The sequence below is a fragment of the Akkermansia sp. NBRC 115031 genome, from assembly GCF_030268505.1.
Classification (GTDB): Bacteria; Verrucomicrobiota; Verrucomicrobiia; order Verrucomicrobiales; family Akkermansiaceae; genus Akkermansia; species Akkermansia massiliensis.
Window position 1 is genome coordinate 57672 of sequence record NZ_BSQU01000002.1, and the last position, 56775, is coordinate 114446.

Sequence of the window (56775 nt, forward strand, 5' to 3'; positions counted from 1 at the left end):
TCAGGCCGTCCAGCAGGTTCAAGGCGCCTCCCGTCATGATGATGGAGGCCAGCCCTTCGCCTCCTTCCACCAGGTTCATGGATGAAAGCTCCACGGTAAAATTCCCCGCCGCCAGGCTGTCGCCCGTTCCCAGCGTCATGGAATTGCCGGCCAGGATGCGGGAGCCGTTGGACAAGGCGAGTGTTCCTTCCAGGTGCTGGTCCGCCCAGACCACCTGGTGGCCGATTTCTACCCGCGCAACGGTGCCCCAGTTCAGCACCTCCCCTCCGGACAGGCGGATGGTGTTGGAAACGTCATAACGGTTCAAATCCAGCGTTCCTCCCGTGTGAACGGCCGCCGTTCCCGTGCCCAGGGCGCTTTTGTCTCCGAGCCGCAAAGTGCCTCCCCGGATTTGGGTGCCTCCCGCATAGGTATTGGCATGGGCCAGAACCAGCGTATTGCCGGTGGTCTTGGACAAGGCCCCATTTCCGGAAATCCCGCCGGACAGGGTCAGGACTTTTCCGGTGGCGTTGGTGGAGCTCCCGAAGGAGGAAACGGTGCCTTCCTCCAGAATGAAACGGTTGCTCCACGTATTGGACGTCACGTGTTCCCAGCCGGCAAGGACGGTTGCCCCCTGGAGCGTGACGGAGCCCGTTCCCCAGCCGGAGCCGGCGGTCTTGGTATCCGTGCCGTTCATTGTTACTTCCACTCCCGGACCGACGGTCCAGTTTCCCGTAAAAGCGGCGGCATCCGTATTGACGTAGGCGCTGACCTCCACTCTGGCGATTCCGGAGGGATCAGCCGCAAGGGTGGAATTGCGGATGGCGACGTCTCCCGTTCCCGTGATGAACGTGAGCTGATGGTTGCCGGAAGAACTGCTCCCCCGGATGGACAGGGTGCTTCCTCCCGCAAGGTTCCATTGCTGGTCGCCCTGAAGCTCCAGCACGGAAGCGATGTTCAGGTTTTTTCCGGTTGCGATGTCGATGCCGCCGCTCCCCAGGATCAAATGGCCGTCCTGCATGGAGGGAGCGGAACTGCCGTCAACGGCCACGCCCCGGATGGTGATGGTGTTCAGGTATGTATCTTCAATCCTGATGCCGTAAAGCGCGGCGTTGGTTCCGGCGGCGGAACTCACCATGTTATCCTTGGCGGAGGAGGCTGCGTCCCAGACGGCCGTGCTGTCCACGGGGAGCTTGCCGTTCATCCAGGCTTCCGTGGAAGAGAGAGCGGCGTCGTAATTTCCGCTGCGGACCGTACCCGTATCGTACCCGGCCAGCCTGGCCGCCTCATAGGCATACCGCGCTCCGATGGTGATCTGGGACTTTCCGTCGTAATGGACGCCCATGTTGTCGCCGGAGGTGATTTTGGCGAGGTCCCGTGTCGGAACCCAGCCCATGTTGTCGTTTGCCCGGGCCAGGGCTTCCTGCTGGTCGCGGGTTGTTCCGGAAGAACCTTCATTGCCGTTGAATCCTCCGGTGACGTCCCCCGTTTCAGCATTCGTGACGTTGGTTGTGCCCCACTTGGCCTGTTCTCCCAGAATGGCCTGATGTGCCGCCAGAGGGCCGGTGTCCACTCCATCCCGGGCAAGGTCCCCCTGCAAGTTGTCCAGAAACGTTAAAAATGAATTGGCGGCATTACTGCTGTCAGTGACTGTATTGGACTCTCCTTGAAGGTACATTACGCCCATGATCTCCACCTTGTCGTAACCGTTGGCCAGGGCGTTTTCACAGGCCTTCCTGACGGTCTCCACTATGGCATTATAGGCGTTCGTGCCTTTGTTCCAATAGGAATTGCCTCCTCCGTCCAGAGCGGCCTTGACGATTCCCATGTCCGCATGTCCGGAGCCAGGGCCGCCCAGGGACCATCCCTTGCGCTCCATCATGGCGGCAAAGCCGTACTCCGGCCCCATGCAGTTGTAATTGCTTGACTCCGTTCCGCACACCTGGGGTACGACAGAACCCCAGGAAGAGGAAGCTGGCGGATTGCAGTCTACGGAACTGCCGGTGATCTTGTTGAAATTATTGTGCCAGAATTTGGTGCTTCCATCGGACCTGTACTGTTCCAGCAGCTCCGCGGACGCCGGAGACCCCTTGACGGCTCCCAGGGAATTGGATTGTCCTGTCAGGATGTATAATTGAAGCGTCTTGGCTTCTGCCGCGCCGATGAAAGCCGCCGTTATGGGGATGAACAGCAGACTGCGGTAAAGTGATGAAAATTTCATGGCAGTTGGATTCAAAGGGATAAAAAACAAAAGCCGCTGGCTGCATGAAACCGCCAGCGGCCCGACAGGAGGAAATTTTACTTTCTCCGGCGGCGCAGGAGCAGTGCGCCCAGCCCCAGAAGGCTCAGGGAGGCAGTGGCCGGTTCCGGAACGTTGATGATGGCTGCCAGGTCATCCTGCGTTGCCGCGCCTTCCCAGAAGCTGAGGCCGGATACCGTCGGGGAACTCTGGTTCCCGTTCAAGGTTGCCCAGCAGCCGATATAGAGCTGGTCCAGATTTCCGGCTTGGGCCATGTTGGGCCAGGATACGGTCTGAGTGGTGCCGTTCTGCGTAATGAACACGCTGTAGGCTCCCCCTGCCTGAACGGAGAGAGTCAGTGAAAACGGGCTGTTGAAGTCAATGGCGGTGCTGCTTAAGCCGCTTGCGGGACGTCCCGAGCTGCCGCCATTGTTGGCGATGCCTATCTTGCCGCTTTCATAGCGTCCTACAATGGAATTAAGACCGGTTCCGCCAATGGAAGCGCAGAAGAGGGAATCAGTGTTGTCCAGGCTGGCGGCGCTGGAGAAGTTAATGTTCACCGTATAGCCGGCAGCTCCGGAAAGCTGAAGGGAAGAAACATTAAGCCCGTTTTTCTTTGAATTGGTCGCATTGGACGTCCATGTTCCGTCGTTATTCCAGATAGCGTCGTTAAGCGTCCAGCTGAGGGACTTCGTTCCCAGGTCAGAAACAGCGGTGCCGCTGTCCGGTGAAGTCTGGTCAAACCGGGAAAATCCGGAAACCAGGGTGATGGCGGCGTGGCCGCCGGAAATGCCGAGGAGCGTGACGGCCAGAAGAGAAAGTGTTTTCTTCATTTTATTAAACTTTTGAGTCAAAAATACTGGAAGGAAGTATTTCCACCCGTTTACCGGATTAAGAATCCGGTTTTTTTATGTGAAATACAAATTTTGTATAACTTGCGGAGCAAGTATGGAAAGGATGAATTCAAAAAAGACCAGGAATACTATAATGATAGTATTTTCAATGTATTAAAATGTACAGTAAATTAATTGTTAACATTTTTTATTGTTTGCGGATTCTTAATCCGCAGACATTTATTGAACAGGAGGAGGAAAGCGTGTGTAAAATGCTTTCTATACATTTATCCATTTATTGAAATTCAAGGAATTGTCTTCAAATTTGATGGAGATGACAAAGAAAGCTTGCAACGGGATATTTATAGGAAAGAGACGTTTTTTCCCATCATAGGCATCCTGCGGCAAGCCGTATTTTAGGCTTTCCCTTTGCTGGCGGTGATGGCTTGATAAGGCCGTGCTGGCAAAAAGAATCATTCCATGTCTGGACGTAACGGACGGCAGAGTCGTCAAGGGGACCAATTTCGTCAATCTGAGGGACGCCGGGGATCCGGTGGAATGCGCCAGAGCGTATGATGCCCAGCAGGCGGACGAGCTTGTTTTTCTGGACATCACCGCTTCTTCCGACGGCCGCGCCACCATGGTGGACGTGGTGCGCCGCACGGCGGCCTGCTGCTTCATGCCGCTGACCGTGGGAGGAGGCATCCGTTCCGTAATGGACATGCGTGAAATGCTTCTGGCGGGCGCGGACAAGGTGTCCCTGAATACGGCGGCCATCAACCGTCCGGAACTGATCAATGAAGGCGCGGCGGCCTTCGGCAGCCAGTGCATCGTCGTAGCCATTGACGCCAAGAGGCAGGCGCCCGGCAAATGGGGCGTTTCCACTCATGGCGGCCGTAAATTCGTGGGGCTGGATGCCGTGGAATGGGCCGTGGAGGCGGAACGCCGCGGTGCCGGGGAAATCCTGCTGACCAGCATGGATGCGGACGGGGCCAAAACCGGGTACGATATTGAACTGACCCGCGCCGTCAGCGAGGCGGTGCGCATTCCCGTGATCGCCAGCGGAGGAGCGGGCAGCCTGGACCACATGGTGGACGTGCTGGTGGAGGGCAAGGCGGACGCCGTGCTGGCGGCTTCCATCTTCCACTTCGGCGAATACACGGTGCCGGAAGCCAAAACCTACTTTGCCTCCAGGGGCATTCCGGTGCGTCCTTTGGCGGAATAGCGGAAACACTCTTTTTTCTTGAGAGAAAACGGAATTCCTGCACGTAATATACGCATGCGCCGTTTTCTTTTTCCTCTGTGTTCCGTTATTGCCTTAACGTCTTTTGTTCAGGCCCAGTCGCCGGACAGGCACCCGCTATATGAACCCGCCCTGGTTTCCGCCGGAGCGACGGGTGATGCGGGCAACCTGTTTGCCGGGGCCAAAGTCACCGCTTCCGGGCATTACGGCAACGACCGTCCGGAACTGGCCGTGGACGGCCAGGCGAACAACGCAGGCAAATACTGGGGATGTGAGGGCATTCCCGTCTGGCTTCAGATAGACATGGGGAAGCCCCGCGCGCTTTCCGCCCTGCATGTCTGGCCGTATTGGGAGGGGGGCCGCATTTACAAGTATAAAATAGAAGGCTCGGAAGACGGCAAAAATTGGAAAATGCTGGCGGACCAGTCTTCCAACAGCATTGCGGCCACCTCGGAAGGCGTCCCCTTCAAATTCAATCCCCAGACGGTCCGGTACGTCAAAATCACCTTCCTGGGCAACAACGCCGGCAATGACAAGGGAGGGCACCTGGTGGAAATCAAGGGCTACGGCCCTGATGCCGCCCTGAACCTGCAAGCCGCGGCGGTGAAGGATTATGACCGCATCCCTTACAGCGGCGCCCCCGGGCAGGAAATGCTTCAGGATTCCGTGCGCCTGTCCGGCTGGAGGGGCGAACGCGCCGCCGGACAGATTGCCGTCTGGTCTTCCCAGGCGCAGCCCCAGTTATCCGCTACCTGCGCCGGGGTAAAAAATGCTGCCGGACAGGTCATTCCCGTCCGGACCTCCATGATACGCTACACCAAGGGAGGCAACAGGCTCATTTCAGATATCATCGGCAGTGAAAACAGCTGTGACCTGCAGGCCGGGGGCGTGCGTCCCGTCTGGGTGGAAGTCAACATTCCCCCGTCCGCCAAACCCGGCGTGTACAAGGGAAAAATAGTGGTTTCCGCGGAAAGCGGCTCTCCCGTGAGCGTTCCCGTAGTTCTGGAAGTGGCTCCGGAATCTCTGCCTGCGCCCGCCAATTGGCAGGTTCACCTGGACCTTTGGCAGCATCCGCAGGCCGTGGCGCGCTGGCATGATGTGGAACCGTGGTCCCCGGAACATTTCGCGCTGATGAAGCCGGTGATGAAAAGGCTGGCGGATGCCGGGCAGAAGGCCATTACCTGCTCCCTGATTGATGAAGCCTGGAACGCCCAGACCTACGACTGGTTCCCCCCCATGATCGAATGGATCAAGGGCAAGAACGGAACCATGCGCTGGAACTACGCCAACTTTGACAAATGGGTTTCCTTCATGATCAACGAGGTGGGCGTCAAGGGCCAGATATCCTGCTACACCATGATTCCGTGGAACATGAAAGTCCGTTATCTGGATGAAGCTACCGGAAAATACAAGTTCCTGGACCTCAAGCCGAACGACCCTTCCTACGAAGCCATCTGGGGGCCTTTCCTGACGGATTTCCGCAAGCATGTCAAGAGCAAGGGATGGCTGGACAAGACCTGCATCGGGCTGGATGAACGGCCGGACTCCATGGTAAAGGCGGCCAAGAACGTGCTGGACAAGTATGCTCCGGAATTCAAGATCGTCTCCGCCGTCAACCGGCCTACCGCCATGACCCGGGACGTGTATGACGTCTCTCCCGTGCTCGACCATGCGGACACGGTCACGGGCGATCTCCTGGCGCAGCGCAAGAAAGAGGGGAAGAAGACGACGTTCTATGTTTGCGTCCATCCCAAAAAGCCCAACACCTTTACCATCTCCCCGCTGGCGGAGGCGGAATGGCTGCCCCTCTTTGCCGCCGCCAACCATCTGGACGGCTTTCTGAGGTGGGCCTACAACTCCTGGAACCGCAATCCGTTTGAAAAGACGGACTTCGGCAACTGGCCCGCGGGAGACTGCTACCTGGTTTATCCCGGCAACCTCAGTTCCCTGCGGTTTGAAAAACTCCGCGACGGGCTGGAAGAATTTGAAAAGGTCAATATCCTGCGCGCCCGCGCCGCGAAGAACCCGAAGGCGAAAGCCGCCGTGGCCCGCATGGATGAAGAACTTTCCAAGCTCTTCACCGTGGAAAGAAGCCGCGGCGATTCCCATGAGGACGACGTGCGCAAGGCCCGTGAAATCATCCGTAAAACGGCGGAAGCCGCTAGATGATTTTATAGCTTCCGCGTTTTCGATTCTTTATTTTTATAAAAAGCTTGTCCTTGTCTTTCAGGTTGCTGGGAGACAACGGGCAAGCTTTATTTATTGTTCTTCCGTCTCTGGGAGCGAGCAGTTTGGGCAGTCCTCTGGACTTTCCGCCCGTAGTGGCAGCATTTATGGAATTTGCTTATTTTCAACAGGAGGGAGTAGAGGCACGTATCGTCCGTGTTTAATTCGTCAAGTAATGGTTGAATCCCAAAAAACCGATATTTACGATGGCATTCCATAAAAATACTAAATGCAATGAATAACGCAATTTCAGTAAATAACGGTGATTCCCGGCATGAAATAAAGATTGAAAACGGGAAGATGGGCTCAACGGGAGCATTAAATCAGAAACACGATCAGGGATATGCGGAAGGCGTCGAATTTAAATATGGATTCATTTCTTCCACGGAAGGAACTTCCGACCGTGCTTCCAGAATCCGGAAATGGTATGCCCTCCGCGGAACAAAAATAGAATACTGGTCCGTAGAAAGTGATCATGTTACATGTGCAGAGCTGGATTCTGACAAAACTTCCGGAGGCATCAAACAAAGGATCATGTTCTTTGAAGACAGGGATTCGTTTGACACTCCGGATTACGCCGCGGGATTTTATGTAATTTCGTGGAAGGACCGGGGCAGGCGCGGTGATGATGGCAACAAGGTTAACAATAGTTACCATGTTAAAGTCACGCTGGGAGACCCGTCGCAGAATACCGGAGAAGTAATCGCCTCGTTGAATGTCAAGGAGGGTGAAATTATCCCGGGGGAATGGAGAGACAGATGCTTGCTGATGCGCCTCAAGCGTTCCCAGGAATTCAATACGGGAAGGGAAGACATATGGCTCTCCATGGAATGTGAGGAAGGCGGAACTTTTGGAACTCTGATTACGGAAGTGGATATTCATCCCGTCACCTTGAAGGCTTTTCCGGCTCCGCTGTTTGGAGTATCGGAAAGATTGGTCGTACCGCAGGAAGATGATCATTCCGATGCGCTGGGATATGTGGACGGCAGGAATACTGACACGATTGCATGGATTGATTATGCAGAGACAGGTTCCGGCCAGGAAAGCAGTCCTAGAATGCCCAGTTTGCATTTTGAAATAAAAGGGTTGGATGCCGGGCGTTTTTCCTGGAAAACCAGGCTGACGGTAAGCTACAGCCGTCCGGCGATCCAATATGCAGATGCCCCTGCCGGAACCCGGGATCGCAACCAGGCCGTTTTGGCTAAAGATACAGTACATATCCCTTCCATTCCGGAAAATTGGAAAGAACAGCCAGTGTCCTTATGGAATATTGCGGAGGATACGGATTGGCTTGAAGAGGTGAATGAAGGCTTTTTTGGAGGAAATGCCAGTCTGGAATTTGAAATTAAATCCAAAAACGGCCACTCCTCCTATACAGGCGCGGATGTCTATCGTTTCCGCATCGGAGGGCAGAATCCGGACGATCAAATGTGCACCCGGTATATTCAGTCCTACGTGTTGCAAATGTATCCGGATACTTTGGCCTCCATGGAATGGTGTCTTCCCGCCGTAGGCAAAAGCGAATCATTTGGATATGGCGGCGAGGCGGTTTATTACCCCTTCTCCTGGAGTAATGCCCCGTCATCCTTGTACAATCAATTTTTGGCCGGAGGCGGCAAGTACCGGAGGGAGCCCGGGGCGGAAGGAATTCCGCTTCATAGCCAAGATACCGCCGGCGCCGGCGGTTACGGCATTTTTCAAGTGACGGGAACGGCAGGGGGAGACGGCATATATACCGCCATCCCAAGGGAGCAAATATGGAACTGGCAGAAAAACATTCAGGCAGCCCTTCAAATCATCCTTGTCAAATACAATGAGGCGCACAGGTGGATGCTCCGTCAACTCCAGCAGCAGCAGGCGGAAGCGCCTGAAAGTGCTCTCCCGGTTTATCGTGCGGCCGATACCAATCCAGGCCAGGGGGTTCCGTATGATTATTCATTTGCGGAAGGAACGGCCTGTACCATCGCCCAGCTTTGCACGCTTAAGGCATATAACGGAGCTTCCAAATGTTCCCGGCAGATTAACGAACCCGGCACCAAGGTGCGCTCCCCCGGTTTTCTTTATGATCCCGGAAAAAGCGGCCACTACTGCGCCTGGATGAATACTTCTAGACAATGGTGCATTTCCAGATATAATAGCAATAATTTTGATTATGTGGACAGGGTTCTGTCCAGGGTAAATCAAATTTAGAATGAATGCTTTAATCACAGGATTATGCTTTTTATGCTGCTCTGCCGCCTTGTTAAAGGCGGCAGAGCAGCCGCCTGTTTTTTCCCTTCATTTTTCCCAGCTTCCTTCTTTTCTCCAGTGGAATATTCGCAAACAGGTTTCCGGACAGGGCGATCTTATTGAATCATGGACGGGCTGGAATCCTGCATTAAAGAATTCAGACGGCCCCAACGGCGGCCTTGTTTTTATGCAGGAAATTGATCTTGTGGGAGACCATGGAAAAGAAAGAATTTTCCTGTACCGGAACCCTGAAATAGCTGGAACTCCTCCCCCGCAGGATGAACATGTAAGGTTTATCTGCAATGCGGATAACTCTTATCTTTATACGGTTCCTTCCTTCTGCCTGCACGGGAAGAAAATCGGCAGTGTTTTTCGTGGTGAAGAAGCTTATTATTTTTGTCCTGACAGGTATGTTAACAGGTATCGCTTTATCTATGGATGGAAGCAATGGGAACTGACGGAACAGTATGGCAGGGTATTGGAATGGAGCGGCTGTGAAGAGACCAATCCCAAAGATGGAACCCGCTGGAAAAGCGGCATGGAGCAGACGGAAAGCGTTTATGTAAATACGGGCGTCATTAAGGAAACATGCTCCCTTTCCCCAGGCAGCCGCCGGGTGCCTCTTTCCCAGGAAACCGAGGGTGAAGATCCGTTTGAAACAATAGTAAAAGAAAAGACAAAATCGCCTGCATCACCTGAACAGGAAAAATTGGCAGAGGACATGCCCTCTGAAACGGTTTGGGTTGTGTCCCTCTTTGAACTTCTTACACAGGATGCTCCCCAGTGGAAATGTTTTAAGGCGGTTTCTTTAAAAGAGGCGGAAAAAGAATGGAGGAAAATTTCCGGTCCTGCCCTTGAGCAATCCCGGAAATGGAATCAGAAAGAAGCCGTGCAGGCTATGGATGCGTTTCTTAACGTGAAGAATCCCCAAGGGGTAAAAAATTGTCCCTTATTCCAATCTCCGGCTGAAACCGCATTGAAAGATGATAAAACGCCGCCGGGCAGTCCCATGGGCGGGGAAGAACCGTAAAACAGAAATGTCCTTGATCTGCGGGCTTGGCGTGTTCATTTGCTGATAGGCTTTCCCCAGCGGGGACATGGGGCCAGAATGGGTACATTCCGCGCACAGAGTTAAGAGGTACTTCCGCATGTACTTTCCACGTAAGCAGGCCATTTTCTTCCATGAAGCGCAAATGCGCGCCCGGGTTCGTGGCAGTGCAACCGGTGCAGTTTGCCTGCGGCCACCGTTATCATGAAGTAAGTGAAGAAGTATTTTACATCATCAGGGACCATGCCGCCGTGCGTACTCCGGAGGGTGAAAAGAATCTGAAGAAGGGGATGCGCTCTCTCCGGATGTCGGTACCCGCTTCATGCCCGATGTGGTGCACTTCCCGGATACGGCTTCCGGAATGGTATGTTCTTCCTCCGGCATGCACCATTTCCAGGAGTCCTGAGCAGTATTCCTGCTCCGGGAGCGTTCTTCCTTCACGCGGGCCGCGCCTGGGGAAGGAGATGCCTGGGACCGTTTTTCTTCCCGGCGGATAGCATGCCGGGATTGGTTTATTTCTTGCGGGGAGGAAAGGCTGCACCTATGCTTGATGCATTCAGACAAGTCCCATGTACGGAAATATTGTTTTGCTTGCGTTGTTTCTGCTGTCATCCATCGTTCCGGGGGTGGAGCCGGACGCTGCTCATTGCTTTTCCGCGAAGGGGTATTTGATCATGGATTCCCTGCTGTTTGCGGGGTGCTTCTGTTTCCAGCTGGTGATGATTTTCATCCAGTGCGGAAATCCGTGGAAAGGCCGCAGATGTGAAAGACCTTCCCTGAAAAGGTTTCTGCTGTTCCGTGGCGCATGGAGCTGCGGCTACTTTCTGGCGTGGTTTCTCGCGGCTGTCACCGCGGGGCAGGCGGTGCACCTGCTGCTGTTCCGGGACTGGAAGAACGGGTGGCTGTGGACGGACGCGCTCGGATGCCTGGCGGCCTGCGCGGGTCTTGTGGCCGGACATGCCGTGGGACTGAAGCTGTGGAAGAAAAGGGTTCTGTGAACCTGCGCGGAAGGCGCCCGTATCCGGCGCGCAGAAAAGAGCTCTCTCCTGTTGAATGAATAAAAACGCCCCTGCCGGACGAACCGTGCAGGGGCGTTGAAATTCAGCGGCTGTACGCTTTATTCCGCGGACTTGTCGGCGCCCATGTTGGCAATGCTCTGGTACAGGTTCCAGCGGTGCCAGACGTCCTTCTGGGCTTCTTCAAGGAGTTTTTCAAATCCTTCCTTGTTGGTCTTCGCCAGAAGCTTGAAGCGGTTTTCGCTGAGAAGCACGTCGCGAAGGTCGCCCTTCGGTCCCTTGCCTTCCACGATCAGCGGATTCTTGCCCTGGAGGGCCAGGTCCGGATTGTAGCGGTAGAGCAGGATGCGGCCGGAATCCACCCATGCCTTCTGCTGCTGCAGGCCCTTGGCCATGTTGATGCCGTGAGAGATGCAGTGGGAGTAGGCGATGATGATGGCGGGGCCGTCATAGGCTTCCGCTTCCACAAAGGCTTTCAGCGTATGTTCGTCCTTCGCGCCGAGGGCGACGGAAGCCACGTACACGTTCCCGTAGGTCATGGCCATGAGGCCCAGGTCCTTTTTCACGCCGGGCTTGCCGGTCGTGGCGAACTTGGCCACGGCAGCGCGCGGGGTGGACTTGGAGCACTGGCCGCCGGTGTTGGAGTACACTTCCGTATCCATGACCAGCACCTTCACGTTCCTGCCGCTGGCCAGGATGTGGTCCAGGCCGCCGTAGCCGATGTCGTAGGCCCAGCCGTCGCCGCCGAGGATCCAGACGCTCTTGCGGACGAGTTTGTCCGCCATGGTCAGGAGGCGTGCACATTCCGGCTTGCCAGTGATTCTCTTCTTGAGTTCGGCGACGTTTTCACGCTGCTGCGCGATGTCCGCCTCATCCTTCTGCGGGTTGGTCAGGATCTGGTCCACCAGTTCCTGGCCCACGATGCCGGCGGCTTCATGGAGGAGCTCAATGGCGTGTTCCATCTGCTTGTCCAGGGAGACGCGGAAGCCAAGGCCGAATTCGGCGTTGTCTTCAAACAGGGAGTTGGACCAGGCCGGTCCGCGCCCTTCGGAGTCATGGGACCACGGGGTGGTGGGCAGGTTGCCGCCGTAGATGGAGGAGCAGCCCGTAGCGTTGGCGACCACCAGCCGGTTGCCGAAGAGCTGGGAGAGCATTTTCACGTACGGGGTTTCACCGCAGCCGGCGCAGGCGCCGGAGAATTCAAACAGCGGGCGCAGCACCTGCATGGAGCGGATGTTGTCCGTCCTTACCTTGGTGCGGTCCACGTCCGGAAGGCTCATGAAGAAGTCCCAGTTGGCTTCCTCCTTGTCGTGAATCTTCAGGGTGGGCACCATGGTCAGGGCCTTGTGGGTGGGGTCCGTCTTGCTCTTGGCCGGGCAGACGTCGGAGCAGAGCGTGCAGCCCGTGCAGTCGTTCGGGGAGACCTGGATGACGAATTTTTCACCCTTCCAGTCCGGATGCTTGGCATCCAGGCATTCAAAGCCTTCCGGCGCGCCGGAGAGGGCGTCCGGAGAGAAGAACTTGCTGCGGATGGCGGCGTGCGGGCAAACGGCCGTGCACTTGCCGCACTGGATGCAGAGGGCGGGATCCCATTCCGGAAGGTCCAGGGCCAGGTTGCGCTTTTCGTACTGGGAAGTGCCGTTCGGGAACGTGCCGTCCACGGGCATCTGGCTGACGGGGATGCTGTCCCCTTCGCCGCACATCATCTTGCCGAGGACGTTCTGGACGTAGTCCGGAGCGTCAGCGGACATGACGGGCGGAATGGCATGGCCGGTGATGGTCTTGCCGGTGGTGTCCACCTGGTGGAGGTTTTCCAGCGTGGCGTCCACGGCGGCGATGTTCTTGTCCACCACTTCCTGCCCCTTCTTGGCGTAGGTTTTGGCGATGGCTTTCTTGATGTAGCCGATGGCTTCATCAGCGGGAATCACGCCGGCCAGCTTGAAGAAGCAGGTCTGCATGATCATGTTGATGCGGCCGCCCATGCCTGTTTTCCGGGCCACGGAGAAGGCGTCAATCGTGTACAGCTTGATGTTCTTGTCCAGAATCTGCTGCTGCATGCGGGCGGGCAGCGTGTCCCACAGCTTGTCCGCGGGGTGCGGGCTGTTCATCAGGAAGGTGGCGCCGTTGGCGGCGTTCTTCAGGAAGTCGAACAGGTCCAGCAGGGAAGGCTGGTGCAAGGCCAGGAAGTTCGCCTTGGTGATCAGGTACGTGGACTTGATCGGGCGCGGGCCGAAGCGCAGGTGGGAGATGGTGGAGGAACCGGATTTCTTGGAGTCGTACACGAAGTAGCCCTGAACGTACAGGTCCGTGTGCTGGCCGATGATCTTGATGGCGTCCTTGTTGGCGCCCACGGTACCGTCGGAACCGAGGCCGAAGAACATGGCGCGCGTCACGTCGTCCGCTTCCGTGGAGTAATCTTCATCATACGGAAGGCTGGTGCCCAGCACGTCGTCGTTGATGCCGATGGTGAAGTGGTTCTTGGGAGCGTCCTGTTCCAGGCTGTCATAGACGCCCTTGACCATGGCGGGAGTGAATTCCTTGGAGGAGAGGCCGTAGCGGCCGCCTACCACCTTGGGCATGCCGTTGGTGAAGGGGAGCGTGCCGGAGCCCTGGGCGTCAAAGAGGGCCTGGATGACGTCCTGGTGGAGCGGTTCGCCCTGGGAGCCGGGTTCCTTGGTGCGGTCCAGCACGGCGATCTTCCTGACCGTGGAGGGGAGCGCCTTGATCAGTTCCGCGGCGGGGAAGGGGCGGAACAGGCGCACCTTGAGCACGCCCACCTTGGCGTTTTCACGGGCGATCATGGCTTCCACCGTTTCTTCCACGGCTTCCGCGCCGGAACCCATCAGGATGATCACGCGTTCAGCGTCCGGGGCGCCGGAGTAGTCCACCAGATGGTAGGAACGGCCCGTGAGGTCCGCAAACCTGTCCATGGCCTTCTGCACGATGGCGGGGGTGGCTTCATAGAATTGGTTGACCGTTTCACGGCCCTGGAAGTAAACGTCCGGGTTCTGGGCGGTGCCGCGCAGCACGGGAGCGTCAGGCGTCAGGGCGCGTTCGCGGAAGGAGTCCGCCCATTCCTGCTTGATCATGCCGTTGAGCGTATCGTCCGTGATATCTGCAATCTTGCCGATTTCATGGGACGTGCGGAAGCCGTCAAAGAAGTTCATGAACGGAACGCGGGATTCCAGCGTGGCGGCGTGGGAAATGGCGGCAAAATCCGCGGCTTCCTGCGTGGAGGAGCCGCACAGCATGGCCCAGCCGCAGGAGCGGGCGCTCATCACGTCGCTGTGGTCGCCGAAAATGGAGAGGCCCTGGTAGGCCAGGGAACGGGCGGCCACATGGAACACGGCCGGAGTCAGTTCCCCTGCGATCTTGAACATGTTCGGGATCATCAGCAGGAGGCCCTGGGATGCGGTGAAGGTAGTTGCCATGGCTCCGGTCTGGAGGGCGCCGTGAACGGTGCCTGCCGCGCCGCCTTCACTCTGCATTTCCACCACGGAGGGAACGGTGCCCCACAGGTTCTTCCGGTTGACAGCGGCCCAGCTTTCGGCTGATTCACCCATCGGAGAGGACGGTGTAATGGGGTAAATGGCAATGACTTCAGAAAAACGATAGGCTACGGAGGCTACGGCTTCGTTAGCGTCAATCGTGCTGTAAGTTACGGTTGTCTGATCACTCATAAGTCTGCACGGATAGTATATAATTGATAAATAAGGTGCGCCTTAACGGAGTTATTTATAACATGTCTGACGCCGAAGGTAAAAGCAATTATGCGTATGTGGGGTTTTGGCGGCTATTTTTTAATAATAAGACCAGTTTCTTTTCAATTCCTTTGAATATCGTGCCTTGCGTGGTTCTCCCGCTCCTTTTTACAGAGGCTGCGGACGGGCATCCACCCCCGCGGGTGCGTCCCCCGGCGCTTGGACTCCGGAAAGGAGGGCAAAAAGGTCCCCGGTTCCGGACAGGCCGCCAAAAATGCCCCCTGCCTGACAATGCACTAGCCAAAACGGAGGCAAGCCTTTAAAATCCCCGCACTATGTCCGAACAACAGCAGGCACATCCGAATACGACGGAATCCGAACTTATTGCCGTGCGCCGCGACAAGCTCGCCAAAATCCGCGAGCTGGGGATTGATCCCTACGGCGCAAGATTTGACGTGACCACCACCCCCGCCGGATTGAAAGCCGATTTCCAGGAAGACAAACAGGTAGCCGTGGCCGGCCGCCTGCTGGCTATTCGCGACATGGGCAAATCCCAGTTTTTCGTCATTGGAGATGTACGTGGCAAAATCCAGGGGTTCCTGCACAGGAATGAAGTGGATGAAACCACCTGGAAGCTGTGGAAGCTCCTGGACCGCGGAGACTGGATCGGCATTGAAGGAACCACCTTCCTGACCCGTACCGGAGAACCCACCGTGAAGGTCTCCGGCCTGACCATTCTTTCCAAGAGCCTCCGCCCCCTGCCGGACAAATGGCATGGCTTGGCGGACAAGGAGGTCACCTACCGCAAGCGCCATCTGGACCTCATTTCCAATGAGGAAAGCGCGTCCCTGTTCGTCACGCGCTCCCTCATGATTGCGGAAATCCGCCGCTTTCTCCAGGAACGCGGCTATCTGGAAGTGGAAACCCCCATGCTTCAGGACGTGGCCGGGGGCGCCGCCGCCAAGCCGTTTGAAACGTACCATAACGCGCTGGACATGCCGCTGACGCTGCGCATTGCTCCGGAACTCTTCCTCAAGCGACTGATGGTAGGCGGCTTCACCAAGATTTTTGAACTCAACCGCAGCTTCCGCAATGAAGGCATCGACCGCCGCCACAATCCGGAATTCACGATGCTGGAAGCCTACTGCGCCTGCGGCGATTTTGAAACCATGGCGAACATGGTGGAGGAACTCATCTGCCATCTGGCGGAAAAATTCTGCGGAGGCCTCCAGATTGACCACAAGGACGCGGAAGGCAACGTGCTTTACACGATCGACCTCAGCCGCCCCTGGAAGCGCGCCGACTACCAGGACCTGATCCGCGGTGTGGCCGGGCAGGACTGGTTTGACATTTCCCCGGAAGAACGCCGCGCCCGCTGTAAAGAGCTGGACGTGGAAATCAGCCCGGATATGAAGGATGTGGACGTCTCCCAGCAGGTATATGAAAAACTGGTGGAGGAAAAAACCATGAACCCCTGCTTTGTCACCCATGTGGCGAAGGACCTGGTTCCCCTGGCCAAGCTGAACAAAGAAAACCCGGACGTGGTGGACGTGTATGAACTGGTGATCAACGGGCAGGAAATCTCACCCGGCTATTCGGAACTGAACGATCCGGACGTGCAGAAGGAACGCCTGGAACACCAGGCCGCCGGGGAAACCCAGCGCGTGGACTACGACTTCATTGAAACGCTGGAATACGGCATGCCCTCCGCAGGCGGCATCGGCATCGGCATTGACCGCGTCATCATGATGCTGACGGGCGCCTCTTCCATCCGCGACGTCCTGCTCTTCCCGCAACTGAAACGGAAGGACAGTTAATTCAGCCCCCCAGCCGCATGGCCCCCCCCACCCCGGATACCCTGGACTGCGCTTCCGCCCAATGGATCGGCAAACGCCGTGAGCAGGAAGACGTGGTTAAAAGCCTTCCCGCCGCCGGCGGGATGCTGGGCATCGTGTGCGACGGCATGGGGGGCCATCTCCGCGGAGACTGCGCCTCCTGCGTGGTGGCGCAGGAATTTGCCGCAGTATTTGCGGAAAGCGGCGTGGAGGATATTCCGGAGCGTCTGACGGAAGCGCTGCATGCCGCCAACCGGGCGCTGGCCGCCATCCAGAAGGAGCCGGAGGAATCCGGAACCACGCTGCTGGCCGTCTTCATCCGCGGCCACTCCCTGTGGTGGATCAGCGTGGGGGATTCCCCCCTGTACTTATGGAGCGGAGCGGACAGCTTCCGCATGGACCGCCTGAATGAAGACCACTCCATGAGGCCCATTGCGGATTGCCTCTACCGGAAGGGGGAAATGTCCCTCCAGGGCGCTCTGCGCCAGCGCTGCGTTCTGCGGTCCGCCGTCATGGGGGGGCCCATGGAACTGGTGGACATCAGCGCCATGCCCCTGCTTCTGCATCCGGGGGATGCGGTGCTGGCCTGCTCGGACGGCTTGCAGGTCTGGAGCGAACTGCTGAGGGAGCCTTCTTTCCTGGCTCTCCAAAAGGCCAGGGACTGTTCCAGCCGGGAGCTGGTGGGAACCATCATGGAGCAGGTGAAGGACATGCTGGAACCGCAGCAGGACAATGCCTCCGTCTGGGCCGCCGTGATGCGGAAACCCTGCACGGACGGTAAATAAACCCGTTCCGGAAAAGGAAAAATAAGACCGGGGGCATCTTCCCCACGAGCGCGGGGCGAGCCTGTGCCGTTTTTACTGCGTCGCTTTTTAAAAGAGGGCCTTTCCTCCGGACGGGGGCGGTGCAGGAAGCCTTCTGGAAATCCGGTGCCGGGGAAGGCCGTTGAATGTTCCGCTGTTCCGCGGGAGCAGGCCGCCGGAAAGAAGCGTCCCGGAGACGATTTCCCCATTGTCATTTGACGGGCGGGGGGGTAGAATACCCTCCGCACGACATGATTGCCTGGATAGTTCTCTATATTGCAGCCTCCTACCTGGTTGGAGCGGTTCCGTTCGGCTACCTTGCCGGCAGGATCAGGGGCCTTGACCTGAGGCGGGAGGGTTCCTGCAACATAGGCGCTACCAATGCATGGCGCGTGCTGGGCTGGAAGTGGGGCCTCTCCGTTTTTGCGCTGGATTTTTTAAAGGGGTTCGTGCCCGTGTTCGGCGCCCTGAACTGGCTGCCGTTCCTGACGGGGGATGCGGGCGGCTGGGACTTCAACGCCGTAGTCGTCCTCGTCTGTTTCGCCGTGGTGCTCGGCCATACCTATACCTGTTTCCTTGGGTTCAGGGGCGGAAAGGGCGTGGCGACGACTGCGGGCGTCTTGTTTGCCCTCAATCCGGTGGTGGCCTGCGTGGCCCTGGGCGCGTGGCTGGTATTCATGGGAATCTCCGGCATCGTGTCGCTGGCCAGCCTGGTGGCTGCCGTGGCGATGATCGCCGCCGGATGGTGGTTCTACCCGCTTTGCCAGGGCGGGGCCGTTTCTCCCCAGATACTTTACATTGCCTTTTTCACGGTGGTGGGGGCTCTGGTCATTCTCAAGCACCGTTCCAACATCGTGAGGCTCCTCAACGGAACGGAACACTCCTTCTATTCCAAAAAGTCCAAGTAAGATGATGAATCGGTTACATAAAATAGCAGTCATCGGCGCCGGTTCCTGGGGTACGGCCCTCTCCATGGTCCTGGCGACCCGGGAATGTGAAGTCGTCCTGTGGACGCCGGAAGAAGCGCAGGCCCGGCAGCTTGCTGAAACCAGGCGCAGCCCGGTCCTGTCGGAAACCGCCGCGCCCCTGGCCCCCAACATCCATCCCACTTGCGACCTGGACCAGGTGAAGGACGCGGAGCTCATCGTGGTGGTGGTGCCTTCCGTAGCCATGCGTTCCGTAGCGCAGCGGCTGCGTGACCTGCCGGTGAGGCCGGACGCCGTCATCGTCTCCTGCACCAAGGGCATTGAACAGGGCTCCCATAAAAGAATGACGGAAATCCTTCAGGAATATCTGCCCTCCAATCCCATAGGCGTGCTCTCCGGCCCCAACCATGCGGAAGACATCTGCCTGGGCCTCCCGTCCGCCTCCCTGATCGGGTTTGAGGATCCGAAATATGCGGACTGGGTGCAGCAGATATTCGCCTCCAAGACCTTCCGCGTTTATTCCGCTACGGACATCATCGGCATGCAGCTGGGGGGAACCATCAAGAACGTCTTTGCCATCGGGGCCGGACTGTGCGAGGGGCTGAACCTGGGAGATAACGCCCAGGCCGCCCTGCTGACCCGCGGCCTGGCGGAAATGACGCGCATCGGCGTAGCCAGCGGAGGCCGCAGGGAAACCTTCATGGGCCTTTCCGGCGTGGGCGATCTCATCGTCACCTGCTATTCCCGCCACTCCCGCAACCAGACGGTGGGGCGGAGGCTGGCGGAAGGAAAAAGCCTCCAGGAAATTCTGGACGCCCTGGGCATGGTGGCGGAAGGGGTGCCCAACACGCTCTCCGTCTATGAAATTGCGCGGAAGCTGGGAGTGAGGACGCCGCTGATTGACGCCGTCTATTCCGTTCTTTATGAATCCAAGCCGCCCATGGAAGCGCTTGTGGAGCTCATGACGCGGGACCCCCGCCCGGAATTAGATTGATTTTTTGTTTTTTTGAGTTGCTTTCCCTCGACAAATTATACTATATAAACAATCAGTATGAAACGTGCCATCATCTCAGCTCTTTTTGCCGCCGGCGCCATCGGTGTCGCCAGTGCGGACATTCAGGCTCCACCCGCTTCCGAATACACCCCCACCCGCAAGCTGGGCCGCGCCATCGCCAACATCATTTACTCCGTTGAAGAAATTCCCCTGGGAATCATCAACTGGACGAGCCGCGAAGGTGACTATGCCGGTTTTTCCGTGGGCATTGTTGATGGCACCACCACCATGCTTGAACGCATGGGCTACGGCATCTATGAACTTGTCACGTTCTGGGCTCCCACCTACAAGTGCACGTACAAGCCCCCCTATCAGGGACGTTGCGGCATGAGCGGCCTTAAGGAATACAATCCCAACGGCGGCCTGAGCGAATTCCCTGCGGAACTCAGCTTCCAGAGCTACTACAAGTACTCCCGCCAGCAGCGCGACTAAGGTCACTGTTAAAAATTTCAAAAGGGCTGTCTGTAATGAAGCAGACAGCCCTTTTTATATGGTGCGGTTGAGCGGTCTTGACAATAGCCGCCATTGACGGGAAAAAGGGGAAAACGTATTCTTCCGTACCGGAAAGGCTTTCCCATCATGAATAAAACAGTTGCTTTCATCGGCCTGGGCGCTGCCGTCTGCATGACGGCCCCCGCATTTGCCCAGGACACCCATCTTTCCCTGACCAAACAGAGCGTTGCCAGCATGCATGAAATTACGGCGGCGCTGGACAAGGTGACGGATGCGCCCGGAGCGGCGGACGCCGTGAAAACGGTTAAAAAGGTGCGTGAAAAGCTGGTGGACCTTGGGAAAAGGCAGTTGGAGCTGCCCGGCGCCACACCGCAGGAACAGGCGCAGATTTCCGCCCAGATGACGGAAGTGCAGAAGATTTCCGCTGAATTGGTGAAATCCCTTGCGCGCTTGAAAAAGGAAGGTCTGCTTACGCCTGACTTGCAGAAGGCCCTGATGGATTTGCAGTCCGTGCAGACGGAACTGGCGCAGGCCTCCCAGGACAAAGCCGCGAAGGCGGAGCCGTTCCCGAAGGATGCGGAAGGCAACACGCATGAAACCCTGCTGGCAAAAACCGTGGATGAAGTCAAAAACCTGGATGAATCCCTGTCCAGGGTGAAGGATGAGGAAACCAGCAAGGCCGCTGTGGACCAGATAGGGCATTACCGGGCCGCCCTGCTGGACATCGCCAAGAAACAGGCCGCCCTGCCGCCCCTCACCCGCAACCAGCAGGCCAAGCTGACGGGAGTGCAGCAGCAGCTTGTGGAAATGATGCAGCCCATCGTCAAGCATGTGACGGCCATCATGCTCTCTCCGGATGCCTCCAGGAATTTGAAGGAGGCCCTGAATTCCCTTTCCGAACTGCCCAAGGAAGTTCAGAAAATCCGTGAAGAGGCGGCCAAGTGAACTTTTTGGGGGAATGCCCCTCTTTTGGACTGGTCAAAAATTATAATTGTTCTAAAGTGACTGTCCTGAGGAATGCGACCGATTTTTAGTGAAACAGATCTCAATGAACGCCCCTTTCTGGTTTTCTGGGAAGTGACGCGCGCCTGCGCGCTGGCGTGCAAGCATTGCCGCGCCGTGGCCCAGCCGCGGCCCCATCCTGATGAACTGACCCATGAGGAAGCCTTGCGCCTGATTGACCAGCTGGCGGAGCTGCGGCCCCCCATGCTGGTGCTGACGGGCGGAGACCCCGTCATGAGGCCGGACATTCTGGAATTGATCCGCGCGGCCGCCGGCAAGGGGCTGCACGTGGCGTTGAGCCCCGCCGCTACAGCCCGGCTGCTGCATGCGGACTTCCATGCCTTGAAGGAGGCCGGAGTTCAAAGCATGTCCCTGAGCCTGGACGGTGCGCATGAAGCCACCCATGACGCCTTCCGCGGCGTTCCCCACACGTATGAGCGGACCCTGCGCGCGGCGGAAATGGCGAAGGAAGCGGGCATGCATCTGCAAATCAACACCACCATCACCAAGAGCACCCTGGGCGAGTTTGACGACTTTGTGGAGCTGATGAAGAAGATGGAGCCGGGCATGTGGAGCGTGTTCCTGCTGGTGCCTACGGGCCGGGCCGCCATGGATGAAATGCCCACGGCGGAAGAAGTGGAGGCCGTCTGGGAAAAACTCAGCAAGGTAAGCCGTGAAGTCCCCTTCGGCGTCAAGACCACGGAAGGGCACCATTACCGCCGCGTGGCGCTTCAGGAAGCCCGCGCGCAGGGGAGCAAGCCCGCGCGCCGCGCCGTTCCCACCCGGGACGGCAAGGGAATCATGTTCATCTCCCATACCGGGGAAATCCAGCCTTCCGGCTTCCTGCCCATTGCGGCGGGAAACGTGCGAACGGATGATCCGGGGGAAATTTACCGCACGCACCCCCTTTTCCTCAAACTCCGGGACGACAATGCTCTGGAAGGCAAATGCGGCCGGTGCGAGTACCGCACCGTATGCGGCGGCTCCCGTTCCCGCGCCTATGCCGTTTACGGAGACATGATGGCGGAAGACAACCTCTGCCCCTACCAGCCCAGGCTTTCACAACACCATGATTAATATTACCAGACTTTGGACAGGGGCGGAACAGCCCGCGGACCATTTGAGATACGGACAGGGCCACGGGCACGGCCGCTCCGCGGGAGGCGCCGTGGAATCCTGCGCTCCGGCTTCGTCCCGCGTCCGCAAGCCCATTGTGGTCTGGAACATCACGCGCACCTGCAACCTCAAGTGCGTGCATTGCTATGCGGACGCCTCCGCCCGGAAATTTGAAGGGGAGCTGGATTGGGACCAGTGCTGCGCGGTCATTGACGATCTGGCGGACTACAAGGTGAACGCCCTGCTGTTCTCCGGCGGGGAGCCGCTGGTGCACCCGCGCTTCATGGAGCTGCTGGAACGGGCCACTGGAAAAGGGCTGAAAGTGACCATTTCCACGAACGGCACCCGCATCACGCCGGAGGCCGCCGCGCGGTTCAAGGAACTGGGCGTGGCGTACGTGGGCATTTCCCTGGACGGCATCGGCGCCGTTCATGACAAGTTCCGCGGAGTGGAAGGCTCCTTTGAACAGGCGGTGCGCGGGTTCAAGCTCTGTAGTGAAGTGGGGCAGAAGACGGGCCTGCGCCTGACGCTGACCCGCAACAACGTGCAGTGCATGGAACAGATTCTGGACTTCATTGACGCCAATGACATCCAGCGCGTCTGCTTCTACCATCTGGTCCCCACGGGCCGCGGCGTGGAAGTGCAGACGTTGACGCAGGAGGAAGCGCGGAACGCCATGGATACGCTGATTGCCCGCGTGGAGGAATGGAAGGCGGAAGGCAAAAACCGTGAAGTGCTGACCGTCACCCAGCCAGCGGACGGCATTTACCTGCTGCTGCGCCAGCTCCGGGAAGGCTCCCCGCTGGCGAAGGAAACCCTGAACCTTCTTCAATGGAACGGCGGCGGGGCGAACAGCTCCGGCCGCGGCATCGCCAACATTGACACGCAGGGCGTGGTGCACCCGGACCAATTCTGGCAATCCGTCACGCTGGGCAATGTGAAGAACAACCTGTTTTCCGATCTGTGGGACGCCAAGGCGGGGGCCGCGGCGGAGATGCTGCCTGAGTTGCGCGGGTCCGACAATCCCCTGGAACGGCAGAAAAAAATTGAAGGCCGCTGCGGCCGCTGCGTGCACTTTGCCCTGTGCGGCGGTGGCTTCCGCACGCGCGCCGCGTTTGCCAACGGGCACTGGTACGGGTCCGACCCCGGCTGCTACCTGACGGAAGAGGAAATTTCCACCCCTCTGCCGGAAATCAGGTAAAATCCGCAGGCTGTTCCCTTCTCCGGAAGAAGCTCCAAATACGGTGGCATATTTCTCAGGCCGTCTTTGGGAACAAGAGCCTCCCGGCACTTGAACGCGGCTGATTGTAACCGCGAAGGCGGGGAGGCAGGGAGCGGCTGGAAATGCCTCCTTTCCCTGCTTTACAAGGGAGGCGGCATGGCATAGCATCCCTGCATCATGAGTCAGGAATTGAGACCGGAAACCCTGTGCGTGCAGGCGGGTTGGACCCCCAGAAAGGGTGAACCCCGCGTATTGCCCATTTACCAGAGCACCACGTTCAAGTATGAAACCAGCGAACAAATGGCCAAACTGTTCGATCTGGAGGAAGCCGGATTCTTCTATACGCGCCTCCAGAACCCCACCAATGAGGCGGTTGCCAGAAAAATCGCCGAACTGGAAGGCGGCGTGGCCGCCATTCTGACCTCTTCCGGGCAGGCGGCCTCCTTCTTTGCCGTCTTCAACATCTGCGAGGCGGGGGACCACATCGTCAGCACCGCGTCCATTTACGGAGGCACGTACAACCTTTTTGCCGTCACGTTCCGGAAAATGGGCATTGAGGTCACCTTTGTGGACCAGGACGCCCCGGCGGAGGAAATCGCCAAAGCCTTCCGTCCCAATACGAAGGCCCTCTTTGCGGAAACCATCTCCAACCCCACGCTTTGCGTGCTGGACATCCGCAAAATGGCGGACATCGCCCATGCGCACGGCGTCCCCCTGATCGTGGACAACACCTTCGCCACCCCCATCAACTGCCGCCCCTTTGAATGGGGGGCGGATATCGTCACCCACTCCACCACCAAGTACATGGACGGCCATGCCGCGGCGGTGGGCGGCGTGATCGTGGACAGCGGCAACTTTGACTGGGAAGCCCACAGGGACAAATTCCCGGGCCTGACGGAGCCGGACCCTTCCTATCACGGGCTTTCTTACAGCAAGAGCTTCGGCAAGGGCGCCTACATCACCAAGGCGACCGTCCAGCTCATGCGCGACCTGGGTTCCATTCAATCCCCGCAGAATGCCTTCCTGCTCAACCTGGGCCTGGAAACCCTCCACCTGCGCGTGCCGCGGCACTGTGAAAACGCGCAAAAGGTGGCGGAATTCCTGCAAGGGCAGGAGGATGTGGCCTGGATCAACTATCCGGGCCTGCCGTCCAACAAATACCATGACCTGGCGCAGAAGCAATTCCGCAACGGGCAATCCTGCGGCGTAGTGACCTTCGGCATCAAGGGCGGCCGTGAACGCGCCATCAAGTTCATGGACAGCCTGAAACTGGCCGCCATCGTTACCCATGTGGCGGATTCCCGCACCTGCGTCCTCCATCCCGCCAGCCATACGCACCGCCAGTTGACGGATGAGCAGCTCATGGAGGCGGGCGTCCGGCCGGACCTCATCCGGTTCTCCGTGGGAACGGAAGCCGTGGAAGACATCATTGCGGACCTCAAGCAGGCTCTGGAAGCCATCCGTTAAACCGGTCTTTCCTTTCTCGTGCGAACAGCCGTTCCGCGCATGTCCGCGGAGCGGCTGTTCTGCGTGGGTGACGGGTGAAAAAGCCGGGATGGCCCGGCGTATTGAACGTTTCCGGAAAAGAGCGCCGGCAGACGGGAGGGCGAGGCATATGCTCCCGCTGGGGAAAGACCGTTTCCGGGAGCAGGGGCCTCCCGGCTCCTGTAAAAACCTGCGGAAACTCCGCAGAAAAATAACTTCATTTCATGTTCTCCTTATTCCAAAGTTTAATTCCACGTAAAACAGGTATTTTAATAGGGTTATAAAGAAAAATCCAGCAACGGCGAATTGCGGGGAACGGCTCGGCCATTCAACCTCAAGAAGATGCGCCAGATTTCAGAAAAAGCGGAAAATTCAAAGACTTTTCTTCTTAAATGTAAATTGACACACCATAATAAATTTATTATGGTGTGTAACTTATGAAAAATAGATATTGTACTGTATTAATAAGTTGCGCCAGTGTGCTGGCTGCAAATGCTGCTACCATCATTGCCGAACTGCCCGAATCAGCCAATCTGTCGCAAACCGCGACCATGGCGCCGCAAACGGGAAACCAGCTGCTGGATAAAGTAAAAGGCCGTGAATTTGGCGTCTATGCGGGAGGCAATAACAACAGCCTGGCCAACTGGCCCCAGAATGGGGAGGGAACCTGGGTCAACCATGATGACGTCGGTTCCATCATCCTGTGCGGCAGAAGCGGCGTGGCCGGAGACTCCTTTGCCATGGTGCTGGGCGGCCCCCGGCAGGGAGAGCTTGTTTCCTCCATCATCTTTTCCTGTGACACGCCCACCTCCGTCATCACGAGCTACACCATGGTGCTGGCGATTTACGACTCCGCCGGAACGTTGGTCCGGAACCTTTCCACCGTGGAAAGCTTTACCTTTGATTCCACTTCAAGAACGACGACCGTTTCCCTGGACATGGCGGATTCTCCCCTGGCGTGGGGGGAAGGATACAAGCTGGTTGCCGGAGTGCGCGGCGGCGCGGGCGGCGCCACCTCCCCCTATACGCTTGCCAACATCCAGGTATCCTATGAAACCGTTCCGGAACCGGCTACCGCATCTCTGGGAATGCTTGGCCTGGGAGCCCTCGTCTTCCGGCGTTCCCGGAACCGGTGAGCGGTAAACTTTTCAATCGGGAAGGAGGCGGCCTGAAAAACGCCTCCTTTCCTTTTTCCGGTCGGAAAAGGCACGCTTTGGCATGGCGTAACGCGGCATTCCGGAATGGTTCATTCCCGGAGAGAATGTTCAAAGGCCCGGTACTGCACGGCCTCATACAAATGGGAATCCTGAATATCAGGGCTGCCCTCCAGATCCGCTATGGTGCGGGCCACCTTCAGAATGCGGTCGTAGGCTCTGGCGGAAAGGGCCAGTTCTTCCACGGCGCGGAGCAGGATGGCGCGGCTTTCCGGCAGCAGGCGGCAATGCCTCTGGAGCGCTTTTCCGGAAAGTGCCGCATTGCTGCGGAAGGGAGTGCCCGCATATCTGCTGCACTGGAGCTGCCGGGCGGCCATCACGCGTTCCCTGATGCCGGCGGAACATTCCCCGGCGGGTGCGGAGGCCAGAATAGAGGGGTCCACGGCGGGAACTTCCATCAGCAAGTCGAACCGGTCCAGAAGCGGTCCTGAAATCTTGCGGCGGTAGCGTGCGACCTGCGCCGGGGGACAGGTGCAGGTTCTTCTCCTGTCGCCCAGATAGCCGCAGGGGCACGGATTCATGGCGGCTGCCAGCATGAAGCGGCACGGAAACGTCATGGTGCCGGAAGCGCGGGAAATGACCACCTGGCCGGATTCCAGCGGTTGCCGCAGAGTTTCCAGCGCGGCGCGGCGGAACTCCGGCAATTCGTCCAGAAAGAGCACGCCGTTGTGGGCCAGGGACACTTCCCCCGGCGTGATATTCGCTCCTCCGCCCATCAGCCCGGCATCGGAAATGGTATGGTGCGGAGCCCGGAACGGACGCCGGGCCACCAGGCCGTTCCCCCGTTTCAGCAGTCCGCATACGGAATGGATTTTACTGGTTTCCAGAGCTTCCTCCGGATTCAGCGGAGGGAGAATGGTCGGGAGCCTCTGCGCCAGCATGGACTTGCCCGAACCCGGAGAACCGCAGAGAAGGATGTTATGGCCGCCTGCCGCCGCAATCTCCATGGCGCGGCGCGCATAGGGCTGCCCCTTGATCTCGTCGAAGTCAACGGCAGTCTCCTTGTCTTCGGCCTCCCGGTCCTCTCTTCCGGAAGCCGTGAAGGGAGGGGGCAGAACGGAGGAGGTAAGGAGTGCCCACGCCTCCTTCAAAGAAGCCACGGGGTAAATCTCCACGCCCTGCACGGGCGTTCCTTCGTGTGCGTTAGCACGTGGCAGCATGATGCGCTTCCTGCCCATGCGCCGCGCCTCCATAATCTGCGGCAGAATGCCCTGCACGGGGCGTACGGCGCCATCCAGGGCCAATTCCCCCACGATGCACCAGGAAGAAGCGTCCATGTCCCTTTCCGCCGCTCCGGCGACCATTCCCAGGGCGATGGGGAGGTCAAACCCCGGTCCCTGCTTCCTTAAATCCGCCGGAGCCAGATTGACGACGAAAACGCCCTGCTGGAAGGGCAGCCCGCTGTTCTGGATGGCCGTATCCACGCGCTGCCCGCTCTCCTTCACGGCCGCATCAGGTAGTCCCACGATAAAGGTGCGTTTTTCCGCCATGGGGCGGAAATCCACTTCCACCTCCACTTCTACGCCATCCACGCCCAGAACGGTGGAGGAATACAGCCGCGTCATCATTCCTCCATGCTAGGAGGAAATAATGAAAAAGAAAGAAGAATAACAAAAATACGGGGAATATCTAACAAATAATTCAACGGCGAGAGGCGCGCCGGAGAACTTCCCGTTCCTCTTCCGTCAGGCTGGACAGGCCGGAGCGGGATATTTTTTCCATGATTTCATCCACCTCCTCTTCGGAGGGATGGCTACCGGCGGGGCGGCGTGCGGAGTGCGAGGCGGAATGGTGGGAGGAAGAAACGACCCTCCGCCTGGGAGAGGACAGTTTTTCCTTCCACAGGATCAGCAATGTCAGGATGAACCCGGCGAACATGCCGCCCAGGTGTCCGGCTTCCCCGCCCGCGTTGTTCCACTGGAAAATAATGACGGCGCAGGCGATGCCGAGGACGGCCAGGGCGAACTGGCGCACGCTCAAATTGACCGGAGGGAACAGAAGCTGCACCCGGGCGCGCGGAAAAAGCACCGCGCACGCGGCCATGATGCCGTAAATGGAGCCGGAGGCCCCCACCATGGGAATGAAGCGCCATTCCGGATCAAAGAACCCCATGTACCCCAGCAGGGAGGAAAACAGGGCCGCCGCCACGCCGCAGAAAAGATAATACAGCAGGAAGCGCAGATGGCCGAAGCGTTCCTCCACGACCGGCCCGAAAAACCACAGGGCGATCATGTTGAACATAATGTGCCCCAGATTGGCGTGCAGGAACTGGTAGGTAAACAACCGCCACAGTTCCCCTTCATGAAAGCACGTGTATTCACTGTAGGCTCCGTAAAGCTGGATCAGGTCCAGACGGCCCGGCGGGTAAATATCCCGTGGAATATCCACCTGGAAGAAAAACCCGAGGATAAAGACGACCACATTGAGCAGGATCAGCCAGTGCACCATCACGGCGCCGCGCTGGTCAAACAAATGCTCCCGTACCGTATCTCCCCAGTTCTCGTTCTCCGCTCGCATATAAGGCCGCATGTAATCGTGTTCAGGGCGTTTTGACAAGGAAAATAGCTGTCCCGTTCAAGGAAGTACGGGAACCGCGCCGCATTATTTCCACAGTGCGGCGGGAAGCAGGTCCGGCGGCAGTTCCGCCCCGTGCACAAGATGTTCCGCCAGCTGGGCCGCGGCCCACGGGGAAGTGGTCACTCCCTTGCTGCCCAGTCCGGAGAAGACGAACTGGCCGTTCAGGCTGGGAATGGGCCCGGCGACGGGCTGGCTGCGCCGGATGATGGGGCGCACGGCGGCGCGGGCGCGGAGGAAGCCCGTCTCCCCGGAATAGCGTTTGACGAGGTCCAGCATCAATTCCTGGACGGCGGGGGCTTCCGGAATGCCGGGAGCGTCCCACGCCCACGCGTAAGTGGCGCCGAAGCGCCAGAAAGAACCGTTGTGAACCAGCCAGTGGCCGAAATGCAGGATGCCGGCGTGCCAGTCCAGCTCCTTCAGGTCCAGGTCCAGAATAGTGCCCTTGGAAGGGCGTCCCTTCAAGGGAGCCATGTCCGGGTGGCATCCGGCCTCCCAGCCGGTGCACCAGGCTATATGGGAAAACTTCTGCCCGTTCCAATGGAAAAGGCCGTTTTCATCCGGACGGATATCCGCGGGGGACACGTCCGCTTCCACAAAACGGCCCTGTTCCGTGAAAAACTGCCGCATGGCGTTGACCATGTCCTCCACATGGAGGACGGCGGAACCGCGCGTATAGGCGGCTTTTCCCTGTCCTTCCCAGCGTTCGGGCCACGGAAAAAGGGGGCCGGCATAGGCGCTGGATTCCGGGGCCATCTGGCGTTCCTGCCAGATTTCAAGCTGGTCCTCCGTTTCCAGTTCCCGGAAAATAGGGGTCTTCTGCCACCAGGAGCCGCCCAGTTCCCGTTCCGTTTCCGGATAAAAATCTGCTGCGGCGGACAGGCACTCCTCCTGCCGCCAGCCGGGGCGGAAGGCGCGGCCCGTCAGGGGATTCACCAGCCCGGCGGCCACACGGGAAGCTGTTTCCGCAATAGGGCGGTCTGTGATGGTGAAATCCGTGCCGCGGCGTTTCAATTCCCATGCCAGGCAGCTTCCGGCGATTCCCTGGCCGATGATAAGAACGTTCATGATCGTTGAATGAAGAACCGGAAAAGCCCGGGAATAAATGGAAGAACAGAGGAAGTGCCTCCCCCCGCTTCCGGAGGTGACAGCCCCGCAGACGGTGGAATGCGCCTGCGGAGCGGGAAAACGCCCCCTTAAAGGGCCGCAATAATGGTATCCCCCATTTCCGCGGTATTCACGCGGATTTCTCCGGAGGCGCCCGTAGCCAGGTCTCGCGTGCGGTAGCCCTGTTCAATCACGCGGCGCACGGCGGCGTCAATGGCGTCTGCCGCGTCCTTTTCCCCGAGGGAATAGCGCAGCAGCATGGAGAGGGAAAGAATCTGGGCGATCGGATTGGCAATGCCCTTGCCGGCGATGTCCGGGGCGGAGCCGCCGGAAGGCTCGTAGAGGCCGAAAAACAGGCCGTTGTCCTCATTGCCCTGGCACAGGCTGGCGCTGGGCAGCATGCCCAGGGAGCCGCAGATCATGGCCATCTCGTCGGAAAGAATGTCCCCGAACAGGTTCTCCGTCACCAGCACGTCAAACTGGCGGGGATTGCGCACCAGCTGCATGGCGGCATTGTCCACGTACATGTGGAGCAGTTCCACGTCCGGATAATCCCTGGAAACCTCAATCATCGTCTCGCGCCACAGCAGGGAATTGGTCAGCACGTTGGCCTTGTCCACGCTGGTGACGCGCTTGCGGCGCCCTCGCGCGGCCTCGAACGCCACTTTGGCGATGCGCACCATCTCGCTCTTGTGGTAGCGCATGGTATCCACGACGACTTCGTCGTCCCCCTCCTGTTCGCGGAAACGGGGCTGGCCGAAGTACAGGCCGCCGGTCAGTTCCCGGACGCATAAAATGTCAAAACCGCCTTCGATCAATTCATTCTTGATGGGAGAGGCGTGGGTCAGGGCAGGCAGGCATACGCCCGGGCGCAGATTGGCGTACAGGCCGAAATGCTTTCTCAGCGGCAGCAGGGCGCCGCGCTCCGGCTGTTCATTGGCGGGAAGGTGCTCCCACTTGGGGCCGCCTACGGAGCCGAACAGGACGGCGTCCGCCTCTTCACAGGCTCGGATGGTCTCTTCCGGAAGGGCCTTGCCGCAATGGTCGATGCCCGCGCCGCCCACAAAAGCCTCCTTGCGGCTCACGGTAAATCCAAACTTGGAACTTACGGCGTCCAGAACCTTCAGGGCCTCCGCCATGACCTCGGGCCCGATGCCGTCGCCGGCCAGAACAGCAATATGATGGTGATGTTCACTCATGTCGCTGAAAGTCTGGGCATTCTCCCCTCAAAGGTCAAGAAACACCGTTGGCATGCCCACGCCGCGGAAGCCTTTTTGCGTCAAAAAGCCTACAGAAACAAAAAAGTACTTGCCAAACGCCTGTGCCTCCAGTAAAAATCCCTCCGCGCTCCATGGAACGCAAACTCCCCTGTAGCTCAGCGGTAGAGCGGGTGACTGTTAATCACTAGGTCGTTGGTTCGAGCCCAACCGGGGGAGCCATTCTTTTTCTAAAGCCCTGTAAGTTCAATGACTTACGGGGCTTCTTTTTTGCCTGTTCCGGGGCCGAAAATGCGAAAAACCGTGGAAAAATAGCCATAAATGATGACCAAATATCATTTTTTGATTCCGTTCTGGCGTAAAATTGGCGTACTGTGAGGGCATCATGAAACGCCTGAAAATAACTCCGGTGAAGCACGCTCAAAGCGGACGCTGGCAGGTTCGCATCCCTGTCAAGCTTTCCGGAACCGGAAAGAGGGAAACAAAGTATTTCCCGACCAAGGCGGAAGCAATGGGATATATTACCAACCTGGAAGACGTGGCTGCGGGACTGCGTTTTGGGGAAACATTGATGGCGAGATCAGAATATGATGCCGTCATCGAAGAACTTGCCCGTTTAGCCCCGTTCGATGTGACGCTCAAGGATGTTATTGATTATTACATTGCGCGGCATCGGGCCAGCGATGCCCGCAAAATATCCATTCTTGAGCCTCTTTACCGTGATACGGTGCAAGATACCTCTTCTCATTACCGAACCCGTGTAAGACAGGTTTTAGGCGCCTTCACCTCTAGGTTTGGAGATTGCTTGATTGACGATGTAACGCCGGATGAATTTGAAAAATGGTTGGCCGGATGGAAAACGACTCCTCCTTCATATAATTCCGCATTGCGCCACATTAAGCCGTTTTTTGCCTGGGCCATCAGTAAGAAGTATGCTGTGCAGTCCCCCGCCGAAGGAATCAAGCAGCGTAAGCACCAGCGGGCACCCATCTCCATTCTTACGCCCGCGCAAGCTCATTCTCTGCTGGATGCCTGCCGGGACTATTCCGGAGATGGGGCTATGCCGGAAAACCTGCGTGTAAATGCGGCGGATATGAAAATAGCGGTGGCCGTCCTGCTTTTCGCCGGCGTCCGGCCTGAAGAAGTTACCGCATTGAGGTGGGAGCACATCAAGCTGGCTCATGGCTATATCAGAATTGAACCGGAGGTCAGCAAAACCAACTCCGTGCGGCTGGTGCGGATTGAGCCAAACCTCAAGGCGTGGCTGGAAACTGTACCGCCAGAAAAACGCGCTGGAAAGCTCTCTCCGAAGAACTGGCAGCGTAAATGGCAGGCAGTACGCCGGGGAGCCAGCATTAGCCATCTAAATGACGTTTGCCGCCATTCCTACGCTTCTTACTGGCTAGCCGCCCATCGGGACACGCACGGTTTACTGGAAAACATGGGGCATACCACCAGCAAGACGACGATCAAATACTACCTGACGGCCTGCAATCCGGAAGAGGTGCCCGTCTATTGGCAGATTTTCCCTGAAAACAGGAGTGCCCGCTGACCGCTGTCGGGTATTGTGGGCTATAACAGCGAAGAAATCGGAAGTGTTATTTAAGTCAGACTCTCAGGCTATTGAGAAGGTCATGAAGAATCTTGCTCTATTTTTCTCACAGATTGCCCATGGTGCCATCACAATATAAAAATGTTAGATAACGGAAATTAAATTCATCTTGACTTTTTGTTATTTTAGAGCATTCATAAGGATGTGTATTAAATAAGTTTTTTAATCACATTAATTCGTAATTAGGAGAAAAACCATGAGTGCAAAAAGTGAATTAGGCGACTTAGTGTACAATGCAGGATTGCAAATTGCACAAAACTCTGATGTTCAGAAATTTGTCAAAGATACGACAAAAGGGGTATTAAAATCTGTCATCGATCAATTACCTGTAGAAAGCGTGATTCCTGCTGTCATTGGTGGGACGAAAGCAGTCGCAGCGACCGTTGCAACTGTTGCTGCAAGTCCGATAGTTATTCCTGCAGTTATAGTAGGTGCCGTTGGGACTGTTCTTGGTGCCTGTATTGTTTCTGCCCATAATCATGATCGCGAGCATGGCTATGATTATGATGATTATTATGATACTCCTCTTCATGCCATTGATTCTTTGATATATTGACATTTTAAACAGAACACACGGAGCTATTTGCATTACGCGCGAACAGCTCCGTTTTTCGTTTAATTTGTTTTGTCTGTAGCTCTCTCAGTTCAGGGTAGTAATTGTAGATATGAGAATGGCTTGATGTCATTTTTCGAGCGCATCCCTCAGAAATATCATACCGAAAAAGGAAAAACAAAAAAGGAGCTACCCAATAGAGGTAGCTCCTGAATATAGCAGAGAGAAGACGTTAACCTTCCCAGGTTCCACCTGATGCCTCAATAGCATCCCGTACTTCCCTGATAAGATAAGGAGGGGCATTGCCGTTATCATGACCAGGGATAGTCACCGTCTGTCCATGGGGATGATCGTATACTCGATGTGAACCCCGTCCTTGCCCTGGCTGCAGAATGAATCCAGCTCTTAGCAACCGTCTGATTAAGTCTCGTATTCGCATAAGTGATTTTGAAAATACGAGAGACGGAAAAAGTTTCAATGAACGCTGTTCGAAGGGAAAAATCAGTCTTTTTAATAGCTTGTATAGCGAACTTTCAGACAGTGGGGGACTACTATACTTTGTACGGCATTGCCGTGTGAAGATGCAGTGTTGCATCAAGCCACTCTTCCGTTGTGAGTCCACGTCTGACCGCCTCAGTCTGAATAAGCCAGTAACCTCATTGGAAATCCTTATATGTACGTCTCTTTCCCTGTATACTTTGGCGTAACTATAAATTATGATGCGGGACGTTGGAGAGTGCAATAAGCGTCCTGGAAGCCCATTTTTCAATCGTCATACCATGGATGTCCGCCGTCATTCGAACCCGGTCAAATTGGCTTCGAGGAAAGGGAACCTCAATAATGTCCATGTCAGGGTCATGCTGACTCTTTTGACGACGGCTATGTTCTTCCTTCATGATGCGCTCAATGACACGTTGTCGTGTTTCCGGAATGGGGAGGTAGGAAAGCCACTTATCAACTTGACTCTTGCTGACGCCACAAAGATCGGCAAAAACCTCTCTGCTCATTTCCATATCCTTCAGGAAAACCCGGATTTTGTCTTTTATGTCATCCATGTGGGCATTTTTCCCAAATGGCAAACAGCGGCAAGTTTTTTCTGATGATTCTACTTTTTAGGAATAACTTAATACTAAAATGTTCCTATTATGGTAATCGTTTGCCAAATGAGGAAGTATTATTTAACGTTCATAAGGAATAACCTCAATCGTGTTTCCTGGCTTCCATAAATGCTGTTCTAGCATTCCTTGCGAGCTAATAACCTTGCTATCTCCAGCGGGAATAACAGTTTGCGAGGAGTATGTATACTCTACCTGATAGCCATTTCTGTCTTTGATTACAAGTTTAGCTACCATATTTAAATCTTTTCCAGTAGTGTTAAGTATCTCTGCTTTCCAAGAATAATATACATAATTCATGGATTCAGAAGTCTTTTTAATGCCTTTGCTTAGAACACTCAAAGGAGCTCCTCTTCGGGCAATTTGTTGTTGTCTAACTTGTCGTTGGGCTTGTTTTTTAGTCAGATTAGCAAATGTTGCCTCTATAGACGCTTTGTCTTTAGATTTTTGAAGAAAGCTTTGTAATTTTTCGGCACACTCTTTAGCAAGTTCTGGATCATTTTTTTCTTCTAATAATTTTGTGAGCATCAACACTAATGAGGTTGATGTTTTTCTTGCGTCCTTGGAGCTAATAAAAATATCTGGATGTGTGTCTAATAAGGAACATGCCGTTAATATTGCGAAACTAGATTTATTATTTAAGGGAGTAATTAGATTTTTTAAAGCTTCTATTGGATCCGCATTGGTCCCCCATCCCCATATATGGCATCTGGCAACCATAATTTGCGCTCCTATATCTCCATCTTTTTTTCCTCGCTCGAACCACCAAAAGGCGCGTTGATCATTTTTTGGGACTTCTTTTCCAAGTAGGTACATTCTGCCTACCTCGTAGGCCGCCTCCCCATCGCCTTCCAATGCTTTTTTAGTCAAGGAATTGAGCAGTGATGTTTCTTTAACCTGGCTAATATCAAATGAGACTTCGTGAGATTCTTCAAAGGCTTGCCCCTCTTCCGAAAATAGAAGAGCACAACAAGCACATTTAATTATTTTTTTGAAATATATGATCATTTTCTATATTCAACATTGACATTGATTTTTTTCTTAGAATTAAATTTTTCTTTCGATATAGAACGAGTCCCTTCTACTATGATATTTTTCTTTTCAGGTATGGAAATATCAAATTTGATGGCCTCATCTATTGTTTTTCCATTAATATCTAAAAGCTTGAAAGTTACAGAGCCGTTCCATAAAGCGTCAGAGGTGTTGGTAAGAAGTACTTTCCATTTGTATTCAATATCTCCATCATTAAATTCTTCCAGAATTTCTGTGGAAGGACTTTCAATGGTGATCGCTTGATTCATTTTTCCATTTTTAGCTTGCTCCAACTTCCATTTATCTTTTTCTCCGTGCTTTGCCGCCTTTTCATAAAATAGAATAGCTTCGTCGTATTTCTTTTGTTCTAAATAAAAACCTGCGAGCATGTGTTCTGCCAAACCGTAGTTTTGGTTCGCTGATTTTTTCAAAAGAGATAAGGCCTTCTCCTTTGATATGTTAAACTTGAGCGATGGGGAAAAAGGATCATTTTCGCCTTCATCCAACCCAGAAGAATGTAAAGCTAACGAATATTGTGCTTTGGGATGCCCTTTTTTTGCCGCTTGCCAGTAGTATTTCTCAGATTTTGCACCATTCTTTTTGATTCCGATCCCTTTTTCATATGCATATCCAACTAGATAGGAAGATTCCGCACTTCCTATCTCAGACGCCTTTTTCCTATAAGAAAGCGCTCGTGGAATATTTTGTTCCACGCATTCACCTGTTTCGTAAGTGTCGGCGAGTTTTTCCAGGGAATAAAGATCATTTTGTTGGGCAAGTTCCCATGTAGAAACTAGGTCAGCTTTGACTATCTCCGGAGGGGCTTGAGAAAAGCTTATGGACGTGGGGGAGGGTCGAACGCACAACCAAACGATTGTTCCCCCTATAATTCCTCCAATAAGTCCAGTAAGAGTAAGGAGAGCAATGATTTTACCGTTGAACAACATGATAAAATCATGAGAAAGGAGAGAATGAAGTCAAGACAGAATGAATTTAATTCCAGAAAAATTCCTATTCTTTGCGCCAATCCTTCAACGTTTCCACATACACGGCGGAAACGCGGCCGCCGTCTACATCTACACGGACTTCAAGGCAGTGGTCCGGGAACAGGCGGAAACCTCGGCCAAGACCGCCGAAATACTCCGCACGATGGACCTCCGCCTTTCCAACCTTGAACATCAGACCCAAAAATAATATGCCTAACAATTTATACACCAATTCAGGACTCTCTTTTTCGGATGCTCTCCACGCTTTGAAAAATGGCAAGGGAGCCAGATTGCCGAAGTGGTCCCCGGATGTAGTCATCCGCGCCCAGTTCCCGGACGAGCACAGCAAGATGACAGCTCCCTATCTGTACGTGGAATCCCGTTTCGGGCGGGTGCCGTGGAAGGAGACGTTTATCGAACTGTTTTCCGAAGAATGGGAGATTGTCGACTGAACTGTAAAGTTTTTCTTACAAGTTCTAACCAGTTCTAATCAAAACAAGTTATAACTATGAATAACACTGAAAGAAACATGGCTGCGGCCATCCTCCGCTTTGAAGACAGCCGCGTAACCGGGCCGGCCTCCCTGCGCGTCTCCCGTCTTCCCGCCGCTGACAAGGGCGGTAAGTGGGAAATTTGCGGCATTTGCGACGGCATTGAACCCGCCGTATTCAACCGCCTCAAGTCCCTGCTGGACGCCGGAAAGCGGGAAGAAGCCTGGGAGGGCTGCCTTCAGTACGTCCTGGACAATACCGCCGCGGTCCGCGCCTGGATTGGCTCCGATGCCCACCCGGCTACGGAATTCATCCTGCGCGACCATTACTTCAATTCCGGCAGCAGGAACACCGGGAAAATCCTTCAGCGCGCACTGAATATCCACGGCGCCGGGCTCACGGTGGACGGCATTGTTGGACCCAAGACCAGACAAGAGCTACAGGACCAGTTGGCCGGGACGGACGAAGCGGTATTTTTGGTTGGCCTCCAGGAAAAGCGCAAGGCGTTTTATCGCTCCTGTAAGCAGTTCTCCGTATTCGGCAAGGGCTGGCTGCGCCGTTGTGACGACGCCTTCAGTGTTGCCCGTTCCATCGTTTAACCCTTATCCCTTTTTCCGTCCATGGCATTATTTCCAAGACTCCGCGGCAAGGCGAGAGAAGCGTTTCAGATACTGGTTTCTCCGTCTGCCGACAACAAATTCAAGCACTGGCCCGCCTCCGAGCTTGACCCCAAAGCCCTGAAGGCATTGAAAGACTCCATTGCTTCCGGGCAGTTGGACCGACAAGAACAGCTCTTCATGGCTATGTTGGAAAAATGGCCGCGCCTCCGCAAGAACCTTGGAGAAATAGCAAGCGCCGTTGCCCGCATGGAGTGGACAGTCATGCCCTGGACGGAAAAAGGACAGAAGCCGACGCCGGAAGCGCAGGAAATGGCAGAACTCGTCGAATCTGCCTTCTGGCGGTCTGAACCGGAACCGGACACGGTAGAGCAGGGGGCGGACGATCTGATCAAATCCCTGACCTACATGCTCACCTGCGGCAATACCGTTCATCAAATCAAATGGGCGGCGGATGATATTATCTATCCCCGGTGCTATGAGCCTCTTTCCGCTCAATTCTACGCGTGGGAATACAACTACGGAAAGAAGGACCGCCTGCTCCTTTTCCGCAATGGCCTTGAAAACGACCTGGAAGGGGAAGAGTTCCCTCCGGACAAGTTCCTGATTGGCCTGAACAAGACCGACGTATTTCACCCCATCTTTGGCGCCAAGCTCCGGTGTCTGGTGGGTTGGTTCGGGGCTGCCTGCTACGGGCTGCCCTGGCTGATGACGTTCTGCGAGCTCTTCGGCATCCCCTTCCGCACGGCCAAGGTCAGGGGAGACGAAAAGGCCAAGGCGGAGGCCGCAGAAATGCTGCAAAACCTCGGCTCCGGAGGCTGGGCCGTTTCCACGCAAAATTTAGAGTTTCAGCTTCACGACGCCGTGAAGGGAGCCAACGGGCTGCCCCAGGCGGATTTGATCAAACTGGCGGATGAACAATGCGACAATCTCATTTTGGGTCAAAGCCTGACCAGCTCCAAGGGGGACGGCGGGGCGTATGCCCTTGGCAAAGTTCATGCCGGCATCCGCAAAGAGGTTATTGAAGACGTGGGGCAGGCCGTGGCGAACATCCTCAATTCCCAGCTTATCCCGGCTATCATCCGCCTTAACTACGGGCGCATTCCCTCCCGGCTCCCTCAATTTGTCCCCTCCATCCGCGGCATTGACGCGGAAGCCCTGGAAACCGTTTCCAAGGCGGCGGACGTAATGGATGTCGGAGAAGAATTTGCCCGTGCCATCGTCAAAATCCCCAAGCCCCGGGAAGGTGAAGCCGTTTTGAGAAAAGCCCCGTCCATCGGCTCCGCTCCGGGCCAGTACGGGGACGCCATTGAAGCGGCGGCTGCCGAGGGAAAAAACTAGCTCCGCTCGCCCTGGCCGTCGAGTTGGAGCAGGACGCGGAAAAGGCCGCTGAAGACATCTTGCAGGCGTGGGCCGCTCCATGCGTGGCCTTTGTCCGGGAACTGATCGGCAAGGCTCAATCAGGGCTTTCTGATGACGAATTCCGGGCAGAACTGGCCGCCGTGCTTGACCGCCTCCCGGACATGGACCTCACCGATGATGATTTATTACAGGAAACCCTGTGGGACGCCGGCGCGGAGGCCTACCGGAAGGGGTGGGAAATCAATCGGATTGAAGACGAGATATGAACCTGACGATCGACTTGAACGGTGTTGACCCGGTAATTGCAGAAGTGAAAAAAATAGCAGCTCCGGAAAGTTTGGCGAAAGCCAATGAACGCATGGGGGAGGGAGTGAAAAGCTGGCTTTCGTCCTGGTACAGGAACAAGGCGGAATCCGGACACTTTGAAAACACGTCCCTGCCGACCCACGGGCCTGGAAGGAAGAAAACCGGGTGGGCCAACGACATTGCCCGAAACTGGTTTGCCGAGACGACGGCGGACGGTGCCCGCATCTACCTCACCGGGCAGGCAGGGGAGGGGAACGGGGGGGAACCTCTAGACCTTGCACAATCCCTGTTATTGAAAATCTACGGCGGCACGGTGACGGCCAAGCGGGCCCAGGCGCTGACCATTCCTGTCATTCCGGAGGCGCACGGCGTTCGCGCTGGCGCTTACGCCTCTATGACGGGCCGCAAACTTTTCACTCTTCGTAAAAGCATCCTCAACCTTCGCAACAGCATGACCGGCTCCGGATTGGAGCCGGGCTGCCTTTTTGAATCGGACGGGCATGGCGGAGTCAGGGCCGTCTATAAGCTCAAGAAGTCGCAGATCTTTGCGCCATGGCCGGAGGCTTTTCCGGATATGGAAGAACTTACGGGCATAGCATTCAAACACTTCATGGATGCCATGCTTGATGACGGGGGAGGTTCCGAAGACTGGATAAATTGACTAGGAGAGCTAAGCTGAAAGACGGTGTAAAATAAACCGCCGCAGAGGGGAAACTGCGGCGGAGTAGAAAAAAGATTTGTTATAGAAATAGTTTTATTTCTTTTTTAAAATATAATGTTCGGATAAGATTCCTTGATTAATTGATCCTTCTTTGTCTGACAACATTAATTTACTACCATCAAGTATTTTATAATAAGATTTTTCATTAGAAGAGGTTAGAGATAATTCAATCAAGTTTCCATTTATCAAATTATAATGACCTTTTGATTCGAAAGTTGCGCTTTTTTCTCCTTCTCCTATATATTCGCTCCTCAGTATATAAGTTTTATCCTTATTTAATGTCAGTGTCGTCTTTATACCTTCACAATCGGCAGCGGGAAGAGTTCCTTCATAAGTGCCGTAAAAATTAGAATTTTCCGACTTGTTTTCTATTTTTGTTCCACCGTTTTCAATTTGATCATGATTCTCTTGAGGAGCATTGCAACCGGTTATGACAACTAAACATGTGGCCCATAAAAAAATCATTTTCATGGTAAGTACCTTTCTTTTTTAATTAGTGTTTTTTCTTAATTCAATAGAGCAGGGACTGAGAAATCAATTCTCTCCCAATACCATTATAATATTACGTAAAACTTTGGGAGGTGGCAAGATATTATTCTCGGCCAGCCGGGATTTTATTCCTGATCGTTACGGCTTGAATATTTTGTAGCCCATTTTGCGTCTATTGCCCCATACCTCCACTGTGCCTCATCATGGGGGCATGAGTACGCTGATAACGACGGTAGCCGGCAACCACGGCAAGGCTCCCATGGCTATCCTGTGGGCCCCCAAAGGAGAACATACTATTAAATGCTCGCTCAACGGCCAGCCGGGAACGTGTGTGGTGCGGGTAACGTCCGACTGCGTTCCCCGGCTCAATGCCGACCTGGAAGCCAAGCTATCCAGCAACGTCAAACCGGTCGGGCTCTATGATCATGAGATGGGGCCCGCCTCTTACAAGCCGGGACGGTTTGTGTGGAACGAGGAAAAAGGCGTTGTGTTGGAACTGGAAGGATGGACGGAGAAGGGAAGAACGGACGTGGAAGGCGGCAATTACGGCTATCACAGCCCCCGCTTCCGGCGCGACAAGGGAACCGGGGAAATCCTCGGCCTGTTGCCGGAATCCATAGAAGTAGGTTCCTTGGTCAATGACCCCGCATTTGACGACATCGAACGCATTGCCGCCAGCCGAATGGAGGGCGACGTAGCCCATTTTGACGACGTTGAAGACCCCGGGAAACCGGGCGACAATAGAGACCTTGAGAAGCCCAGGGAGGGCCTCGACCAGCAAGACAACCATACAACCAACCGAGACATGGACATCACTAAACTCGTTGCCCTCGGCATTTTGACCGAGGAAGAAGCCAAGGCTGAAAATGCCGAGGCTATCGTGTTGGAGCGCATCAAGGCCCTGCAGGACAAAGGCAAGGCCAGCTCCGATGAATTGGAAGCAAGCAAGAAGGAGCTGGCGAAATGCCAGGAAGAAATTGCCGCATCCAGGAAGCAGGTGAAGGAACGCGCCGTCCAGGACGTTGCCGATGCCATTGCTGCGGGCAAAATCGCCCCGAAGGATGAAGCATCCAAGACCTTTTGGGAACGAGCCCTGACGGAAGACTATATTGCCGCCAGCAAGCAGTTGAACGCCCTGCCGAAAAATCCCGCATTCGATGACGTGAATGCCGGCAAGCCGGAAGGCTCCCCAAAAGAACCCGTCACGGGAACCGCGGCTCTTCGCAGCTCCTTTGAAACCGAACTCAATAACCTGAACAAGTAATATGCCCGCGAAAGAATTTATGACCCTGCTGGACGTGCTTCAGCAGGAAGGAACAGGATCTATCAAGGCCCTTGACGCAGTCCGTTCTGTTGGACTTGCATCCCCGGAAGTAACCGCGTTTCCCGTTACCGTTATTGACGGAACGCAGTACGAAATCAATATGCCCACCGGCATTCCCCGTTTCGGGTTTCGTCCGGCCAATGCCGGAGCCAAGAACCTGACGACCGAATACACCAATAAAACCGTTAAGTGCTACTACATTGACGGACCTATTGCGGTGGACAAGGCCGTTGTCACCAGCTCCGCCAGGGGGGCGCAGCTGCTCACCAAGGAAACCCGAAGCGTTACGTTGGGTGCCATGGCCTCCATTGCCCTGCAGATGTGGTACAGGCTTCCGGAACAGGAAAATGTGTTCCCGGCTATTTCTGAACAGATGGGGGATTATATGACAATTTCCGCGGATCCTTCCAAGCAGGAAGACTCGGAAGCCAACCGCGCCGACAACTCCGGAGCTTCCGCTTACCTGGTCATTTTGGGTGACGACTTCCTGCACTCCATATGGGGGAACAAGAAGACGCTTTCCATGTCTCCGGTGCAGGAAGAGACCGTAGCCAGGAATACGGAAGACGGGGAATCAGGAACAATGAGGGCCTATACTTCCCGTTTGGAAGGCTGGACGGGCATTGCCGTGGAATCTCCGTTTTCCGTGGCCCGCATCAAGAACATCAGCGCCCAGCATCCCTTGACGGACAAACTTGTCGCCAAGGCGAAGAGCCTGTTTCCTGCGGCCTTGCGCGGCATGATTTCCTATGTGGTTATGAACGGCAATGTGAAATTGCTGTTGCAGGAATCCAGAACCCTTACGCCTGCCACCGGAAACGGCGGAACGGGCATGATCGCCCCTGAACCCGATTCCGTGATGGGAATCAAGATTCTGGAAGTGGATTCCCTGCTTGATGACGAATCACTGTCCAGCGTCCGCGTCGCATTTGCGGAAGACTTTTTCCGCGCCCGTCGCAACTCCCTTGCCCTCAAAAATTAACCTTTTATCCGCAGAAAGGAGAAACACACCACATGATGAAGAATATGTACCGCAATGACGAAGCACTTACGATCCGTCTGAAGATGCCGGGAACCGGAAAGACGGTAACGTCTGCCCCGATTCATATCGGACAGAAAGGAGGCATCGACAGCGCTGTCATTTCATTGAAGCACGAAGAGCTTCCCGCGCTGGCCGCCGGCAAGACGATGACCCTCACCGTCGAATCGTCCGAGGACGGTGATGCCTGGACGGAACTGGATTCCCCGAAGCTGGTTGCGACGGGGGGTGAGAGCAATGGTTCCGGCTCCGGAGAAGTGTTCATGCGCGTTCCGTTGGAGGCCGGCCCCTGGCTGCGCCTGAAAATCACAGCTGAAACGTCCGCAGGCGACAGCACGGCACAGGAAGCCGTCCTTGCCGTCAAGGTATAACCTTATTGAAACAATGGCCCTCGTAAGGATTACCCCGGAAGCGGTTGCCCGCTATTGCCAGGACAAGGAAATTACTTCCATTGCCCGGGACAAAATCAGCGACATCATCCGCGAGGTCTGCAACGAGGTGGCGGCTGCAGTCAACTCCTGCCCCAGAAATGCCAGGATTGCGATGGATTCCAGTTCCGTTCCCGCGGAGTTGGTATTCACCACCTGCATTCTGGTGCGGGATGCCGTCACCAGCTCCGTGCCAGGTTCAAGCGAATCCCTGCAGGGGACGGCGCGGGCGGCTCAATATCAGGATGCCCGCGCGAAACTCCGCGCCGTGGCTGCCTGTGAAGTCGAGTTTGCCCCCTACGATGGGCACCAGCCCAGCGACGTCATTTACGGAGGGCCGAAACACCAGGATTGGAGCAATCCGATATGAAGAAAACCCTGAAGAAGTCGCCTGTCATTGCATTTGCGGAAGTCCTCTGTCAGCGGGCCGTGGAAATTTGCTCCGCGGCCAACAACGGGGAAGACCCGGAAATCATTATTAAGGCATGGGACGGTTCCTTTGAGGAAGAAATCAAGAGGGTGACCGGTTCCCTGGAAACCGTCATCGTCATGGAGCGTCCGGAAATTGTTCCGGACAAGTTGAGCAGGAGCGGCAAAAGCACGGCCAGATGGCACGTCACCGTGGAGAGCAACCCGCTTCTGGACGGTGACGGCTGGGACGCCGACGACCTTGCCGACATCATCCAGGAGGGCTTTCACAAGTGGCGCCGCAACCATGCCCGGCTGATGATGACGGAGGTAATCGTTACCAGCTCCAAGCCGGCTCTCGCCAAAATCCTGAAAAAGTCCATCGTCCTGACGATGGAAACAACCCTGATTATCAAACATGGCAACTAAACCCACCACCGCCGCGGCCCAGGAGGCCGCTACTGCTCCGGCGCCCCGCATCGTCAAATGCCGGGTGGCCGTCAACAAGCTGGAACTCCCTCACGGCATCGCCGCGCGGGGAAAAATCGTCCACATCCCGGAAGACGTGTACAAAGTCCACGCCGACGCCGGGAAAGTGACCTTTATTGAAAACGTAAATTAAAACCATTATGCCCGAAGAAGAAACAATCTCGCCGACCCCCGAGCTGGTCAACAAGGAAATGCTTGTCGGTACCTTCCTGGATTTGTGCCCTTTCGGCACGGAAATCACGAAGACCGGCGGTACGGACACCGTTGACGAAAGCTTCAAGCCGGCCAAGGAATCAAAAGCCTGGCTGCCGGGCGGTGAAGTCATCGACTACAAGATCACTCCCGCCACGGAAGACGACTCCCGCACGGCGTTCAGCCGCGCCACGAAATCCTATGTCACCCGGAAGAACACCAAAGTAACCGGCAACACGATTGAGGTGAACGTCACGGAAATGAATCCGCTGCTTTGGCAGATCATTTACCAGACGGACCGCTTGGAAGCCGGAAAGGAGGTGCAGCCTTTCTCCCGCACCAGATTCGGAGAAAACATGTGGGCGCGCCTTACCAAGTACCAGGAAGACAAGAAGGAAATTATGGTCCTGGAAGTCGCGGCGCTGCTCAAGGTAGAACTCCCCACGGAAAACAACAAGCTGCTCACGCCGAAACTGACGCTTGAGGTTATTCCTTCCTCCCTGAATTCCCTGACGCCCACCGAGGAAATCGCTTTCCCGGCTTCTGCCGAGGCATAACACGCGGGCCGCCCCTCTGGTTCTTTGCATGGGGAGGGGCGGCCCGTATTCCCTTTACCATTTTTGAGACATGGAAACGACTGTTTCTCCTTTTTCCGTTACTTTTGACGGGCGCCCCGTCGTCCGCGCCGGGGAATGCCTGCTCGATGCCCTGCCGGAACACGCTTTCCCGGTCCAGTTCGGCACCTCGGCAACTCCCATCATCAACAGTCCGTTTCCCCGCCTGGATGCCTTCGGGAACCTTTCCATGTCCTTCTCCATCTCCACCGTCCGGGAATGTGATTCCCACATGGACGCGTGGAGGAGCTTTTACGAATGGCTCCGCGACTGGAAGACGGCGGGGAAGGGAACCCTGGCATGGGCCGACTGCCTCGGTTCCCATGAGCAGCGGTTCGAGGCCGTCGTCACCGACGCGGAACCCAAAGTGACAGGGCTGTATTTCATCGTCTCCTACAACTTCACTCTTGGCAAACCCCTATGAAAACCCTTGACGTTTCCAGCAGCGAATTCCTGGACATCGCCGAAAGCCCCGCCTACAGCCGGCTTTCCTTCGGGGGCGCCTCCGTCTCCTTCCGCGTGCCCGTAGACCGCTTTTCCGAATGCCCCTACGAAGAGGGGGAAATAGTGAAAGTCGTCTGGCGCGGGAAAACCCTGCTCATTGGCCCGGTCATCAACCCGGAACACTCCCTGGACGGCACCTCCGAAAGCTGGGACATCAAAATTCATGACTACTGGTGGAATCTCGCCAACATCCAATATTTCAGCGATGGGCGCTCCCGCGGAATCTTTGCCTCATATCGATACGGCACCGATGGGAGCGAGGTCAAACAGGCCACGGCCAAAATCAAGGACGCCCTGTCCGGCATCCTGGACCACGCCATCAAAACGGCTCTGGTTCCCATCAGGTATGACCTTCGGATTGACGAGGACGCCGAACTGATACCCTTTGCCTACTCTTCCGAGACTTACGCCTCCCTGCTTATCCAGGTGCAGAAGTGGCGCCCCAATATGGCCGCGTGGTTTGAATACGGCTCTGACGACGCTGTCACGCTGGTCATCGCCGATCATGCCAACCTGCCGGACGTGGTGCTTGACCTGTCCGCCGTGGACGTGAGCACCCTTTCCCTCAAGGCGCGGCCCGACCTGGTGCCCCCTGCCGTAGGGCTGACCTGCAACGCCTCCATTGGCACCAATGTGCAGCGAGCCGTGGCCGTCTACCCTCCGGGGGCGTCCCTGTCCCAGCCTTATGTGGTCACTGCGGAGGTGGATGTGCCGGGCGGGCTCAATGTGTCGGATGCCTCCGGCCAGCACGAGCCCGTGGAAACTGGGACGCTGGGCTATGACGCTCCCCGGATGACCGTCAGGGGTGACAAATTCCCCGCGGCAAAAGCTCAATGGCTGGCCCGCGTCAAGCGCTGGGTGCCGGCCCTGGCGGACTGCGCCAACCTGGAAGTTGCCAACCTCCCGACAGTGGTACCTATCACTCCCGCTGACGCAGAGCACCGGGGCTATGACCGCAACGCCATTTCTCACGAGCTCATAGGCGGCCAAATCAACGGAAAGAACTCAAAAATCAAGTGGGGCAAGGTCAAGGTAGACGTTCGGCTGCGCGCCACGGATCCGCCCGCCACGGCCAAGCAGTATTTTCCGGAATTTGCCGGGCGCACGGACGGCGGCGACCGCTGGATAGGGCTGATCCCGTTTGAGGTGACGACGACCAACGTCGCCCATGCCCGGTACCTGATGGACGACAAGGGAACGGTGGAATACCTGGATAACGGGGACGGTCCGGTTGACCCCGGTAACCCGGGAGACGACGGAGACTACAATTCCGCAGCCCTGTACGTCAAATTTACGGAGAGTATCTACAAGGCGACCCGCATCATGCCCTATGACGGCTCCGCGACTGTGCACGACGACTTTGACCAGGTCTGCGGGGGGCGCCTCTCCATCACGGGAGGGCTGCGCGAGTGGGAAACCATGCGTTCCGTCATCCAGGAAATTACCCTCGACCTCAAGACGGGAGCGTCTGATGTGACGGTGGGTGCCGCGGAACAGCTTTCCTTGCAAGACTCCATCGACAAGAGCAAGCAGCTCGCCGATGCCCTCCGCAACACCTCCCAGGCGTCCGCTTCCTCGTCTTCCGGCGACGGTTCCGCGGGCGGCGTGGGACCGGGCGGCGGCGGGACCATCCCCAGCCCGGACATGGACGACAAAAAGCCGGAGCTCCCCAGCGTGGGACCGTCCGTCAAGATCGGACAAGCCCAGGAGCCCCCGGCCATGGGGACAAGCGCCGTTGAAGTCGGCTTCCAGTGCCGGCTTGCCTACGATGATGCCGGGAAGGTGAATGAAGCCTACATCCGCCAAGGGAAGGCCATGTATGCCGGCAACTACATCGGGGGCATGCTGCCGGAGGGCGCCGGCTCCGGGGGCTGGGTGAAAAGCCCCACCACCTCCGGGGAAGTCTGGCTGAAGGTGCAGTTGGATAAAGACGCCAAATACATGGGTTCCTATCTTTCTGCGGTCGGCGGGGTTACCGATCCTGTGAAGCTGGGGGAAGAGGACCGCCAGACTCCTTATGAATATTTTTTCCACCTTGCCACCATCGACGGCAACAAGGTTGTGCAGCATCAGGCGGGGACGGTCTACTTGCAGATACACCCGGGAACCTTCGGCCCCTCCGGAAAGTCATGATCAGGATTTATATTTTTACGTATGCCGGAGATGCGAACGAGGCTATTGCCTGCGTCCGGTGCGCCAGAACGGCCCTTCCCGCGGCGTTGGTCACGGTAGTGGATGACAGCGCCGCCCCGGTGCCGGAAAACGTCAGGCGGGCCTTCCTGGCTTACGGGGCGCGGTACCGTCAGAGCAGCTTCCCCCGCAACGGCAACCTGCGCGGCCCGGAATGCGTCCGGGGGATTATTTCCACGCTGGCCGGGGGCGCCGCGGATGATGACATCGTCGTCAAGATTGACTCGGATACGGCGCTTCTGTCCGGTTCCTGGATTGAAAGCATGCCCGGTGCCGGCCTGGACTGGTATTCGTGCGGCTACGGTGTCCGGGAGGCCCACGGGCTTGCCTACGCCATGAGCGGACGGGCGGCCAGACTGGCGGCCGCCGCCCTGCAGGAACGCGATTTGCCCCCGCTGGCCCCGGAGGATTTGACGATTGCCCGGACCGTCTTTGACCTGTGCGGAGATGACCGCGTCCGGCTGGTGAGTCCGTGGACGCCCAGCAACCGGGCCGGGCGCTGGTCCTGGTGGAACTGGGACAGCAGTACAACGGACCCGGAGGACTACGCCCGCTCCTATGACGTGGTCAGCGTCGGCAACCCCCGGCCTCCCCACATTCCCCAATCCTCCCGCTGGGAGGTCATGCACGCCCTTTGCGACGCCCGCTTGAATCTCGACAACCAATAAATAAACGATATGTCAAACAAAGAACTAAACATCAACATCAGGACGACCGCCGACACTTCCGGAGCCGACCAGACTGCGGAAGCCATTAACAAGACACTGGAAGCGGCCCAGGGGGCCGGAGAAAGCGCGGACGCCATCAACCAAGTAACCGATGCCCTGAACAATGCCAAAACGGCAGCCGAGGAAACCGGCGCCGCCATGAATGAGGGCATAGGGCCGGAACAGGAAAGAGCTTTGGAAAACGCCAGGAGCAAACTTGACGAATACGCCGACGCCCTGACCGCCGCCGGCTCCCGGATGAAAGCCGCCTTCAATGACAACCCGGGATTGACCGGATTTATTGACGAAGTCACCAACGCCGTGCTGACCTCTGAAGAGTTCCGAAAGAAGCTGGAACAGGTGGATGACGTCTTTGAGGTTCTCAACGATAGAGCCTCCAACCTGGACCTTGGGGCGAAGTGGGGGGATGGCCTTGACGAAAACCTTCAGAAGATCATCGACGATTACAACAAGGAAATGGACGCCGCCGACAAGGCAGCGGACAAGGCCGAAGATGCGGAAGCCCGGAAGCAGAAAGCCGCCGCGGCTACGGTGGAACGTCTGGAAGCCAACAACCGCCGCGCCTCTGCCACCTATGAGGAATTGCAGGCCGAGCTTGAAGCCTACATTGCCAAGCTGGAAGAGGCCCGGAAGGCGGGGGACAACGTAGCCCAGGCGGACGCCCTGAAGAATATTCAGGATTTGGGAAGGCGCATCAAGACGGCAGGGGAAGCCGGAGAACTCACCACGACGCAGGTCAAGGGGATGGCGGGGCAAATCACCATTGCGGCAACGCGCATCCTCGGCATGTCAAGTTCCCTGCGGGGGGCCATTCCATTCATTCATTTGTTCGGTACTACCATCAAGACGGCCATGGGGCCGCTGGGCTGGGCTATGTTGCTGATCCAGGGGCTTACCGCGGGCATTAGTGCCCTGATTGACCATTTTAAGGCCAAAAGCGATGAGCTGGTCCAGGAAGCGGAAAAGAAAGCTGAAAGGATGAAAAAAATAGCTGCGGACACCGCCGAAGCCGTCAAAAAGAGCTATTCCCTGATGATGGATGACAACCGGAACGATCGCACGAATGCCATAAACAAAGGGTTTGAAGACTTTGTGAAGGGCATTACGACGCAATACCGCTTGCAAACGCAGGAGATTGAACGGCAAATCCAGCTACGGAGGGAGGAAGCCGCCCGCCAGAAGGGCATTGACACGCAGGACGCCGAGCTTGCCCGCGTGAAGTTGGACAATGACTTTGAGGACGGCAAAATCACCAAGCGTCAGCGGGACTACGGAATGATGATGATCAACCAGAATCTTGACGACAAGATACGCCGTTTGGAATTGGAAGTATCTCAAAGGGAATTCATGGACCACGGAAGGCAGTTGGACGATGCCGTTCAAAACCGTGATAGTTTGCAAGATAAGGATTTTGATATGAAGTTCATTCAAGGTCAGATGCCTTCCCTTCAAGAAGTCCGTGGTCTGTTCAATCAACAGCAAAAAGCCCAGGAACGAATTGATGCGAGTAATAGAGAGTTGCAAAAAACAGAAGAACAAATAAAGCAACTCGAAGAAACCCTTGGTATGTACAAAAGATCAGGGCAACTGACTAGAGGATCATTCGAACGAACAGAGCTTGAGGAGGCAATACAAAGAAAACAACGTCTTTTGTCTGCTCGTGACGTCGCCCAAAGTGAAGGCAACGCCGCCACTGTCAGAATAGATGAACTCCGAGAATTGTTCCGCCAATCCGATGTGAATTTTGAACCCTCCTACCAGCAAGGAACAGATGTGAACAGCCGAGCCGGGGAATACCAGAAAGCCCTGGAAGACCAAAACACCAAAGCAAAAGAGCTTGCGGACAACCTTGCCGCCGCCAGAGAAGAAGCCGGGAGGATTGGGGACATCATGGCAAATTACGTGAACAGTATTGTTGACCAGGAACGGGGATTGAGAACGCAGGAGCGTATCAATGCCGGGAATGTCAGTTTGTTCAATAAAAAGGAGGACAAACGGGAAAAGAAGGAAGCCGAGAAAGAGCAGAAGAAGCTTGAGAAAGAACGTGAACGTGAACTGAAGAAGCTTCAACAGGAGCAGAAGCGGGAAGCCGACAAGGCTATCAAAACCCTTGTACAGGGCATGATCATGAAGACGGGCAAAAGCTCTACCCCCCGCCAGTCAGCCCTAGCCAACAAGGCCCTTGACGCCATACGTAAAAACATCGAAGCCGCCGCGGCTGATGGATTCATTGATGAAAATGAAATGCGGGAATTGGGTAAACTCTTCAGGGCCAAACTTGAAGAATTCGGGGTTACGACAAAACGTGCCTTCAATGGCTTAAAAGAGGAACTAAATCAAGGGCTTAGAGATTTCAATGTGCAAATCAGAGCATTGGGAGAATGGGCTAACAAAACAGAGAGGCAGAAACGCCCAGGGGGTGTTGTGAATCTTCCTTACCGCAGAAGATAATGAACCAAGACCTGGCACCCACGCCCCTGACCCCAGGGGCGCATTTTTCAATCCTCGCCCCCAACGTTACATATCCTTTTGGCTATTACGGAAAGCAAGTCAACGACACGAGAGAGCAATTTGATAACCTTGGCGCACCAGAAACACCCAAGACAGGAGAAAGCTCCGGTAAGCAGGTAAATGAGCCCAATTCCAGGTTGTTTTTGGGCATAAAACAGGAACACCAAAACCCCAGTAATCAGAGCTATGACGCCGACGATGCAGAGCAATCCTTCAATATTTATTGCCAATGATTCGTGGTCTTCCTGTATCCTTTCAGCAGATTGTTTTTTGGGAATAGGGTCATACTCATTCATCAATCTTTCCAAAGACATTTTTTTAGATTTCTTATGAGCTTTTTCCGCTTCCTGTCTTAAGACTGTTTCGAGCTGTACCCACTCTTGACCGCCAGCAATGCAAACAAGAGTGTCTTTGGTTATCTTGCCGTGTTTGTAAAAGGTTTCCAGTGATTCAAAGAGATATGGACCTTCCGTCTTTCCGTCTTCCGTTGTAATGTAATACTGTTCCATGCTTCCCATCATTCCCGGTTGGATTTTTCCTGCAAGTCCAAAATGGGAACGGCAGTTTTTTAGTTTCTCTGGAACGGATTGCCGAGAACACGAGGAAGAAATGACACTAAGTGTTATTTTTTTGTTTGCTAAACAACACATAGTGTTATATTCTCCCGACATGGCAACAAGAATTCGCGATATTGTTGCCTCCCTGATCCAAAACGGATTTCAGCGCACATCGGGCGGTAAGGGTTCCCATAGACGGTTCAAGCATCCGTCCGGCGTTTCCGCTACCATCCCCGGGAAGGACGGAGACGATGCCAAGCCTTACCTGATCAAGCAAGTCCGCAAAAAGATCGAGGAAGCAAAAGGCAAGGGGGCGTGAGTCCCCTTGCCGATTGCCTGAACCATGGAATAAAGAATAATGAACGAGAAAGAAAAAATAAAACGGCTTGCCCGTCCTTACGTAAGGTTTATCAGGTGGAGTGACGAGGATGAATGCTTTGTCGGCTCCCTACCTGAACTGGATGGAGATTGCACCCATGGAAGCACCGTGGAGGAAGTAGCGCGGAATCTGGATGAATGTGCGGAATTGTACGTTGAGGACTGTCTAACGGACGGAACGCCCCTGCCCGAACCCCGGGCAGCGGTCATCGTTCCCGGCAAGTCCCGTGCATGGGCCAATGAAAACGCGATTGCCCAGCTTCGCCAATCCCGGGGCGTCACTCAAAAGGATTTTGCCCGGCTGCTGGGCGTGAGTCTTTCGACGCTGATCAAGTGGGAAAGCGGTCAGCGGCGCCCCAGCGGTTCCTCCGCCCGCCTTCTGGAGCTTGTCAGCAAGCATCCTGAACTTCTCCAGGCCTGATGAAAGCGGTACGCCGTTTCAATCATAGCCCCTCCTTCCGGTTGACGTATTTTCGCAAGCCCAACATGAGAAACGATAACAAACGGCTGTAAATCTTCACGTTTAAACTTCTCTTTGGCGTAATATTGGCGTAATGATAAAAATGTAATATTATAATAATAAGTGTATTGTGTTAATTTATTAGTTCTCTGTTAATCACTAGGTCGTTGGTTCGAGCCCAACCGGGGGAGCCATTAATTTTCTAACCCTCACAAGTGCAACTGCTTGTGAGGGTTGTTTTTTGCCCGGTTCAGGGTGAAAAAGGCGGAATTCATGCGAAATCGGCCGTGAATCATAGTGAAGCATGATTTTGATTCCGTCTTGGCATGAAATTGGTGTGCCGGAGGGCATCATGAAACGCTGAAGGCGAACCTGGCAACTTGCTCAAAGCGTGACTGGCAGAGCCGTATTCCGCCAGGCTTCCTGGCTTTTGAAAAAGAAAGGCCAGATATCTTTCCTTCAATAGGGAACAGCAGGCTGCCTCGCCAATCTGAAAAATGCGGACGCAGGATGGCGCTTGGGAAAAACGTTCGTGACGAGAGACCGGGCATAACGCCGTCATCGCAGAATTTGTCCATTCAACGTGACGCCCAAGGATGTAATTGCTCCTGCATCCCCAGGCTCAGGGCCGTGATTCCCATAGCGGAACATTGATGCTGAAAATGATGCGGACGCTCCGGAAAAGAGAAGGCGGCCATGCCGTCATGGGCGCGGAACGTCGGGAATGGCGTTACTCGCTAAAAAGCATAGGTATTTTGAGAAGAAGGCGAATGGAAATAAAATTACTGAAATAATTGCAGTAAAAGCATTGACCTGCTATAATAATTGAGTAGGTTGGCGTTGTTGCAGGAAAACAGCGAACAATCACCTACTGCGTATTTTAAAACATGGAAAAACATGATGTTATTTACTTATGCGGGCATAAAGGCGTTGCAGCCCTGTTTGGAAAAGCATGGGATATCCCTATCGACTGCAAGCCACTAAAAGAACTTCAGGAAAAATACATGGCCTCCGTCAATAGTATCCGTGCCGGCGTATTTCCGCCCGGCAGGGAATTGACGATGGGTGACGGAAGAAAGGCTTTGGAAGAATTGTGAAAACCTACCTGGACAAAAACGTCTATGAAGCGGCCCTGGAGCGCATAGCCTATTGCTTCCAGGAGTTTGACAATGTTCTGGTGGCCTTCTCGGGCGGCAAGGACAGCGGCGTCCTGCTCAATCTGTGCTACAATTACGCCGACGAACACGGTCTGCTGGACAAGCTGACCATGTACCACCTTGATTATGAGGCCCAGTACCAGATGACGACCGAGTATGTGACCCGGACGTTCCTGGAACAGTTCCCGGGCATCCGTAAAATGTGGTACTGCGTGCCGATCAAGGCCCAGTCGGCATGCGCCCTGGGGGAACCTTACTGGACGCCGTGGGACGCCGCCAAAAAAAAACTGTGGGTGCGGGCCATGCCGGAAAATCCCTATGTGGTTCACGAAGGGAATCTGGACGTTCCGTTCCGGCACGGCATGGTGGACTACGAATTCCAGGACAAGCTCTCGCGCCATTTTGCCAAAAAGCGCGGCACCACCGCCGTCATGGTGGGGCTGCGGGCGGATGAAAGCCTCAACAGGTACGCGGCCGTGGCACGCGGCAAAAAAAGGAGATCCTACGAGGGCAGGAAGTGGATTACGCAGACCAGTGCCGTGACGGCCAACGTTTACCCTCTCTATGACTGGCGCGTCAGCGATATTTGGACGGCCACCGCCCGCTTTGGTTTTGACTACAACCGTCTCTATGACCTCTTGTACCAGGCGGGCCTTACTGCCGGGCAGATGCGGGTGGCAAGCCCGTTCAACGACTGTGCCCAGGAAAGCCTGAAGCTCTACAAAGTGATCGATCCCTCCAACTGGGCGCGCATGATCGGCCGGGTCAACGGCGTCAATTTTACGGGCCTGTACGGAGGCACGACGGCCATGGGCTGGAAAACCATCAAGCTGCCGCCCGGCCATACCTGGAAATCGTATTATGAATTCCTGCTTTCCACGATGGATGCGAGGACGGCGGCCCACTACAACAACATCCTGGAAAAATCCAAAAGGTACTGGATGCAGGGGGGAACCGTCGATCCCGGAACCGCCGATGAAGTGCTGGCGGCCTACCCGCTGGCTGCCGTGACGGGAAAATCGGGCCGCTACGATGGACGCGATATCGTTCAATTCATGGGTTATCCCGACGACATGCCCGTCAGCAATTTCCGGCAGGTGCCCTCTTACAAGCGCATGTGCATCTGCATCATGAAAAATGACTATTTCTGCAGATATGCCGGATTCAGTCCAACCAAGGGAGCGATTGCCCGGCGCCGTGCCGCCGTCAACAAATACCGCAACATTTCATGAATCCCCCCTATCAATCCCCCGTTTATCAAATCCGGCGCGTTCCGCTGGATCAAATCCGCTCCAATGCCTATAACCCGAACAGTGTGGCGCCGCCTGAAATGAAGCTGCTCTACCAGAGCATCAAGGAGGACGGCTACACGATGCCGATTGTCTGCTATCAACTGGAGGACGGCACCTATGAAATCGTTGACGGCTTCCACCGCTGTCAGATCATGAAAACTTACCGCGACATCTACGAACGGGAGGATGGCATGATGCCGGTGGCCGTTATCGACAAGCCTCTTGGAAACCGCATGGCCTCCACTATCAGGCACAACCGTGCCCGCGGGTCTCACAATATCGGACTGATGACCAGCATTATCCAGGAACTGACGGAAGCGGGCATGTCGGATGCGTGGATACTCAAAAACCTCGGCATGGACGCGGAGGAGTTGTTGCGCCTCAAGCAGCTCAGCGGCATTGCGGCCCTGTTCCGGGACGGCGAATTCAGCCGGGCGTGGGAATCGAAATAACGTCAACCCGGGAAACCATGAACAAATATGTCACTCAACTGCTGGAAGTCATCCAGAAGAAAACGGGCTGTGACACGAGCGGCGCCGTGCGCTGGCTGGCGGAACAGGCCGGAGTATCCGAAAGAACAGCCTGGAACTGGAAACAGCAGGAAAAGTTGAGGAAGGCAACGGAAAAGAACCTCGGCAGAATTGCCGAGGAATTGAAGAAGTGAACAGGGTTCCGTGTTTCATCCTGCTGAATGCCGCAGGGCATTCGGTTCCCTGCTGGACGCGCGGTTTTCGCAAGCGGTTTCATGGGTAACTGCATGAAACTTCCTGTTATCCTTAAGCCGGCAGCGGAATGCAGGCTTTTCCGCGCGGAGCAGTGATGCAGTCTGGCCTATCAATGCTCCGGCCAGGTTCGGAATAGGTTCAGGGGTTGCGGTGTGGTGTGCCGGGAAGCGCAATGAACGTTCTGGAACCTCATGTTCCAACGGTGCTGCCATGGATGTTTGTTTTCATTTGCGACCGGACGGACGGTGCGGGAAAGACTTTCTCCAAAGAATGATTGCTTGTTGCAATTTTTTGAATTATATCATTTTTTTATGAGATGGCTGCTGGTTTTCCTGATGAGCTCTTGCATGGCTTTTGGTGAAAGTATCAGGGGAGTTGTGATTAACGTGATTGACGGCGATACCATTACTCTCCTGGAAAAAACGCCCGAACAGAAGCGGACCTACCGGATACGGCTTGAAGGAATTGATACGCCGGAAAGGGGGCAAAACGGGTATGAAGGAGCCAAGGAGTATCTGGAAAAGCTGATTTGGGGAGAGACGGTTACAGTCAAGTACAGCCAGCATGACAGGTACGGCCGTATTTTGGGGGAAGTCTGGTATGGAAAGGTGTTCGTCAATGAGGAGTTGGTGAAGGATGGATGGGCGTGGATCTATAAAAAATTTTCCGCCAGCCGGAAACTCGCTTCCCTTGAAGCGGAGGCCAGGAAGTCCAAAAAAGGCCTTTGGGCGGAGCCGAATCCCATCCCGCCGTGGGAATGGAAAGCCGCGAAGAGAAGGGAAGATGCCGCCGGAAAGTTCCTTACTGAACAGGTTTCCCGGGAAAACGTCTCTTTCCGGGTGCCGTGATGATGCCGAACAAGGGGTTTTCCAATGAATCAAAGGCAATTTTAATAGCTGCCGTTGTTCAAGGGCGGTCCTGTTTTTCCTTATCCGGCCGGGACGGTTCAAAGATGGCGGGAAGCGGGGTTCCTGCCCTGGAGCCTTTCCAGGGCCACGCTTCCGGATGGGTACGGAACGGCAGGAGATAGTCCGCAGCTTTCTGGATGGAAGCCCCGGCGGCCGTTTTCCGGTAACGGTAGTTTTTATCTCCCATGCGTTCCGCAATTTGCACGAGGTAGCCCCAGGCCTGAAGGGTGTAAACACTGTATTGCCATGGTTCCGCCCGCTTGAGTTCTTCCGGCTGGGAACCGTCGGGGGCAATGTGGCGGTCCATGTTGGCGAAGGCTTCCGCCAGCCATTGGCGCGCTTCGTTGTCGCGGCCCAGAAAGTGAGCCAGATGGGCGCATTGCGCCACATAGAACAGGTAATGGTTGTTGCTGCGCGTATGCGCATGCCTGCCCTGCCTGCTGGTGGCCAGCCATGCGTAGTACTGGTTCAGCCACGCGTCCACCCGCTTCCATTCCTCTTTTGTCAAGGCCCCGGAGCGTTTCAACGCCGCCAGGGCATCCAGAAAATCAGGCATGCGGTAAAGGTCTATGATGCCGCCTCCGTCGCCTTCCGTCCGGTGTCCGGGGCGGATCTGGGCGTATTTCAGGTGGGGCTGCATGCGGGTTGCCGGAGCAATGAACCAGGCTCTCAGCCATTCCCCGGCACGGGAAGCGGCTCGCGGGTCCCTGTTGAGTTCGTACTGGCGTCCCAGGCTGCAAACCGTACCGATAAAAGCGGCCATCTTGCCGCTGTCGTCCATGCTGCGGAGCCGTTGGTTCTTTTTGCCGTCAATGGGCTTGTAGGGGCCTTCCGGATTGGCGGGGTCAGGCCAGTAGTAGAGGGCATAGCTGACGTATTCATTAGCCTGCGCCTTTTCTCCGAACAGGCTTTTTTTCTCTCCAAGGGTGATGACGGGAGCATCCAGCGGGCCGCCATGCGCCGTGGGAAGGAGCAGGGCCGTTAAAAGAAGAAAAGACAGAGCAGTGCCGCCGAAGGACATGCCTTATTCAAGCAGGAACTTTCTGCGGGGACAACCGGGAAATG

General features: G+C 55.7%; 54 protein-coding genes and 1 tRNA gene (1 of these 55 cut by a window edge). 41 read left to right on the plus strand and 14 right to left on the minus strand.

The features are described 5' to 3' along the window. Positions 1–2200, minus strand: partial view of a sialate O-acetylesterase gene (locus tag QSJ36_RS02925; protein ID WP_285466740.1) — the 5' portion only. It extends 251 nt beyond the left edge of the window; 2200 of the gene's 2451 nt are visible here — the first part of the coding sequence; it begins with the start codon at positions 2198–2200; the stop codon falls past the left edge of the window. Between the two features lie 77 nt (positions 2201–2277). Continuing rightward, entirely contained in the window at positions 2278–3051 is a 774-nt protein-coding gene (locus QSJ36_RS02930; protein WP_285466741.1) for a PEP-CTERM sorting domain-containing protein, read from the minus strand. 457 nt (positions 3052–3508) lie between these two features. Here QSJ36_RS02930 and hisF point away from each other — a divergent pair, with 457 nt between their 5' ends. The 5 genes from hisF (at position 3509) to QSJ36_RS02955 (ending at position 10795) form a co-directional block, all read left to right on the plus strand. Next, on the plus strand, positions 3509–4276 hold the full coding sequence (gene hisF, locus QSJ36_RS02935) for an imidazole glycerol phosphate synthase subunit HisF (protein ID WP_022396114.1): 768 nt from the start codon (positions 3509–3511) through the stop codon (positions 4274–4276). Between the two features lie 54 nt (positions 4277–4330). Then, positions 4331–6463, plus strand: a complete 2133-nt coding sequence (locus QSJ36_RS02940) for a glycoside hydrolase domain-containing protein (RefSeq protein WP_285466743.1) — start codon at positions 4331–4333, stop codon at positions 6461–6463. A gap of 591 nt (positions 6464–7054) precedes the next feature. Beyond that, positions 7055–8710: a hypothetical protein gene (locus QSJ36_RS02945; protein ID WP_285466744.1), complete on the plus strand. Its 1656-nt coding sequence runs from the start codon at positions 7055–7057 to the stop codon at positions 8708–8710. A 1-nt stretch (position 8711) separates the two neighbouring features. Then, the gene (locus tag QSJ36_RS02950) at positions 8712–9779 is read left to right on the plus strand and encodes a hypothetical protein (RefSeq protein WP_146021053.1); all 1068 of its coding nucleotides are present in this window, start codon (positions 8712–8714) and stop codon (positions 9777–9779) included. 587 nt (positions 9780–10366) lie between these two features. Beyond that, on the plus strand, positions 10367–10795 hold the full coding sequence (locus tag QSJ36_RS02955) for a hypothetical protein (RefSeq protein ID WP_022396110.1): 429 nt from the start codon (positions 10367–10369) through the stop codon (positions 10793–10795). Between the two features lie 119 nt (positions 10796–10914). On the opposite strand, the gene nifJ is transcribed toward QSJ36_RS02955, so the two are convergent. Next, positions 10915–14493, minus strand: a complete 3579-nt coding sequence (gene nifJ, locus QSJ36_RS02960; protein WP_285466745.1) for a pyruvate:ferredoxin (flavodoxin) oxidoreductase — start codon at positions 14491–14493, stop codon at positions 10915–10917. A 356-nt stretch (positions 14494–14849) separates the two neighbouring features. Between nifJ and lysS the strand changes: the two genes are divergently transcribed. The 10 genes from lysS (at position 14850) to QSJ36_RS03010 (ending at position 25546) form a co-directional block, all read left to right on the plus strand. Continuing rightward, positions 14850–16331 carry a lysine--tRNA ligase gene (gene lysS / locus QSJ36_RS02965; protein ID WP_285466746.1) on the plus strand — a complete coding sequence of 494 codons (1482 nt, stop codon included), beginning with the start codon at positions 14850–14852 and terminating at the stop codon, positions 16329–16331. Between the two features lie 17 nt (positions 16332–16348). Beyond that, positions 16349–17134 carry a protein phosphatase 2C domain-containing protein gene (locus tag QSJ36_RS02970; protein ID WP_102721684.1) on the plus strand — a complete coding sequence of 262 codons (786 nt, stop codon included), beginning with the start codon at positions 16349–16351 and terminating at the stop codon, positions 17132–17134. Positions 17135–17403: 269 nt separating this feature from the next. After that, positions 17404–18060, plus strand: coding sequence for a glycerol-3-phosphate 1-O-acyltransferase PlsY (gene plsY, locus QSJ36_RS02975; RefSeq protein ID WP_102749476.1), 657 nt, complete (start codon positions 17404–17406; stop codon positions 18058–18060). A 1-nt stretch (position 18061) separates the two neighbouring features. Beyond that, complete coding sequence (locus QSJ36_RS02980) at positions 18062–19072, plus strand: NAD(P)H-dependent glycerol-3-phosphate dehydrogenase (RefSeq protein WP_102727252.1); 1011 nt, start codon at positions 18062–18064, stop codon at positions 19070–19072. Between the two features lie 57 nt (positions 19073–19129). Continuing rightward, complete coding sequence (locus tag QSJ36_RS02985; RefSeq protein WP_022396104.1) at positions 19130–19564, plus strand: exosortase system-associated protein, TIGR04073 family; 435 nt, start codon at positions 19130–19132, stop codon at positions 19562–19564. Between the two features lie 147 nt (positions 19565–19711). Beyond that, on the plus strand, positions 19712–20530 hold the full coding sequence (locus tag QSJ36_RS02990; protein WP_285466750.1) for a hypothetical protein: 819 nt from the start codon (positions 19712–19714) through the stop codon (positions 20528–20530). 72 nt (positions 20531–20602) lie between these two features. Next, entirely contained in the window at positions 20603–21664 is a 1062-nt protein-coding gene (locus QSJ36_RS02995) for a radical SAM protein (RefSeq protein ID WP_022396102.1), read from the plus strand. Beyond that, complete coding sequence (locus QSJ36_RS03000; RefSeq protein ID WP_285466753.1) at positions 21657–22904, plus strand: radical SAM protein; 1248 nt, start codon at positions 21657–21659, stop codon at positions 22902–22904. Before QSJ36_RS02995 ends, QSJ36_RS03000 begins: the two co-directional genes overlap by 8 nt. Positions 22905–23102: 198 nt before the next feature. Then, complete coding sequence (locus QSJ36_RS03005) at positions 23103–24392, plus strand: aminotransferase class I/II-fold pyridoxal phosphate-dependent enzyme (RefSeq protein WP_022396100.1); 1290 nt, start codon at positions 23103–23105, stop codon at positions 24390–24392. 569 nt (positions 24393–24961) lie between these two features. Continuing rightward, a complete protein-coding gene (locus QSJ36_RS03010) occupies positions 24962–25546 on the plus strand; it encodes a PEP-CTERM sorting domain-containing protein (RefSeq protein WP_180976232.1) in 585 nt (194 codons plus the stop codon). Positions 25547–25656: 110 nt separating this feature from the next. Here the strand turns inward: QSJ36_RS03010 and QSJ36_RS03015 are convergent, their stop codons facing one another. The 4 genes from QSJ36_RS03015 to leuB all read right to left on the minus strand — a co-directional run bounded on the left by QSJ36_RS03015 (position 25657) and on the right by leuB (position 30504). Continuing rightward, positions 25657–27192: a YifB family Mg chelatase-like AAA ATPase gene (locus tag QSJ36_RS03015; protein WP_022396098.1), complete on the minus strand. Its 1536-nt coding sequence runs from the start codon at positions 27190–27192 to the stop codon at positions 25657–25659. A gap of 73 nt (positions 27193–27265) precedes the next feature. Further along, a complete protein-coding gene (locus tag QSJ36_RS03020) occupies positions 27266–28141 on the minus strand; it encodes a rhomboid family intramembrane serine protease (protein WP_180971120.1) in 876 nt (291 codons plus the stop codon). Positions 28142–28225: 84 nt separating this feature from the next. Next, entirely contained in the window at positions 28226–29266 is a 1041-nt protein-coding gene (locus tag QSJ36_RS03025) for an FAD-dependent oxidoreductase (protein WP_285466758.1), read from the minus strand. Between the two features lie 128 nt (positions 29267–29394). Continuing rightward, positions 29395–30504: a 3-isopropylmalate dehydrogenase gene (leuB, locus tag QSJ36_RS03030; protein WP_102727896.1), complete on the minus strand. Its 1110-nt coding sequence runs from the start codon at positions 30502–30504 to the stop codon at positions 29395–29397. A gap of 165 nt (positions 30505–30669) precedes the next feature. Between leuB and QSJ36_RS03035 the strand changes: the two genes are divergently transcribed. The 3 genes from QSJ36_RS03035 (at position 30670) to QSJ36_RS03045 (ending at position 32690) form a co-directional block, all read left to right on the plus strand. Beyond that, positions 30670–30744 (plus strand) — tRNA-Asn (locus tag QSJ36_RS03035). A 163-nt stretch (positions 30745–30907) separates the two neighbouring features. Further along, positions 30908–32074 carry a tyrosine-type recombinase/integrase gene (locus QSJ36_RS03040; RefSeq protein WP_285466760.1) on the plus strand — a complete coding sequence of 389 codons (1167 nt, stop codon included), beginning with the start codon at positions 30908–30910 and terminating at the stop codon, positions 32072–32074. A 256-nt stretch (positions 32075–32330) separates the two neighbouring features. Continuing rightward, complete coding sequence (locus QSJ36_RS03045) at positions 32331–32690, plus strand: hypothetical protein (protein ID WP_285466761.1); 360 nt, start codon at positions 32331–32333, stop codon at positions 32688–32690. A 229-nt stretch (positions 32691–32919) separates the two neighbouring features. Here QSJ36_RS03045 and QSJ36_RS12795 read toward each other — a convergent pair whose 3' ends face one another. From QSJ36_RS12795 to QSJ36_RS03060, 4 genes are all read right to left on the minus strand, one after another. Beyond that, complete coding sequence (locus QSJ36_RS12795; protein ID WP_345783924.1) at positions 32920–33282, minus strand: type II toxin-antitoxin system HicA family toxin; 363 nt, start codon at positions 33280–33282, stop codon at positions 32920–32922. 112 nt (positions 33283–33394) lie between these two features. After that, a complete protein-coding gene (locus QSJ36_RS03050; RefSeq protein WP_285466762.1) occupies positions 33395–33742 on the minus strand; it encodes a hypothetical protein in 348 nt (115 codons plus the stop codon). Between the two features lie 123 nt (positions 33743–33865). After that, positions 33866–34810 carry a hypothetical protein gene (locus QSJ36_RS03055; protein ID WP_285466764.1) on the minus strand — a complete coding sequence of 315 codons (945 nt, stop codon included), beginning with the start codon at positions 34808–34810 and terminating at the stop codon, positions 33866–33868. After that, entirely contained in the window at positions 34807–35781 is a 975-nt protein-coding gene (locus tag QSJ36_RS03060) for a tetratricopeptide repeat protein (protein WP_285466766.1), read from the minus strand. The genes QSJ36_RS03055 and QSJ36_RS03060 overlap by 4 nt, the downstream gene beginning before the upstream one ends. 248 nt (positions 35782–36029) lie before the next feature. On the opposite strand from QSJ36_RS03060, the gene QSJ36_RS03065 reads away from it, so the two are divergent. Genes QSJ36_RS03065 through QSJ36_RS03085 form a run of 5 tightly spaced genes read left to right on the plus strand, consistent with a single transcriptional unit; the run spans position 36030 to position 39257 of the window. Continuing rightward, complete coding sequence (locus QSJ36_RS03065; protein WP_022395990.1) at positions 36030–36272, plus strand: hypothetical protein; 243 nt, start codon at positions 36030–36032, stop codon at positions 36270–36272. Positions 36273–36328: 56 nt separating this feature from the next. Next, the gene (locus QSJ36_RS03070) at positions 36329–36910 is read left to right on the plus strand and encodes a putative peptidoglycan-binding domain-containing protein (protein WP_285466770.1); all 582 of its coding nucleotides are present in this window, start codon (positions 36329–36331) and stop codon (positions 36908–36910) included. Between the two features lie 21 nt (positions 36911–36931). Then, positions 36932–38269 (plus strand): DUF935 family protein, encoded by a 1338-nt coding sequence (locus QSJ36_RS03075; RefSeq protein WP_285466772.1) that lies wholly within the window; start codon positions 36932–36934, stop codon positions 38267–38269. A gap of 23 nt (positions 38270–38292) precedes the next feature. Further along, positions 38293–38556 (plus strand): hypothetical protein, encoded by a 264-nt coding sequence (locus QSJ36_RS03080; protein WP_285466774.1) that lies wholly within the window; start codon positions 38293–38295, stop codon positions 38554–38556. Continuing rightward, the gene (locus QSJ36_RS03085) at positions 38553–39257 is read left to right on the plus strand and encodes a hypothetical protein (RefSeq protein WP_087393777.1); all 705 of its coding nucleotides are present in this window, start codon (positions 38553–38555) and stop codon (positions 39255–39257) included. Before QSJ36_RS03080 ends, QSJ36_RS03085 begins: the two co-directional genes overlap by 4 nt. A gap of 93 nt (positions 39258–39350) precedes the next feature. On the opposite strand, the gene QSJ36_RS03090 is transcribed toward QSJ36_RS03085, so the two are convergent. Next, positions 39351–39788 (minus strand): copper resistance protein NlpE, encoded by a 438-nt coding sequence (locus QSJ36_RS03090; protein WP_087393778.1) that lies wholly within the window; start codon positions 39786–39788, stop codon positions 39351–39353. Between the two features lie 229 nt (positions 39789–40017). On the opposite strand from QSJ36_RS03090, the gene QSJ36_RS03095 reads away from it, so the two are divergent. The 11 genes from QSJ36_RS03095 (at position 40018) to QSJ36_RS03145 (ending at position 50173) form a co-directional block, all read left to right on the plus strand. Next, entirely contained in the window at positions 40018–41070 is a 1053-nt protein-coding gene (locus QSJ36_RS03095) for a phage protease (protein WP_285466812.1), read from the plus strand. Between the two features lies 1 nt (position 41071). After that, complete coding sequence (locus QSJ36_RS03100; RefSeq protein ID WP_285466813.1) at positions 41072–42112, plus strand: major capsid protein; 1041 nt, start codon at positions 41072–41074, stop codon at positions 42110–42112. Positions 42113–42144: 32 nt separating this feature from the next. Further along, on the plus strand, positions 42145–42540 hold the full coding sequence (locus QSJ36_RS03105; protein ID WP_285466814.1) for a hypothetical protein: 396 nt from the start codon (positions 42145–42147) through the stop codon (positions 42538–42540). 13 nt (positions 42541–42553) lie between these two features. Next, positions 42554–42967 carry a hypothetical protein gene (locus tag QSJ36_RS03110; protein ID WP_102738834.1) on the plus strand — a complete coding sequence of 138 codons (414 nt, stop codon included), beginning with the start codon at positions 42554–42556 and terminating at the stop codon, positions 42965–42967. Beyond that, the gene (locus QSJ36_RS03115) at positions 42964–43434 is read left to right on the plus strand and encodes a hypothetical protein (RefSeq protein ID WP_087393788.1); all 471 of its coding nucleotides are present in this window, start codon (positions 42964–42966) and stop codon (positions 43432–43434) included. Before QSJ36_RS03110 ends, QSJ36_RS03115 begins: the two co-directional genes overlap by 4 nt. After that, entirely contained in the window at positions 43424–43627 is a 204-nt protein-coding gene (locus QSJ36_RS03120; RefSeq protein WP_285466826.1) for a hypothetical protein, read from the plus strand. The genes QSJ36_RS03115 and QSJ36_RS03120 overlap by 11 nt, the downstream gene beginning before the upstream one ends. A 7-nt stretch (positions 43628–43634) precedes the next feature. Beyond that, complete coding sequence (locus QSJ36_RS03125; RefSeq protein ID WP_285466828.1) at positions 43635–44243, plus strand: hypothetical protein; 609 nt, start codon at positions 43635–43637, stop codon at positions 44241–44243. Positions 44244–44313: 70 nt separating this feature from the next. Further along, positions 44314–44724, plus strand: a complete 411-nt coding sequence (locus tag QSJ36_RS03130; RefSeq protein WP_285466830.1) for a hypothetical protein — start codon at positions 44314–44316, stop codon at positions 44722–44724. After that, positions 44721–46937, plus strand: a complete 2217-nt coding sequence (locus tag QSJ36_RS03135) for a hypothetical protein (protein WP_285466832.1) — start codon at positions 44721–44723, stop codon at positions 46935–46937. Before QSJ36_RS03130 ends, QSJ36_RS03135 begins: the two co-directional genes overlap by 4 nt. Then, positions 46934–47662, plus strand: coding sequence for a hypothetical protein (locus tag QSJ36_RS03140; protein WP_285466833.1), 729 nt, complete (start codon positions 46934–46936; stop codon positions 47660–47662). The genes QSJ36_RS03135 and QSJ36_RS03140 overlap by 4 nt, the downstream gene beginning before the upstream one ends. 9 nt (positions 47663–47671) lie before the next feature. After that, on the plus strand, positions 47672–50173 hold the full coding sequence (locus tag QSJ36_RS03145) for a hypothetical protein (RefSeq protein ID WP_285466835.1): 2502 nt from the start codon (positions 47672–47674) through the stop codon (positions 50171–50173). Positions 50174–50220: 47 nt separating this feature from the next. On the opposite strand, the gene QSJ36_RS03150 is transcribed toward QSJ36_RS03145, so the two are convergent. Beyond that, a complete protein-coding gene (locus tag QSJ36_RS03150; protein WP_285466837.1) occupies positions 50221–50742 on the minus strand; it encodes a DUF4339 domain-containing protein in 522 nt (173 codons plus the stop codon). Between QSJ36_RS03150 and QSJ36_RS03155 the strand changes: the two genes are divergently transcribed. From QSJ36_RS03155 to QSJ36_RS03185, 7 genes are all read left to right on the plus strand, one after another. Further along, positions 50741–51109 (plus strand): type II toxin-antitoxin system HicA family toxin, encoded by a 369-nt coding sequence (locus QSJ36_RS03155; RefSeq protein WP_285466839.1) that lies wholly within the window; start codon positions 50741–50743, stop codon positions 51107–51109. The genes QSJ36_RS03150 and QSJ36_RS03155 overlap by 2 nt on opposite strands. A 39-nt stretch (positions 51110–51148) precedes the next feature. Further along, entirely contained in the window at positions 51149–51589 is a 441-nt protein-coding gene (locus tag QSJ36_RS03160; protein ID WP_253231880.1) for a helix-turn-helix domain-containing protein, read from the plus strand. 926 nt (positions 51590–52515) lie between these two features. Then, on the plus strand, positions 52516–52725 hold the full coding sequence (locus tag QSJ36_RS03165) for a hypothetical protein (protein ID WP_102721629.1): 210 nt from the start codon (positions 52516–52518) through the stop codon (positions 52723–52725). Further along, positions 52722–54017: a DUF3440 domain-containing protein gene (locus QSJ36_RS03170; RefSeq protein WP_102721628.1), complete on the plus strand. Its 1296-nt coding sequence runs from the start codon at positions 52722–52724 to the stop codon at positions 54015–54017. The genes QSJ36_RS03165 and QSJ36_RS03170 overlap by 4 nt, the downstream gene beginning before the upstream one ends. Beyond that, positions 54014–54529, plus strand: a complete 516-nt coding sequence (locus tag QSJ36_RS03175; RefSeq protein WP_022396438.1) for a ParB/RepB/Spo0J family partition protein — start codon at positions 54014–54016, stop codon at positions 54527–54529. Before QSJ36_RS03170 ends, QSJ36_RS03175 begins: the two co-directional genes overlap by 4 nt. Positions 54530–54546: 17 nt before the next feature. Then, on the plus strand, positions 54547–54741 hold the full coding sequence (locus QSJ36_RS03180; RefSeq protein WP_022396437.1) for a hypothetical protein: 195 nt from the start codon (positions 54547–54549) through the stop codon (positions 54739–54741). Between the two features lie 408 nt (positions 54742–55149). Then, a complete protein-coding gene (locus tag QSJ36_RS03185) occupies positions 55150–55650 on the plus strand; it encodes a thermonuclease family protein (RefSeq protein WP_285466851.1) in 501 nt (166 codons plus the stop codon). Between the two features lie 58 nt (positions 55651–55708). Here the strand turns inward: QSJ36_RS03185 and QSJ36_RS03190 are convergent, their stop codons facing one another. Continuing rightward, complete coding sequence (locus tag QSJ36_RS03190; RefSeq protein ID WP_102721625.1) at positions 55709–56731, minus strand: alginate lyase family protein; 1023 nt, start codon at positions 56729–56731, stop codon at positions 55709–55711. Positions 56732–56775 lie beyond the last annotated feature (44 nt).

Coding starts and splice junctions, on each gene's coding strand:
- QSJ36_RS03130 (WP_285466830.1), top strand. CDS start 44,314: ATGGAAACGACTGTTTCTCCTTTTTCCGTTACTTTTGACGGGCGCCCC.
- QSJ36_RS03040 (WP_285466760.1), top strand. CDS start 30,908: ATGAAACGCCTGAAAATAACTCCGGTGAAGCACGCTCAAAGCGGACGC.
- QSJ36_RS03140 (WP_285466833.1), top strand. CDS start 46,934: ATGATCAGGATTTATATTTTTACGTATGCCGGAGATGCGAACGAGGCT.
- QSJ36_RS03010 (WP_180976232.1), top strand. CDS start 24,962: ATGGCGCCGCAAACGGGAAACCAGCTGCTGGATAAAGTAAAAGGCCGT.
- QSJ36_RS03005 (WP_022396100.1), top strand. CDS start 23,103: ATGAGTCAGGAATTGAGACCGGAAACCCTGTGCGTGCAGGCGGGTTGG.
- QSJ36_RS03115 (WP_087393788.1), top strand. CDS start 42,964: ATGAAGAAAACCCTGAAGAAGTCGCCTGTCATTGCATTTGCGGAAGTC.
- QSJ36_RS03125 (WP_285466828.1), top strand. CDS start 43,635: ATGCCCGAAGAAGAAACAATCTCGCCGACCCCCGAGCTGGTCAACAAG.
- QSJ36_RS03055 (WP_285466764.1), bottom strand. CDS start 34,810: ATGATCATATATTTCAAAAAAATAATTAAATGTGCTTGTTGTGCTCTT.
- QSJ36_RS03175 (WP_022396438.1), top strand. CDS start 54,014: ATGAATCCCCCCTATCAATCCCCCGTTTATCAAATCCGGCGCGTTCCG.
- leuB (WP_102727896.1), bottom strand. CDS start 30,504: ATGAGTGAACATCACCATCATATTGCTGTTCTGGCCGGCGACGGCATC.
- QSJ36_RS03135 (WP_285466832.1), top strand. CDS start 44,721: ATGAAAACCCTTGACGTTTCCAGCAGCGAATTCCTGGACATCGCCGAA.
- QSJ36_RS02950 (WP_146021053.1), top strand. CDS start 8,712: ATGAATGCTTTAATCACAGGATTATGCTTTTTATGCTGCTCTGCCGCC.
- QSJ36_RS03100 (WP_285466813.1), top strand. CDS start 41,072: ATGCCCGCGAAAGAATTTATGACCCTGCTGGACGTGCTTCAGCAGGAA.
- QSJ36_RS02985 (WP_022396104.1), top strand. CDS start 19,130: ATGAAACGTGCCATCATCTCAGCTCTTTTTGCCGCCGGCGCCATCGGT.
- QSJ36_RS02940 (WP_285466743.1), top strand. CDS start 4,331: ATGCGCCGTTTTCTTTTTCCTCTGTGTTCCGTTATTGCCTTAACGTCT.
- QSJ36_RS02990 (WP_285466750.1), top strand. CDS start 19,712: ATGAATAAAACAGTTGCTTTCATCGGCCTGGGCGCTGCCGTCTGCATG.
- QSJ36_RS03070 (WP_285466770.1), top strand. CDS start 36,329: ATGAATAACACTGAAAGAAACATGGCTGCGGCCATCCTCCGCTTTGAA.
- QSJ36_RS03045 (WP_285466761.1), top strand. CDS start 32,331: ATGAGTGCAAAAAGTGAATTAGGCGACTTAGTGTACAATGCAGGATTG.
- QSJ36_RS03145 (WP_285466835.1), top strand. CDS start 47,672: ATGTCAAACAAAGAACTAAACATCAACATCAGGACGACCGCCGACACT.
- QSJ36_RS03000 (WP_285466753.1), top strand. CDS start 21,657: ATGATTAATATTACCAGACTTTGGACAGGGGCGGAACAGCCCGCGGAC.
- QSJ36_RS12795 (WP_345783924.1), bottom strand. CDS start 33,282: ATGCAACACTGCATCTTCACACGGCAATGCCGTACAAAGTATAGTAGT.
- QSJ36_RS03155 (WP_285466839.1), top strand. CDS start 50,741: ATGCTTCCCATCATTCCCGGTTGGATTTTTCCTGCAAGTCCAAAATGG.
- QSJ36_RS02945 (WP_285466744.1), top strand. CDS start 7,055: ATGTTCTTTGAAGACAGGGATTCGTTTGACACTCCGGATTACGCCGCG.
- QSJ36_RS03085 (WP_087393777.1), top strand. CDS start 38,553: ATGAACCTGACGATCGACTTGAACGGTGTTGACCCGGTAATTGCAGAA.
- lysS (WP_285466746.1), top strand. CDS start 14,850: ATGTCCGAACAACAGCAGGCACATCCGAATACGACGGAATCCGAACTT.
- QSJ36_RS03165 (WP_102721629.1), top strand. CDS start 52,516: ATGGAAAAACATGATGTTATTTACTTATGCGGGCATAAAGGCGTTGCA.
- QSJ36_RS03065 (WP_022395990.1), top strand. CDS start 36,030: ATGCCTAACAATTTATACACCAATTCAGGACTCTCTTTTTCGGATGCT.
- QSJ36_RS03160 (WP_253231880.1), top strand. CDS start 51,149: ATGAACGAGAAAGAAAAAATAAAACGGCTTGCCCGTCCTTACGTAAGG.
- QSJ36_RS03105 (WP_285466814.1), top strand. CDS start 42,145: ATGATGAAGAATATGTACCGCAATGACGAAGCACTTACGATCCGTCTG.
- QSJ36_RS03025 (WP_285466758.1), bottom strand. CDS start 29,266: ATGAACGTTCTTATCATCGGCCAGGGAATCGCCGGAAGCTGCCTGGCA.
- nifJ (WP_285466745.1), bottom strand. CDS start 14,493: ATGAGTGATCAGACAACCGTAACTTACAGCACGATTGACGCTAACGAA.
- QSJ36_RS03190 (WP_102721625.1), bottom strand. CDS start 56,731: ATGTCCTTCGGCGGCACTGCTCTGTCTTTTCTTCTTTTAACGGCCCTG.
- QSJ36_RS02970 (WP_102721684.1), top strand. CDS start 16,349: ATGGCCCCCCCCACCCCGGATACCCTGGACTGCGCTTCCGCCCAATGG.
- QSJ36_RS03110 (WP_102738834.1), top strand. CDS start 42,554: ATGGCCCTCGTAAGGATTACCCCGGAAGCGGTTGCCCGCTATTGCCAG.
- QSJ36_RS03075 (WP_285466772.1), top strand. CDS start 36,932: ATGGCATTATTTCCAAGACTCCGCGGCAAGGCGAGAGAAGCGTTTCAG.
- plsY (WP_102749476.1), top strand. CDS start 17,404: ATGATTGCCTGGATAGTTCTCTATATTGCAGCCTCCTACCTGGTTGGA.
- QSJ36_RS02955 (WP_022396110.1), top strand. CDS start 10,367: ATGTACGGAAATATTGTTTTGCTTGCGTTGTTTCTGCTGTCATCCATC.
- QSJ36_RS03185 (WP_285466851.1), top strand. CDS start 55,150: ATGGCTTTTGGTGAAAGTATCAGGGGAGTTGTGATTAACGTGATTGAC.
- QSJ36_RS03020 (WP_180971120.1), bottom strand. CDS start 28,141: ATGCGAGCGGAGAACGAGAACTGGGGAGATACGGTACGGGAGCATTTG.
- QSJ36_RS03090 (WP_087393778.1), bottom strand. CDS start 39,788: ATGAAAATGATTTTTTTATGGGCCACATGTTTAGTTGTCATAACCGGT.
- QSJ36_RS02930 (WP_285466741.1), bottom strand. CDS start 3,051: ATGAAGAAAACACTTTCTCTTCTGGCCGTCACGCTCCTCGGCATTTCC.
- QSJ36_RS02995 (WP_022396102.1), top strand. CDS start 20,603: ATGCGACCGATTTTTAGTGAAACAGATCTCAATGAACGCCCCTTTCTG.
- QSJ36_RS03150 (WP_285466837.1), bottom strand. CDS start 50,742: ATGGAACAGTATTACATTACAACGGAAGACGGAAAGACGGAAGGTCCA.
- QSJ36_RS03180 (WP_022396437.1), top strand. CDS start 54,547: ATGAACAAATATGTCACTCAACTGCTGGAAGTCATCCAGAAGAAAACG.
- QSJ36_RS03015 (WP_022396098.1), bottom strand. CDS start 27,192: ATGATGACGCGGCTGTATTCCTCCACCGTTCTGGGCGTGGATGGCGTA.
- QSJ36_RS03095 (WP_285466812.1), top strand. CDS start 40,018: ATGAGTACGCTGATAACGACGGTAGCCGGCAACCACGGCAAGGCTCCC.
- QSJ36_RS03060 (WP_285466766.1), bottom strand. CDS start 35,781: ATGTTGTTCAACGGTAAAATCATTGCTCTCCTTACTCTTACTGGACTT.
- QSJ36_RS02980 (WP_102727252.1), top strand. CDS start 18,062: ATGATGAATCGGTTACATAAAATAGCAGTCATCGGCGCCGGTTCCTGG.
- QSJ36_RS03050 (WP_285466762.1), bottom strand. CDS start 33,742: ATGGATGACATAAAAGACAAAATCCGGGTTTTCCTGAAGGATATGGAA.
- QSJ36_RS03120 (WP_285466826.1), top strand. CDS start 43,424: ATGGCAACTAAACCCACCACCGCCGCGGCCCAGGAGGCCGCTACTGCT.